Consider the following 50,910-nt stretch of genomic DNA (forward strand, 5'->3'; position numbering starts at 1 on the left):
CTGCCAGCAGCCCGGCCCGGCGAACATCACCTCCAAGGTGACCATCAACGCCAAGAAGAACGGCGGAAGCTACGACCTCACGGTCAAGACCGCCAAGGGCGTCATGAACAGCCCCGCCCCGCTGCCCGCCGGAGCGCTCAAGCCCTCCATGGCGGTCAAGCTCGGCGGCGCCGACAGCGGCACCGTCAAGGTCGAGGGCCCGGCGAACCCCGCCCCGCTGGAGCAGGGCAAGCCGGTCGACCTGCCGGACATGAAGGGCACGTACAAGCCGGGAGCCACCGGCAAGTCGACCCTCAGCCCCGGCACCCTGACCATCAACGTCTCGCTCGGCGGCTCGCCGATCGTGATCCCCTGCCAGGTCAAGGGCGCCGTCCAGGCCTCACTCGAACTCGACACCAGCAAGCAGGACGGCGGCGCCGCGGGCGGCGGCGACACGACGACCGGCGGCGGCTCCGGCTCCGGCGGGGGATCGGGCTCCGGCGGCGGGCTGGCCAACACCGGCGCCGAGGACGACGGCGCCCTGCGCGCCCTCGCGCTGGTCGCGGGCACGGTCATCCTGCTCGGCGGCGCCGTGTTCACCTTCACCCCGTGGGCCCGGCTGCGTCGCTGACGGCCCTGCTCAGAAGCGCGCGTACGGCGAAGGGCCGCCGCACCGAACCCGGTGCGGCGGCCCTTCCTGGCGTGTCAGGGGGTCAGTGAACCTCTCCCATGAGCGCCTGGACCTTCTTGCGGTACATCCAGATCGCGAAGCCGGCCGCGACGGCGAGCAGCGCTTCCATCGCGATCACGCTTGTGCCGTTGAGGTCGACACCCGCGATGGCGAGCAGACCGGTGGTGCAGTCGCCTGCGGTCACCGCGAGGAACCAGACACCCAGCATCTGGCTGCCGTACTTCGCCGGAGCCATCTTCGTGGTCACGGAGAGGCCGACGGGGGAGAGGCAGAGCTCACCGATCGTCTGGATCATGTAGATCGACACCAGCCACATCGGGCTGACCTTCGTACCGTCACCGGCCATGCCCATCGGCACGACGAAGACGAAGAACGAGGCACCGACCAGGACCAGGGCCATCGCGAACTTCACGATGGTGTTCGGCTCCTGGTTCTTACGGGCCAGCCACAGCCACAGCCAGGCGAAGACCGGGGCCAGCGCCATGACGTACAGCGGGTTCAGGGACTGGTACCAGGTGGCCGGGAAGCCGATGCCGAAGACCTCGCCCGCGGTGTTCGTCTTGGCGAACGCCGACAGCGTCGAGCCGCCCTGGTCGTAGATCATCCAGAAGATGGCGGCGGCCACGAAGAACCAGATGTAGCCGTTCATCTTCGACTGCTCGGTGGACGACAGGTCCTTGTCGCGCTTGATCCGGGCGAGCACGGCGATCGGGATGATCAGACCGGCGAGGGTGATCGGGACCAGCGCCCAGTTCAGGGTGAAGAGGCCCATGCCGACGACGGCGGCGTAGAAGACGGCGACGGCGAGGACCGTGCCGACCACCTTGACGAGGACGCCCTTGCGCTCCTCGGCGGTGAGCGGGTTCGGGACGACGCTGCTCTGCGGGCTCAGGTTCTTCGTACCGATCAGGAACTGGACCAGACCCAGCGCCATGCCGACACCGGCGAGCGCGAAGCCGTAGTGCCAGTTGACGCTCTCACCGACGGTGCCGATGACGAACGGAGCGACGAAGGCACCCAGGTTGATGCCGATGTAGAAGAGCGTGAAGCCACCGTCACGGCGCGGGTCCTCGGGGCCGTCGTACAGGTGGCCGACCAGCGTCGAGATGTTGGCCTTCAGCAGACCCGAACCGGCTGCGACCAGCGCGAGACCGGCGAAGAACATCGCCTGGCCCGGCACGGCGAGCGCGAAGTGGCCCGCCATGATGACGCCGCCACCGATGGCGACGGTCTTGCGGGCGCCCCAGACGCGGTCACCGAACCAGCCGCCCGGCATGGCCATCAGATAGACCATGGAGACGTAGACCGAGTAGATAGCCGTGGCCGTGGCCAGGTCCATGGCGAGGCCGCCGCCCATGAGGCCGGCTTCCTTCCCGTCCACACCACCCGAGATCAGGTAGTACACGAGAAGGGCACGCATGCCGTAGTAGGAGAAGCGCTCCCACATCTCGGTCATGAAGAGAGTGGCCAGGCCGCGGGGGTGGCCGAAGAAGGTCTTCTCGGAGCCGGTGGTACTGGCCGAGTCCTTCGTCAGGCTGGACGCCATGGTCGATCCTTGCTTGCTCGGGACGCGCCGCTTCGTGAGCTGTCACGCCCGGTGGGGGAGGCCGGCACCGGCCGGAGCGCTGTCGGCACTCCGCACCGGGATCCACGCACCGGACGCACCATCGCGTCACGGAGCCCGGCCCAGAGGTCTTTCACCATGCGTAAGACTGGCAAAGCCTGCCTTGCGCACAAAAGAGACCCCTGGCCTACCGAAGTAGGCCAAAGGTCCCCGTTTAGTGCCTGGCCACCTTACGTCACGACAGTGCCGGATATGGAAGGACTTGAGAGATGGATCACAGGTGTCGCTGGAACCAACCCCGCTGATTCCCAGGTGTACGTAAGGTTCTCATCCCTCTCCCGCAGGCATGACGGATCACCCCACGGGCTGCGGACCGTGCGGACTACCATCACCCCATGACCCGTGTACTGCTCGCCGAGGACGACGCATCCATCTCGGAACCGCTGGCCCGCGCCCTGCGGAGAGAGGGATACGAGGTCGAGGTGAGGGAGGACGGGCCGGCCGCCCTCGACACCGGTCTGCAGGGCGGAGTCGATCTCGTCGTGCTCGACCTGGGGCTGCCCGGCATGGACGGCCTGGAGGTCGCCCGGCGGTTGCGCTCCGAGGGGCACACGGTCCCGATCCTGGTTCTGACGGCCCGTGCCGACGAGGTCGACACCGTTGTCGGACTCGACGCCGGCGCCGACGACTACGTGACCAAGCCGTTCCGGCTCGCCGAACTCCTCGCCCGCGTCCGGGCCCTGCTCCGGCGCGGCGCCACCGAACCGGCCCCCGCCCCCGCCACGCACGGCGTCCGTATCGACGTCGAGTCGCACCGCGCCTGGATGGGCGACGAGGAGCTCCAGCTGACGGCGAAGGAGTTCGACCTGCTGCGGGTCCTGGTCCGGGACGCCGGCCGGGTCGTCACCCGCGACCAGCTGATGCGGGAGGTCTGGGACACGACCTGGTGGTCGTCGACCAAGACGCTCGACATGCACATCTCCTGGCTCCGCAAGAAGCTCGGCGACGACGCCGCGAACCCGCGGTACATCGCGACCGTCCGTGGAGTGGGCTTCCGCTTCGAGAAGAGCTAGGACCGGGAAGAGCCGGCGCCGGTCCGGGACGGGCCGGCTCTGGAGGGGTCGCCTCGCCGGGGGCCTAGGCTCGACGGGGAAGACCGTCACCCCGTCCGGAGGACCGACCCGTGCGCCGCAGGCTCATCAACTCCACGCTCGCCGTGGTGCTCGTCGTCATCGCCGTGTTCGGGGTCTCCCTCGTCATCGTCGAGACCCGCACCATCTCCTCCAGCGCCCAGGAGAGCGTGGACACCGAGGCCGTACGGCTGGCCAGCATCGTCGACAGCCGGCTCGTCGGCGGGGAGCCGGTCACCCCCGACATCCTCACCGAGCAGAGCCGAGGACCCGGCGCCAAGCGGTACGCGCTGATCACGATCCCCGGCCGGGCCGCGATCGAGATCGGCACCCGCCCCGAGGGCAGCGTGATCCGGGGCTCCGCCGACGGCGAGCGGGGGGTGACCGTCACCGTCGAGGAGTCCCGGTCCACGATCACCACCGAGGTCGGCCGCACCCTGCTGATCATCGGCGCGGTGGCGCTGCTCGCCGTCATCGCGGCCGTCCTGCTCGCCGTACGCCAGGCCAACAGACTCGCCTCCCCGCTCACCGACCTCGCCGAGACCGCCGAACGGCTCGGCTCCGGCGACCCACGGCCCCGGCACAAGAGGTACGGCGTGCCCGAGCTGGACCGGGTCGCCGACGTCCTGGACGCCTCCGCCGAGCGGATCGCCCGGATGCTCACCGCCGAACGCCGGCTCGCCGCGGACGCCTCGCACCAGCTCCGTACGCCGCTGACCGCCCTGTCCATGCGGCTGGAGGAGGTCTCGCTCACCGACGACCTGGCGACCGTCAAGGAAGAGGCGATGGTCGCGCTCACGCAGGTGGAGCGGCTCACCGACGTCGTGGAGCGGCTGCTCACCAACGCCCGCGACCCCCGGACCGGCTCCGCGGTCGCCTTCGACCTCGACGAGGTCATCAAGCAGCAGATCGAGGAGTGGCGGCCGGTCTACCGCAGCGCGGGCCGGGCGATCGTCCGCTCCGGGAAGGTCGGTCTGCGCGCGGTCGGCACTCCGGGCGCGGTCGCCCAGGTGCTCGCGGCGCTCATCGAGAACTCACTCATGCACGGCGGCGGCACGGTCGCCCTGCGCACCCGCGTCACCGGCAACCAGTCCGTGATCGAGGTCACCGACGAGGGGCCGGGCGTCCCGGCGGACCTCGGCGCGCGGATCTTCGAGCGGGCCATCAGCGGCCGCAACTCCACCGGCATCGGCCTCGCCGTCGCCCGTGACCTGGCCGAGGCGGACGGCGGGCGGCTGGAACTCCTCCAGCAGCAGCCGCCGGTCTTCGCGCTCTTCCTCAGCCGTGAGGTGCGCGGCCGCGACGAGGAAGAGCCCCGTACGGTCCGCTGAGAGCGGTGGAAGCGGGGGGTCAGCCGACCCGGTCGGGCTCGGCCGCCCGCGAGGCGGGGCCGCGCTGCTCCAGGAACGATTCAGCCGCTTGGACCGCCTCACGCGCGGGCAGCGCGCGGAAGACCCAGGTGCGGTACGACCAGAACCGGAACAGGGTCGCGATCCCGATGCCGAGGAACTTGAAGACGTTGCTCTGCAGCGGGGTGTCCCAGCCGAAGCCGTACGTCGCCGCGTAGAGCACCCCGTTCTGGATCACCAGACCGATGACGCTGAACAGGAAGAAGAGCGACAGCTCCTTCGTCCGGCCGCTCTTGTCGCGGTCCCGGTACGTGAAGTAACGGAAGCCCAGGTAGTTGAAACCGATCGCGACGACCGTGGCGATGATGCTCGCCCGGACGACCGGGAGATCGGTGAGATGGCGTACGAGATTGAACACGCCGAGGTCCACCAGGAGCCCGACACCACCTACCGCGCCGAACTTGGCGAACTCGCGCGTGAGCTGATCAAGCCGCACACGCAGTGCGCTTCGTTCACTCATGGTGATTGCTCAGCCCGTCCGGTCGGTTCCGTCAACGGGGTCCCGTCAACCAAGCCATGCTAACCAGCCCCCCGCGCCCTCGCCTGGGGGCGGCTTCAAACGCGTGGCGGACCTGTGACAAAGCACAGGATTCTGAGCGTCGCGACTCGGCGGATACCCTAAGAGGGTGACGTTCCCGGTAGTCGGCATGGTCGGCGGCGGCCAGCTCGCCCGTATGACCCACGAGGCGGGCATCCCCCTCGGCATCAAGTTCAAGCTCCTCAGCGACACCCCGCAGGACTCGGCGGCCCAGGTGGTGAGCGAGGTCGTCATCGGCGACCACCGCGACCTGGACACGCTGCGTGACTTCGCGCGCGGCTGCGATGTGATCACTTTCGATCACGAGCATGTCCCGACCGAACACCTGCGGGCCCTGGAGGCGGACGGCATTCCCGTCCGCCCGGGGCCCGACGCGCTGGTGCACGCCCAGGACAAGGGGGTGATGCGCGCCAAGCTCGACGAGATCGGCGTGCCGAGCCCCCGCCACCGCATCGTGAAGGACCCCGCCGACGCGGCGGCCTTCGCGAGAGAGGTGAGTGGCGCGCAGCGCCTCGATGAGGGGCGGTGGCCGGGCGACGGGAGGGCCGGGGGGTTCCCCGTGATCCTGAAGACCGTGCGCGGCGGCTACGACGGCAAGGGGGTGTGGTTTGTACGCTCCGAGGAGGAGGCCCGCGACCCCTTCCTCGCCGGTGTCCCGGTCCTCGCCGAGGAGAAGGTGGACTTCGTCCGCGAGCTCGCGGCGAACATCGTCCGCTCCCCGCACGGCCAGGCCGTCGCGTACCCCGTGGTGGAGTCCCGCCAGGTCGACGGTGTCTGCGACACCGTGATCGCCCCGGCGCCCGACCTCGACCCGGAGCTGGCGGGCCAGGCCCAGCAGCTGGCGCTGCGGGTGGCCAAGGAGCTCGGGGTCGTCGGCCACCTCGCCGTGGAGCTCTTCGAGACCACCGACGGCAGGATCCTCGTCAACGAACTGGCGATGCGCCCGCACAACTCCGGGCACTGGACCCAGGACGGCGCCGTGACCTCGCAGTTCGCCAACCACGTCCGGGCCGTCCTCGACCTTCCCCTGGGCGACCCCCGCCCGAGGGCGAAGTGGACGGTCATGTGCAATGTTCTGGGGGGCGACTACCCCGACATGTACGCCGCGTACCTGCACTGCATGGCCCGGGACCCCCAGCTCAAGATCCATATGTATGGCAAGGACGTGAAGCCCGGCCGCAAGGTGGGGCATGTCAACACCTACGGCGACGACCTCGACGACGTGCTGGAGCGCGCCCGTCACGCCGCCGGCTATCTGAGAGGAACAATCGTCGAGTGACCAGCATGAGCCCTGTCGTTGGCATTGTCATGGGGTCGGACTCCGACTGGCCGGTCATGGAGGCCGCGGCCCAAGCCCTCGACGAGTTCGAGATCGCCTACGAGGTCGACGTCGTCTCCGCGCACCGGATGCCGCGCGAGATGGTCGCGTACGGCGAGCAGGCCGCCGGGCGCGGTCTCAAGGCGATCATCGCGGGCGCGGGCGGGGCGGCGCATCTGCCCGGCATGCTCGCCTCGGTCACCCCGCTGCCGGTGATCGGCGTCCCTGTCCCGCTGAAGTACCTGGACGGCATGGACTCGCTCCTGTCGATCGTCCAGATGCCGGCGGGTGTGCCAGTGGCGACGGTGTCCGTGGCGGGGGCCCGTAACGCCGGTCTGCTGGCGGCGAGGATCCTCGCGACCTCGGACGCGGACCTGCTGGCCCGGATGCAGGACTTCCAGCAGGAGCTGAACGAGCAGGCGACGGAGAAGGGCAAGCGGCTGAGGGCCAAGGTCGAGGGCTCGGCGGCGTTCGGCTTCGCCAAGTGACCCAGGATCACCTGGCCCGGGCGCGCGCACTGCTGGCCGAGCACCCCGTGGTGGACGGCCACAACGACCTGCCGTGGGCGCTGCGCGAGCAGGTCCGCTACGACCTGGACCGGCGGGACCTGGCCACGGACCAGACCGGACGGCTGCACACCGACATCCCCCGGCTGCGGGCGGGCGGGGTCGGTGCGCAGTTCTGGTCGGTGTACGTACGCAGCGACCTGGCCGGCGACCGGGCGGTCAGCGCGACGCTGGAGCAGATCGACGCCGTCGACCAGCTCCTGGCCCGGTACCCGGCGGACCTCGCGCCCGCGCTCACAGCGGACGACATGGAGGCGGCGCGTGCCTCGGGCCGTATCGCCTCCCTGAAGGGTGCGGAGGGCGGCCACTCCATCGCCAACTCGCTGGCGACGCTGCGGGCGCTGTACGCGCTCGGCGTCCGCTACATGACGCTCACGCACAACGACAACATCGCGTGGGCGGACTCGGCGACGGACGAGCCAGGGGTGGGCGGCCTGTCCGCGTTCGGCCGCGAGGTCGTCCGCGAGATGAACCGCCTCGGCATGCTGGTGGACCTCTCGCACGTGGCGGCGACGACGATGCGGGACGCGCTGGCGGTCGCGGAAGCGCCGGTGATCTTCTCCCACTCGTCGGCGCGGGCGGTCTGCGACCACCCTCGGAACATCCCCGACGACGTGCTCGCCCAGCTCCCGGCGAACGGGGGTGTGGCGATGGCGACGTTCGTCCCGAAGTTCATCCTGCCGGAGGCGGTGGAATGGACCCACCGCGCGGACGAGAACATGCGCGCGCACGGTCTGCACCCCCTGGACACGACGGAACGCGCCATGAAGGTCCACCACGCCTTCGAGGCATCCCGCCCCCGCCCCCTGGCCACCCCGTCCACGGTCGCGGACCACCTGGACCACATGCGCGAGGTCGCGGGCATCGACCACATCGGCATCGGCGGCGACTACGACGGCACGGCCTTCACCCCGGAGGGCCTGGAGGACGTCTCGACGTACCCGACCCTGATCGCCGAACTCCTCTCCCGCGGCTGGTCCGACCACGACCTGGCGAAACTGACCTGGCACAACGCGGTCCGCGTCCTCCGCGACGCGGAGGACGCGGCGAGGGCGGTCAGCGCGAGGCGGGGCCCGTCGAACGCGACGCTGGAGGAGCTGGACGGGTAGGGGCGGCGGGGGCTGCGCCCCGGGGCTGCAACGGCCCGCGTCGCGCGGGCGGGTCCGCCCCGCCCGCGCGGGGTCCGCGGCTCAGGGGGTTCGGGGGCGGAGCCCCCGGGCCCGTCAGGGTTTCGACGGGGACCTGGTTCGCCCCCGGCAACCGCGCCATCTGGGTGCCCGCGGGCTGCGTCCACGCGCACCGCGCGCACGGCCGGCTCGAACTGCACCTGCTCGGCCTGCCGGCCGACACCAACCCGCTCGGACTCGACGCCCCCACCGTCCTCGCCGTCGGCCCGCTGCTGCGCGAGCTGATCCTCGCCTGCACCCGTGGTCCCCAGGAGGACACCCCGGAGCGGCGGCGGCTGCACGCGGTCCTCCTCGACCAGCTGCGCGCCTCCCCGCAGCAGCCCGTCCAACTGCCGACGCCCACCGACGCGCGCCTCGTGGAGGTCTGCGCCCTGCTGGGCGAGGACCCCGCGGACCCGCGCACCCTGGCGGCCCTCGGCGCCGCGACCGGAGCCGGGGAACGCACCCTCAGCCGCCTCTTCCGGCGGGAGCTGGGCATGACGTTCCCTCAATGGCGCACCCAGGTGCGGCTCTACCACGCGCTGCGGATGCTCGCCGACGGCCTGCCGGTCACCACGGTCGCCCACCGCTGCGGCTGGTCGTCCACCAGCGCGTTCATCGACGTCTTCCGCCGGTCGTACGGCTACACGCCCGGCGCCCACCAGCGCCGCACCGCCGCACCGTAGGGGTCAGGCCCGCGGGCGGCCCATCGCCCGGTACGTCCAGCCCGCCTCGCGCCAGCGCACGCCGTCCAGGGCGTTGCGCCCGTCCAGGACCACCGGCGACGCCACGACCTCGCACAGCTCCGCCGGGTCCAGCTCGCGGAACTCGCGCCACTCCGTCAGGTGCAGCACGATGTCCGCGCCCCGTACGGCGTCCAGGGCCGTGTCGGCGTAGCCGAGCGTCGGGAAGAGGCGGCGGGCGTTGTCCATGCCCTTCGGGTCGTAGACCGTGACCTGGCCGCCCTGGAGGTGGATCTGGCCGGCCACGTTCAGCGCGGGCGAGTCCCGTACGTCGTCCGAGTCGGGCTTGAACGTCGCGCCGAGCACCGCCACCCGCGTGCCCAGGAAGGAGCCGTTGCCGAGCGCCTCCCGCGCCATCTCGACCATCTGGCCGCGGCGCCGCATGTTGATGGAGTCGATCTCCCGCAGGAAGGTCAGCGCCTGGTCCACGCCCAGCTCACCGGCGCGCGCCATGAACGCCCGGATGTCCTTCGGCAGGCATCCGCCGCCGAAGCCGATACCGGCCCGCAGGAACTTCGACCCGATCCGCTCGTCGTACCCGATCGCCTCCGCCAGCTTCGCCACATCACCACCGGCGGCCTCGCAGACCTCCGCCATCGCGTTGATGAAGGAGATCTTGGTGGCGAGGAAGGAGTTGGCGGAGGTCTTCACCAGCTCCGCCGTCGGGAAGTCCGTCACGACGAACGGCGACCCTTCCCCGACCGGCACCGCGTACACCTCGCGCAGCAGCTTCTCCGCCCGCTCGCTGGCGGTTCCGACGACGATCCGGTCCGGGTGCAGGGTGTCCTGGACGGCGAAGCCCTCGCGCAGGAACTCCGGGTTCCAGGCGAGCTCCACACCCTCGGCAGCCCGCTCGGCGAGGAGCGCGGCGAGCCGCTCGGCCGAGCCGACCGGCACGGTCGACTTGCCGACGACCAGCGCGCCGTCGCGCAGCACCGGCGCGAGCGAGGCGAAGGCGGAGTCGACGTACGACATGTCGCAGGCGTACTCACCGTGCTTCTGCGGCGTGTTCACACAGACGAAGTGGATGTCGCCGAAGGCGCCGACCTCCTCCCAGGAGGTGGTGAAGCGCAGGCGTCCCGTCGAGCCCTCGATCCCCGCGACGTGCTTGGCGAGCAGCTCCTCCAGGCCGGGCTCGAACATCGGGACCCGGCCCGAGGCCAGCATCTCGATCTTCTCGGGCACCACGTCGAGGCCCAGCACCTCGAAGCCCAGTTCCGCCATGGCCGCTGCGTGCGTGGCGCCGAGGTAACCGGTGCCGATCACGGTGATCTTCAGGGCCATGCGGTGCTCCAGGGGGTACGGGGGAGGAGTGCGCGGACGAGCATAGTCGGGCGCTGAGCGGGGCAGATCAGGCGCGGGCGGCGGCTGTCAGCAAGCTCACGTATGCCTGGCGCACCGGAGCCCACTAAAATTTGGGTTACTTAACGGTAGTTAGCGTCTTTGGGGAGTGAGAGACCTTGGCGGGTTCCGCTGATTTCGACCTGTACCGCCCGTCCGAAGAGCACGACATGCTCCGGGACACCGTCCGCTCGCTCGCCGAGGCCAAGATCCTTCCGTACGCCGCCGCGGTGGACGAGGAGGCCCGCTTCCCGCAGGAGGCGCTGGACGCGCTGGTCTCCTCCGACCTGCATGCCGTCCACGTCCCGGAGAACTACGGCGGCGCCGGCGCCGACGCCCTCGCCACGGTCATCGTGATCGAGGAGGTGGCCCGCGTCTGCGCGTCCTCCTCCCTGATCCCGGCCGTGAACAAGCTCGGCTCCCTGCCCGTGATCCTCTCCGGCTCCGAGGAGCTGAAGAAGAAGTACCTGGGGCCGCTCGCCAAGGGCGACGCGATGTTCTCGTACTGCCTCTCCGAGCCGGACGCGGGCTCCGACGCCGCCGGCATGAAGACGAAGGCCGTCCGTGACGGCGACTTCTGGGTGCTCAACGGCGTCAAGCGGTGGATCACCAACGCCGGCGTCTCCGAGTACTACACGGTCATGGCCGTGACCGACCCGGAGAAGCGCTCGAAGGGCATCTCCGCCTTCGTCGTGGAGAAGGGCGACGAGGGCGTTTCCTTCGGCGCGCCCGAGAAGAAGCTCGGCATCAAGGGCTCGCCGACCCGCGAGGTCTACCTCGACAACGTCCGCATCCCCGCCGACCGCATGATAGGCGCGGAGGGCACCGGCTTCGCCACGGCGATGAAGACCCTGGACCACACCCGCATCACCATCGCGGCCCAAGCCCTCGGTATCGCGCAGGGCGCCCTCGACTACGCCAAGGGCTACGTCCAGGAGCGCAAGCAGTTCGGCAAGCCGATCGCCGACTTCCAGGGCGTCCAGTTCATGCTCGCCGACATGGCGATGAAGCTGGAGGCCGCCCGCCAGCTCACGTACTCGGCCGCCGCCAAGTCGGAGCGCGTCGACGGCGACCTCACCTTCTTCGGCGCCGCGGCCAAGTGCTTCGCCTCCGACGTCGCCATGGAGATCACCACGGACGCCGTCCAGCTGCTCGGCGGCTACGGCTACACCCGTGACTACCCGGTCGAGCGCATGATGCGCGACGCCAAGATCACCCAGATCTACGAGGGCACGAACCAGGTCCAGCGCATCGTCATGGCGCGCAACCTGCCGTAGCTGGCTTTCCGCAGGTCAGCCGCCGTCTCGGATGATCGGGGGGCGGGCGGTCGGCTTCCGGTCCGTTCGAGCCCGTTCCGGCCCTTCCTGGGCGTCATGCTGGGGAAATCCTGGGCGGAACCTGGGCTGAAAACGGTGCTGAGCTGCAAAAACGACAAGGCCCCCGGCGTAATGCCGGGGGCCTTCCGTATGGGCTGGGTCAGGCGACTTCGGCCCGCTCGGTGGGGTCGTCCACGCCGAGGGTCAGCATGGTTGCGATGGCTGCACGTCCGCGCTGCTCGGCCCCTTCGAAGATGTAGTGATAGTGCTCCCGGAGCACGTCCGTGCTGCTGTGCCCCATCCAGTTGGCCACGTCGTTCTCAGGGACGCCCGTTCGACTACCTCAGCGGGCACGGCAGTTCGGGGCTGGAACGGTTCGGGGAACAGGTCACCAGGGCGACCGAATGGAAGACGGTTCCGTTCAGGTAGTGCCCCAGGGACACGTCCCCACCCCAGGTCAGCCGTTCCACTGCAGCCTTGACCAGAAGGACCAGCCGAGTCACCTCCCGATCCGCCTCCACTGCGAATCGTGGTGCGAACTCCGCCAGCTGGAGGCCGAGCCACTCCCCAGCTTCCTTCGGTTCCTTCCATGTGCTCCGCACCATGGAGGCCGGTTTCATCAGCCAGTGAGCCGTCTGAATCGGAGGAACGCCCGTTGCCGGGAAGTCGGCCACCGCATTGCGGTAGCGCTCCCTCAACGCCTCGTCGATTCCCACGGGCGGAGCGTGCTCCGGCGGCGGTCGCCGGACGCTCTCGTTGTCGAACGCCTTCTTCTCTCCGACCCATGCGTAACCGTGGTGGTGCACTGCCGCTCCGTTTCGGGGAATGGCGACGGCCCCGCCCGTCGGCGTGTGGGCGGGGCCGTCAGTCAGGTGGTGCTCAGGGATCAGGCGGAGAGGTCGAACCGCGCGGGGTCGATGCCCGCCGCGTCCAGCTCCGCCGTGGTGAACCGCAGCGGCTCGGCGTCCGGCCGCTTGCTGTCACCCATGGCCCACGCGTCCGGGCCGATCTTGGCGAGGGTCACGCATGCCTCGCCGTCCGGGTGCGTGCTGCCTCCGCATGCCTTCGAGAACTCGGCTCCCTCGATGGAGAGCCCGTACAGGTCGGTCATCGTCGTGCCTTCCTGATCTGCCGTACGGCCGAACAGAGCCGGCCGTCCCCCGCCCGCGACGGACGGAAGTCCCGAATGGGTGCTTCGGCTTCCCCAGGTCCGAAGCGGTTGCCCTCACCGCCCAGGGCGGCACCCCCAGTCAAGGGGCGGACCGGGCCGGAGCCTGGGCACGTCAACCCAGACGAGACACGTCCTGTCTCTGCTCAACGGCTTGTCGATCGGGGGACTACCTGCCGCCCGCCGGGAGGGCGGCGGTAACAGGATTCTGTGATCGGCTCAGGGAGCCGATGGCACCCGCAGCGCCTCTGCGATCTGTTCGACCGCATCAGCGCGGATCATGCCCAGGTGCACGTACGCATGCCCGATGTGCGTCACCACGGGCCGGACGCTGCACCAGGCGCTCTCCGGTACGCCCAGGGCAGCGAGTGCCGCGCGTATGGACTCCGCCGCATCCGTGGCCTGAGTTCTCGCATCTCTCCACGTCTGCATGTCCATCAGTGCCCGGTCCCGTGCATCCGGAGCAGGATGTTGCAGTCCGCCACCGTCGTACCGTCGCCCTCCACCCCGCTGCCTTCCGAAGCCGGCCCAGCCGCCCGCACTCGGGGCAACCCGGCACGGGACGAGGCCGGGGCCGCTCCGCCCGCATAGGCAGCACCAGCGGCTCTTCCTGCCACCGATTCGGTTCCGTCTTCATGACGCCGCGCCCTCCCGATCGCCTCCGAGGTCGATGGAATGACCCTAGAAACCGAGGAACGGAGCAGGCCACGGTCTTGCACGAGCTTGCATACGAACTAACCGAGGGAGGTGATCGCATCCGAGATCAGAGCCCGGGCGGGTGCACCGTAGACAGCGAGCTTGGACAGCTCTGAGAACGCCTTGGCGTACGTGGCAACCTCGCTGGGCGCCGTGACGTTCACTGCGGCCGTGAGCAGCTCCACGCTCGCTTGGCGGCCGTCGAAGAGATAGAAGGCTTCCAAGGGCCAGACAAGCCGCTGGGCCGTGAAAGGGATTACCCCGAGGCTCACGTTCGGAAGCGCCATGACAGCCAACAGGTAGCCGAGCTGTCCAGCCATGGCGGCAGCGTCGCCGATGCGATAGCGGAGCACCGTCTCTTCCAACAGGAGAGCGAAGCGGTGGTTGCCGTCATGGAGCACGCGTGAGCGTTCGATTCGGGATGCTGCCGCCGTCTGCGAGTCGTCAGGGGTACCTTGAAAGGCGGCAATGGTCGATAGCAAAGCTGCCGCGTACGCCTCGGTCTGGAGCATGCCCGGCACTACGTTCGAGCAGTACACGCGGAAGTGGCGCGTCTGCTCGTAAAGAGGGACAACCTCCTCCTGCGCCCGGCGCATGCCGTGTCGGTGCAGCTTTTGCCAGTGGACGTACATCTGGTCGGCTTGGCGGTTCGCCGCGATCAGGTCGTCTGTCTGGTCCTCTGCTCCGCACGCTTTGCACCAGGCGCGGATGTCGGCGGCCGACGCCGGGGTCTTGGCCCGCTCAATGCGGGACGACTTCGCGGGACTCCAGCCGCACCGAAGAGCCAACTCATGCCCAGTCAGCTCCGCGTCTTTGCGTAGGCCCCCGAGACGGGCGGCGATGGCTTCACGGGCGGCCTGGGCGCTGGACGAGGGGGACGCAGACATGAGTGGGCTCTTCGTTTTCCGTCAGGTCAGACCGTGTACTTCTCGTGCGGGATGCCATGCTCCCAGACTGCCTCGAATGCAGCCGAGGCCAGTCGTGCCACGGCGGGTTCGGAACGAACCTCCCAGCCAGGCTCGGACCAGTTCCCATCCCCGGAGAAATGGTTGAAGAGCACGATCTCTCCGTCGAACACCCAGCAGTCGTTTCCGGGAAGCGCGATGTCCGAAGCCTGCCGCCTGGGCAGCCAGCGGACCTGCTCCCCGGCGTGGAGGTTGACCACGGTGCCGGCGTGCTCGTACCGGATGTAATCCGTCACCGGTTCTGATACGACGCGGGCACGGCGGACGACCACGCCTCGGGTCACCGTACTGCGAATCAAATCAACCCACGGTGCCCAGTAGGTGGACGCCGGGTCGATGTCGCGTTGGCCCGTCCGCTTCCAGGTCTCGAAGTCCTCGGCCTCATCCCCGACGCCGTACGAGTCGCGCAGCTCCAGGTGCACAGCCGAGTGCTTGGCTGCGGCCAGCAGCTCGTCAAAGCCCGGCTCGTTCTGCGACATCGCACGCCTTCCTGAGCATCGGCACCATACGGGCCGGAATCCGGATCACGGCTTCGTGCGGCGGGATGCCCGGAGCGTGCCCGGGAACCTCGAACGCTGCGCACTCCGCCTCCAGCCTCCTGTCTGGCTTCCAGCCCTGGAGCACCAGCTCTCCCCTCTCCTCGTCCACCCATACGGTGGGGGAGCCCTGCTGCCCGGTGTCTGGATCGATCCCGATGAACCGTAGTGCCATGACTGCCTCCGGCGTCGAGTGGCTTACGCCAACTTGCACGAGCGTCGCCCCTGCACCGCAGGGGTGTCAAGGGGCCGCCGGAGCCCCCTAGTACGGGTAGCCGACACCACACCCGGTCTGACCGGGAGACAGACGGGTGATCATGGAGGAATCCTGGGAAGCCCATATGAGGGGTCCCCGTGCAGGTCAGCGTCAGATGCCCGCGAAGCACCCAGATCTATGAGGGCACGAACCAGGTCCAGCGCATCGTCATGGCGCGCAACCTGCCGTAACGGCAACTTCGCGAAAAGGCCCCCGGCGCTGTGCCGGGGGCCATTTCCGTGTCACTTCTCCGTGACGGTGACCTTCTCGTCGTTCTGGATCTGGCTCACCAGCTGCTTCACCTTCGGCATGTCCCACTTCAGCGAACCCTGCGGCGCCGTCCCCGAGATCGGGATGTTCATCGACGTACCGTCACCGCCGCTGATGCCCTTCATCGCGAAGAACATCTGGCCCAGGTCGAAGAGCGACATGTCCTTGTCCACGATCAGTGTGTCCAGGCCCGCGCCCAGCGTCGGGTAGAGCGTGAACGGGTTGACGATCGTGCTCGGCGTCGCCGCCTGGTTCGCCAGGGCCGACAGGAACTTCTGCTGGTTCTTCGTCCGCGCCAGGTCCGACTCCGCGAACGCGTACCGCGTCCGGACGAAGGCCAGCGCCTGCTCGCCGTTGAGGGTCTGCTTGCCGGCCTGGAAGTCGGCGCCGGACTTCTTGTCCTTGAACGCCTTCGGGATGTCCATCTCGACACCGCCGAGCGCGTCCACGATGTTCGCGAAGCCCGCGAAACCGATCTCGGCGTAGTGGTCGATCCGCAGCCCGGTGTTGAACTCGACCGTACGGACCAGGAGTTCGGGTCCGTCCATGGCGTACGCGGCGTTCAGCTTGGAGCCGCCGCGCGCCTGGTACTTCTTGCCCGACTCCGAGCCGACGAAGGACGGGATCGTCACCCAGGAGTCACGCGGCAGCGAGATCATGGTGTTGCCGCTGCCGCAGGCGGCCAGGATCATCATCGAGTCGGTCCGCTTGCCCTCGGCGGAGCCGGTGTGCAGCTTCTTCTTCTCCTCGCTCGTCATGCCCTCACGGCTGTCCGAGCCGACGATCAGATACGTCGTGCAGTCGCCCTCCTTCGGGCGCTCGATCACCTTCGCGAGGTCGACCTCGTTGCGCATCTGCGAGCTCGCCCACGCGTACGTACCGACGCCCCAGGCGAGCACGGCCGTCACGAGCACGATCGAGCCGACCTTGATCCGCTTGCGCCAGTCCGGGGCCGCCCCCGGGTACGAGGGCTGCGGACCGCGCGGCGGCGGGACCGTGCCCCGGCCACCGCCCTGCCCGCCACCGGGCCCCTGAGGGGTGCCGTAGACCTGGCCCGTGTTGTACCCACTGTCGTACCCCTCGTACGACGGAGCCGGCTGCTGGCCGCGGCCGTAACCGTCGTCGTACTGCGGAGGCTGCTGGGGGACCTGCGGGCGCTGCACATGGCGCATCACCCGGGCACCCTCGGGGTCCGCGCCGCCACCGCCGCGGCCATAACCGCGGTCACGTCCATCGGGCCAGTCATTCATGCGGACCAGTGTGCAGGCCCCCTTCGCGCCGCTGACAGGGTGGGTGGGGTATCGGAGCAGGCCTGTAGCGAAGCTGATGCAATGCGATCGGTAATGAACAGAAATGAATAGGGTGGAGGGCATGACAGATCAGGCTCCACGCCCGGAGAGCGATATTCCGGGCAAACCCACCTCGGCGTCCCGGACGACCCTCAGCCACATCATGACGGCGAGCGAGACCAATCTCCTCGGTACGGTCCACGGTGGCGTGATCATGAAGCTGGTCGACGACGTGGCGGGCGCCGTGGCCGGACGCCACTCCGGCGGCCCCGCCGTCACCGCCTCCATGGACGAGATGGTCTTCCTGGAGCCCGTCCGGGTCGGAGACCTGGTGCACGTCCGCGCGCAGTGCAACTGGACCGGCCGCTCCTCCATGGAGATCGGCGTACGCGTCCTCGCCGAGCGCTGGAACGAGTCGACGCCCCCCACCCAAGTCGGCAGCGCCTACCTCGTCTTCGCCGCCGTCGACGCCGACGGCAAGCCGCGGACCGTCCCCCCGGTCATCCCCGAGACCGACCGGGACAAGCGCCGCTACCAGGAGGCCCAGATCCGCCGCACGCACCGGCTCGCCCGGCGCCGCGCGATCAAGGAACTGCGCGAGCGCCGCGCCGCCGAGGGCTACGAGGACTGACCGGGCCCCGCTGCCAGGAGCGCACCGCCTACGAGCACTCCGCTCCTACGAGCACACCACCTGGTCGCCGGTGACCGCGCCGAACTCCCCGGCCTGAGGATCCTCGGCGCGGACCGGCGTGACCCCCTTGTAGTCCGTGCCGGCCGTCACCTTCAGCGTCGGCCCCTGCCCGGTCACGGCCTTCATCTCGCACCCGGGCAGCGCCGTGGCCAGCGACTTCGCCGAGCGGTCCCAGTGCGGGTCGTAGGCGACCACCGTGCGCGAGCGGATGGGGCCCCCGGCGTTCAGCGGGGCCTGGGTGGTGTTGAAGCCGGTCGCGCGCAGCGCCGTGTCGATCCGGCGGCCGAGCCCGTTCGTACGGGTGCCGTTGAAGACCTGCACCCGGATCTGCCGCGGTGACACCTCCACCAGCTTCGCGGTCCCGGGTCGGCGGGTGCCGTGCCGGGCGAGCGGCCGGTCGTCGCGCAGCGCCTGGAAGAGCCTGCGGGACTTCACCGGGTCCCACTTCACCGTCGAGCCGATCCCCTTCACCGGGTGGCTCACATCAGCGACCGGCACGGAGGTGAACTCCGACGACGCCGGGGTGAAGCCCCGCATCGCCTTGGCGAGGGCGAGCATCTGCTGTGTGCCGAAGCCCTGGTCGGCCCGGACCGAGCTCATCATGGTGGTGGCCACCGCTTGGAACTTCACCGGGTTGAGCAGCACCCCGCTGCTGGTCAGCCGGTGGAGCAGCGCTGCCAGGAACCGCTGCTGGCGCTGCATCCGGCCCAGGTCGGAGGCGCCGTCGACATGGCGCGAGCGGACGTACTGGAGCGCTTGGCCGCCGTTCAGCTGGTGGGTGCCGGCCGGAAGGTCGATGCCGGAGTACTTGTCCTTCATCGGACGCGTCGTGCAGATCCGTACCCCGCCGACGGCGTCGACGGTCCGCATGAAGCTGGTGAAGTCGACCTCCAGATAGTGGTCGATCTTGACCCGGGTCATGTTCTCCACGGTCCGCACGGTCAGCGCGGGGCCGCCCTCGGCGTAGGCCGCGTTCAGCTTCACCGGATGGGCCTGGTGGTGCTTGCCGCTGGTGGCGTCGGTGTGCTCGGGCATCATCGCGTACGAGTCACGTGGCAGGCTCACGATGCTGGCGCGCTCCCGGTCCTCGGAGATGTGCACCAGCATCACCGTGTCGGTGCAGTGGCAGGGCGCCCCGCCCAGCCGGTACTTCTCCTTCTCCGCCGGGCCGATCTTGTCGCGGCCGTCGGTGCCGACGACCAGGATGTTGGTGCCATGACCGGCCTGGGGCCGGTTCTTCATGTCCTTGAACGGGTCGATCCGGTCGATGCCGGTGTCCAGGCTGGTCACCACCGCGTGCCCGATGCCGCCCGCCGCGAGCACCAGCACCGACAGGCCGGTCGCCATCCGCATGCCCCAGCGGGGCCGCCCGCCTCGTCTGGGCCGCCGCGCCGCCGCCGGGGCGGTACGGGCGGGTGCCGGCCGGGGGCGGTGCGGGCGGGGCGGTGCGGGCACTGGGGGGACACCTCCGCGGGTCGGGGAGAACCGTAAGAACCGTAGGCCCATACGATCAGCAGCCGAGTACGGCGCCCCCGGCGGCGCGCGCCTGTGTCCCCCGTTCGCGGTAACGTGGCGCCCGATGAACGCCATGCCCCCTGTCTCCGTGATCATGCCGGTCCTCGATGAGGAGCGGCATCTGCGCAACTCGGTCCGTCACATCCTCGAGCAGGAGTACGACGGCGAGATGGAGGTGGTGATCGCGCTCGGTCCGTCCACGGACCGTACGGACGAGATCGCCGCCGAGCTCGTCCGCGAGGACCCCCGGGTCCACACCGTCCCCAACCCCACCGGGCGCACGCCCGCGGCCCTGAACGCCGCGATCAAGGCCTCGCGCCATCCGATCGTGGTCCGGGTCGACGGTCACGGCATGCTCTCGCCCAACTACATCGCCACCGCGGTCCGTCTCCTGGAGGAGACCGGCGCGCAGAACGTCGGCGGGATCATGCACGCCGAGGGCGAGAACGCCTGGGAGGACGCGGTCGCGGCCGCCATGACCTCCAAGATCGGCGTCGGCAACGCCGCCTTCCACACCGGCGGCGCGGCGGGCCCCGCCGAGACCGTCTACCTCGGTGTCTTCCGCCGCGAGGCCCTGGAGCAACAGGGCGGATACAACGAGGAGTTCATCCGCGCCCAGGACTGGGAGCTGAACTTCCGCATCCGCGAGGCGGGCGGCCTGATCTGGTTCTCGCCCGAGCTGCGGGTCCAGTACCGCCCCCGGCCGAGCGTCCGCGCCCTGGCCAAGCAGTACAAGGACTACGGCCGTTGGCGCCATGTGGTCGCCCGCTACCACCAGGGCTCCATCAACCTGCGCTACCTCGCCCCGCCGGCCGCGGTCTGCGCGATCGCCGCGGGCGTCGTGGTCGGCGCGACGCTCACCCCGCTCGGCTTCGTCGTCCCCGCCGGCTACCTCGCCGCGATCACGGCGGGCTCGGTCCCGGCGGGCAAGGGCCTGGCGCTGAAGGCCCGGCTGCAGATCCCCGTGGCGCTCGCCACGATGCACATGTCGTGGGGGTACGGCTTCCTGACCAGCCCCCGCTCCCTGGCACGGAAGGTCATCGCGAGCCGCCGTCCGGCGGTCAAGGCCACGGTCTGACGGCACCTGTACCAAAAGGAGGCCGCCCGGTGCGTCACGCACCGGGCGGCCTCCTTCATGCGCTGCCGGGGTCAGTCCTTGCCGTTCCAGCGGTACGGCTCGTACACGGGCATGCAGCCGCTCTCGTCGGCGCCGTTGCTCGCCTCGACGTTTTCCGGCAGGTCGCCCTCCACCGGCTTCGGCTTGGCGAAGGTGTCACCCTCCCGCCAGTCCGCGCCGATCACCAGCGTGAGGCCCTCCGCCTTCGCGTCGGCCCGCACCGCGGTCGGCGGGATGCCGAGGGCCGTCGCCACGGAGAGCGCGTCGGCCTTGCCCTGCGCGCCGTCCTTCTGCGCGTACCGCACCACCGTGTCCTTGCGCGGCTCACCGCTCTGCGAGGCCGACGCCTGGGTGAAGCCCTTACCGCGCAGGACGTCCTTCAGCCGTCCGGCCCGGCCCTTGATGGACGCCTCGCCGCCGCCACCGGTGCCATTGACGACCGTGACACCGAGGGTGTTCGGCGCGGCCGCGGCCGGTCCGGCCGGCGTGGACGGCGCCGTCGAGGGCTTGGCGTCGGCGGGCTTGCCGTTCTTGTCGAAGGCGACGTCCTCACGGAGCATCGCCCACAGCTTGTCGGCGTCCTTCTCGACCGGCACCAGCTTGTTCTTGTTCTGGGACCACTCGGCGGCCGGCATCGTCATCATCGTGATGCGGTTGGTCGGCACGTCCTTGAGCTGCATGGCCACGTCGAACAGACCCTTGACCGTGCCGATCTCCTCCGAGACCTGCAGCGCCTTCGTGCCGGCCTCGGCCAGGTCCATCAGGCGCCCGGTGTCCGTCCACACGCTCTGGGACTTCAGCGTGCGGATCATCGAGTTCATGTACATGTGCTGGGCCTTGGAACGGCCCTGGTCGCTGTAGAAGGCGTGCCGGGTACGCAGCCACTTGAGCGCGTCCTCGCCCTTGATGATGTTGTCGCCCGCGGGGATCTTCAGACCGGAGCCGCCCTTGACCTGCCGCGTGGGCCGGTCCCAGACGCCGTGCTCCACACAGACCTTGACGCCGCCGATGGCGTCCGCCATCGACACCACACCCGCGAAGTCGATCATCATCCAGTGGTCGACGTAGACGCCGGTGATGCTCTCCCAGGTGGTGAGCGTGCAGCCCGGACCGCCCCGCTGGAGGGTCTCGTTGATGGGGGAGAAGGAGGACCGGTACGTCTCGCCCTTGTCGTCCCTGCACTCCGGGACCTGGACCATCGTGTCCCGCGGAATGCTGATGACGGAGGCGTTCTTCCGGTCCGCCGATATGTGCAGCAGCATCTGCACGTCCGCCAGAGGCTTCGCGTCCTTGAGGTCCCGGCCGCCGCCGAGCGCGACGTTCTCCGCCTTGGCGCGGCTGTCGGAACCTATGAGGAGGATGTTGAGGGCGGTGTTGCCGTTGGCGTTCGGCTTCTTCACGCCGCTTTCGCCACCGGCCCGTCCGCCGCTGCGGATATTGCTGTTGAGGTGCTGGTAATACAGATAGCCGGCGCCCGCCGTGCCAAGTATCAGCAGCGAGAGGACGATCGCGATCCAGCGGAATATCCGTCGCTTGCCGCTGCGCGCACGACGGCGCGGATTGCCGCGGCGGCGGCCCCTGCTGCGGCCGCCGCCACCGGGACCGCGGTCACCGCCGCCCCCGCTGCCACCCCGTCCGGAGCGGCCGCCGCCGCCCGATCCCTCGCGCTGCGACGGCACGTTCCCGTCGGCGCCTTCGGCGTAGAGACTGTCGTCCCAGCCGAGGTCGCGGGCGCGCGAGACACGTTTCCGTGTCCCTTCCCCGCGCACGCTGCTCTGTCCCACCCCTGGATCCCCCTGTCGTTCAGATGCGTTCCATGATCCAGCATCTCCGGATCACTTGGCACACACCTGCTTGTCGGCTTCCACCTTCTGCACACCCTCCGGCGCCTTCGCCGGTCCGGTGAGGGGGACCCCCGCCCCCTTGAAGTCCGCGCCCAGGGTCAGGGTCATCGCCTGCAGCCCCTCGGCGTTCACCTTGCCCGGCTTGAGGGCCGTGGCCGGCAGCCCCATCATGTCCGCGAGCTTGCGGGCCTGGTCCGCCTGGTTCGGCGCGTACTCCAGCGTCGTCTTCGCCACCTTCGCCGGGGCGTTGCTCTTGTTCGTCGACCGGGACACGCCCATGTCGTTCTGCAGCCAGTTGATCGTCGACTGGGCCGCACCCCGGGTGTCGCTGCCGTTGTAGACGTCGACCCGGACCGCCGAGGCCGTCGAACGCGGCCCTGCGAGCAGCGCCGCCTGAGCGCTCGCCTGGGCGTTCTTGGCGTCCTGCTCCTTCTTCTTCACCTCGGTGAGCGAGGTGTCGGAGCGCATCATCGCGAACAGCGGCTCGGACTTGGACTCGTCGAGGACGACGGTCGCCTTGACCTTCTCGGCCGGGTTGTCGACCACCGGCACGGTCGCGAAGGTGATGTTCTTCGGGTCGATCTTGCCCAGCTCCTGGGCGAGACTCGTGAGCATCTTGATGCTGCCTATCCCCGAGTCGACCGTGAGCGCCTTGGTGGCGGCGTCCGCGAGCCCGTACATCTTGGCGGGGCTGGTCAGCGTCTCGCTCGACTTCATCTGCCGGATCATCGAACTGAGGAACTGCTGCTGGATCTTGATCCGGTCGAGGTCGCTCTTGTTGCCGAAGCTGGAGCGGGTACGGACGAAGGCCAGCGCCTGCTCGCCCTGGATGATCGACTCACCGGCCGGCAGCTTCAGATGCGACTTCTCGTCGTCGACGGGCTTGGCCAGGCAGACCTTGACGCCGCCGACGGCCGTGGTCAGCTCCTTCACCGCGTTGAAGTCGGCCATCATGAAGTGGTCAACCTGAAGCCCGGTCAGCTCCTTCACCGTACGCATGGTGCAGCCCGGGTCGCGGCCGCTCTGGCCGAGCGAGACGTTGAACCGCTGTCCCCGCTGGCCGGGAATGGTCTTGGTGGAGCCGTCCGGCTGCTTGGTGGGGCAGTCCGGGATGTCGGTGATCATGTCGCGAGGGATGGAGAGCGCGGTCGCGTTCGTCCGGTCCTTGGAGACATGGAAGAGGATCGTGGTGTCGGCGTGGCCGGGGCTGTTCTTGTCGCCGTAGCCGCCGTTGCCGTCGCCGGTCCGCTTGTCCGTGCCGATCACCAGGATGTTGACCGGCTGGTCCTTCTTGAACCCGCCGCTGCCCGCGCCGGCGATGTCGACGGTCTGGATGTTCCCGTCGAAGTGCTCGTAGAGGGCGTACACGCCAATGGCGCCCGCCACGACCGCAAAGGCCGTGACACCGCCGGTCCACAGGAGCACCTTCTTCTTACGGGACTTCTGCGGCTTGCGCTTGCGGCGGCCCGAGCCCGGCGGCGGGCCGTCGGAGCCACCGCCCGACGGGCGGCGCCTGCGCTGGCCGGGAACCTCGGCGCTCCTGCCGCGGGAGCCGGGGACGTCGGAGGTCCTGCCGCGGCCGGACGCCGTGGCGCCTGCTCCGCGCGGCCGGGAAGCGGGCGACTGCCCAGCGGAATGGTCCAGTCGCAGTTCGTAACTACCGGTCTGCGGGTTGAGCACCCACTGGTCGGCGGGGTCGATCTCCTCCGCCCGTCCACGGCTGTGCGCGTCCACGGTTGCTTGAGTCCTCCGTCGGTGCCACGCGAGGCGCCTCCCCCGTCAGGCGCTCGGTCTTTCGATCCGGGAGTGCGCGACCAGACGGTCGGCGCACCGGATCGCGTCACACTATCCGCCCAGTTCAGCGCGGGGCGACGTCCGTGACAAATTCCACGCCCCTTACAACCGGGCATACCACCCAAACGTCATGGAAGGGTTACGCCGGTTTGGTCATCGCTTTACGCGCAGGCGCCTTCCGCCGCGTTCCGCCCCGAGAACGTGGGCGACGGCGTGGAGTTCCATGCGCCGGCGGGTCTGCGGCCGGCTCCGCCCTCCGGGTCGACCTCGACCGGCGTGTCCTCCCGTAGCCGCTTGAAGAGGGCGTCCGCAGCGGGCTGCACCAATTCGTCCCGGTTCGGATTCCATGCGTACGGTTTCCTAGGAACAGTCAGAAACTGCACCTTTTCCGTCGGTACGCTGCGCATCGAGCGCGCCAACTCGTACAGATCCCGCAACGAGTCCAGCCCCGGGTCGGTGGTCAGCGCCTTCGTCGCCGCGTCCAGCACCGGATACAGCTTGGTCGGATTGAGCAGCACGCCGTTGCTCTGCACCTTGTTGACCAGCGCCCCGAGGAACTGCTGCTGGCGTTCCATCCGCTCGGTGTCACTGCCGTCGCCCAGCGTCTTCCGGGCCCGTACAAAACCCAGCGCCTGCTCCCCGCGGAGCGTGTGGCGCCCGGCCGGCAGCTTCAGACGCGCGTCGGCGTCGTTGACCGGCTTCTTGAGGCAGACCTCCACCCCGTCCACGGCGTCGATCATCTTCTTGAAGCCGTGGAAGTCCACGATCATGTGGTGATCGATCCGGATCCCGGTCATCTTCTCGACGGTACGGATCGTGCAGGCCGCCCCACCGAACCCGAAGGCCGAGTTGAACTGGGCCCATTGCTCCCGTGTGCGGGTCCCGTCGGCCTTGCGGCAGCCGGGGATCGTCACCATCAGGTCGCGCGGGATCGACATGGCCGTCGCACTGCCGCGGTCCGCGGCCAGATGCACCAGGATCGTCGTGTCCGAGCGCTGGGTGTCGCCGTCGCGGCCGTACTTGGTGTTGCCGCTGCCCGAGCGCGTGTCGGAGCCGATCACCAGGATGTTCTGGGCCCCCTTCACCACGGACGTGGGGCGCTCCTTCTCGTACCGCTCCAGTTCGGCGGCGGCCGTGGTGTCCGTGGTGATGTTCCCGTCGAGCTTGCGGTAGAGCCACCAGCCGACCCCGGCCGCCGCGAGCAGCACGACGGAGGCCCCGAGCGCGGTCCAACGGAGCCAGTACCGCTTGCGCTTGGCGGAGTCGGCGGAGTCGGTGGACTCGGTGCTGTCCGCTTCCGGTTCGGGGGGCGTGCCAGCACTGTCCGTCACGTTCGGGGTCCGTCCTTCGGGCGTCTTCGGGTACGTACCGCCGATCATGTACCGGAGCTGACCCCTGGGTCCGGGGACTCGGCAGGCGATTGCGCCGGACGGGTGGACTTCGGGGCGGCCGCCAAGCGGTGACGGACCGTGGTGGGCTCACGGGCCGTGGGGTGTCTCACGGCCCGTGCTCGGGCGCACGGTCCGTGAACGAGCTCACGGGCCGTGCGGGGGCTGCGGGGCGTACCGGCGCGCGTGGACCGTACAGGCGCGCTCACGTACGCGTGTCGGTGACCCGCTCGCTCTCGATCCGCTTCGTCAGGCCTTCCGGCGACAGCTGGTCGAGGTTCCGGCACAGCACCACCGACGCGCCCGCGGCGAGCGGTGCGTACAGCCCCGCCGACAGCCCCTCCCAGGTGTCGTACGGAAGCCCCGACAGCAGCCGCGCGCCGGGCTCCAGGCCCCACGCCGCGGCATCCGCCCGGGCTCGCTCGACGAGCTCGGCGGCCGTCAGCTCGACGTCCTCCACCCGCAGCGCCGCCGCGTCCGGGTCCACCGGTGCGAACGGCGCGAACCGGTCGCCCTGGCTCGGCACTTCCACCGCGTAGTCGGCGAACCCGGCCGGCGGCGCCGGGAAGCGCCCGCCCAGCGGGCGCAGCGCGAGCGCGACCCGCTCGCCGGAGCAGGCTCGCGCCACCTCCAGCGTGTCCGGACCGCTGACGACGAGATCGGCCCCGGCCGGATCGCCGCCCACCTCCGCGGTCACCCCGACCGACGCGCAGGCGAGCAGCCACACGGCCGTCTGCCAGTGCGCCGGCAGCAGCAGCGCGAGCCGGTCGCCGGGACCGGCGGCGAGGTCGCCCTGGAGGAGGTTGGCCGTCTTGGCCACCCAATTGGCGAAGGTGGCCACGGACAATTCGACGCGTTCACCGGTGGCATCGTCGTAGAAGGTGACCAAGGGGCGGGCCGGGTCCGCGGCGAGCGCGGATCGCAGCAGGTCGGCGGGGGTGCGGTCGCTGGCATTCACCCGCGCAACAGTACGCGGCGGGCCCGCCCGGGACCCGCCGTACCGGTGACCCCGTCCACCGGTCGGACCGACGCCCCGTCAGCTTCCTGGCGTCATTCCGACGGGCGGAACAACTCCGGCCCGCACACGATCGGTCCATGCGTGCCTACCTTGCCTCCGCCATCGGGGTCGCGTGCACCGCCGCCCTCGCCGTTCCGTTCGCGTCGCCCACCGTGGCGGCACCGCCCGCCGCACCGGTCGAGGCGGACGCCGTCCCGGGCTCCACCCAGTCCCTCCCACTCGCCCCACTCGGACCCCAGGCGTCAGACCGCATCGCCGGCTCCACACGGCAGGGCCTGCCTCCGCGCGAAGTCCGCCCCTTCTCGCTCGTCGGCGTCGTCTGGGACGACGCCACCGCCGAACTGCACGGCACGGTCCAGGTCCGTACCCGCCCGAGCGGCAGCCGCGCCTGGTCCGGCTGGCAGGACCTCGAGACCCACAACCACGAGCACGCCGCCGACCCCGGCTCCGCCGAAAGCGCGTCGCGCACCGTCCGCGGCGCCACGGCCCCGCTCTGGGTCGGGGCCTCGGACGCCGTCGAGGTCCGCGTCCAGGCGGACGGCACCGCCGCACTCCCCGGCGGTCTGCGCCTCGAACTCGTCGACCCGGGCCAGGACCCCGTGGACGTGGTGGCGGCCGGCCCGCGCAGCTCCGTGCGCGACGACGGGGACCGGGCCCCGGTCACCGGCCCCATGACGGCCGAACAGGCGGCCTCGTCCGCCGTCAACGCCGACCTCGCCCCCCTTGGCGCCACCATCATCCCCGCCCTCGGCAAGGCGGAGACGGAGGCCCGGCTGGTCGGCTTCGCCAAGCCGTACATCGGGCCGCGCCCGAAGATCGTCACCCGCAAGGGCTGGGGAGCCGACGAGAAGCTCCGCGAGAAGAACTTCGCCTACACCAAGTCGGTGAAGGCCGCCTTCGTGCACCACACGGTCACGGGCAACAACTACACCTGCAAGCAGGTCCCCTCACTCCTGCGCAGTATCTACCGCTACCACGTGGTGAGCAGCGGCTGGCGTGACATCGGCTACAACTTCGCCGTCGACAAATGCGGAAATATCTACGAAGGACGCGCCGGTGGCGTCTCCAAGCCGGTCCAGGGCGCCCACACCCGCGGCTTCAACACCAACAGCATGGGCGTCGCCGTCCTCGGCACCTTCACCACCAAGGCCCCACCCACCGCTGCCGTCAACGCCATCGCCCGCCTGACGGCCTGGAAGCTCGGCCTGTACGGAGTCAACCCGCGCGGTACGACGTATCTCACGTCCGGCGGGGGCAACTTGTACAAGAAGGGGACGAAGGTGAAGCTCAAGACCATCTCCGGACACCGGGACGGATTCGCCACCGAGTGCCCCGGAAAACGGCTCTACAGCAAGCTCGGCACCGCCCGCACCGCCTCCGCGACCCTCCAGGGGCGAACGTGAGGGTCACGTCACGGGGAAGCGGTCGGGGCATGTTCCTGACGGTCTGCATACACTGGCCGGTCACATCGGTCATACGACCGCACACGACCGGCCCCAGCAGGAAGCAGAGACGACAAGGTGACAGAAGCGATCCTCCTGGTCGGTGGCAAGGGCACGCGGCTGCGCCCGCTGACGGTGAACACACCGAAGCCCATGGTCCACGCGGCGGGCGTCCCGTTCCTCACCCACCAGCTGGCCCGGGCCCGGGCGGCCGGCGTCGAGCACATCGTGCTCGCGACGTCGTACCTGGCAGAGGTCTTCGAACCGCACTTCGGTGACGGTTCGGCACTGGGGCTGCACCTCGAATACGTCACCGAGGAGGAGCCGCTGGGCACCGGCGGCGCCATCCGCAACGTGGCCTCACGGCTCCACTCCGGCCCCGACGACCCCGTACTCATCTTCAACGGCGACATCCTGACCGGACTCGACATCCGCGCGCTGGTCGCCACCCACGAGTCGTCCGGCGCCGACGTCTCGCTCCACCTCACCCGGGTCGAGGACCCGAGGGCCTTCGGTCTGGTCCCCACGGACCCCACCGGCCGGGTCACCGCCTTCCTGGAGAAGCCGCAGACCCCCGAGGAGATCGTCACCGACCAGATCAACGCCGGTGCCTACGTCTTCCGCCGCTCGGTGATCGACACCATCCCCGCCGGGCGGCCGGTCTCCGTCGAGCGCGAGACCTTCCCCGACCTGCTGGCCGCCGGCGCGCACCTCCAGGGCATGGTCGACTCCACGTACTGGCTCGACCTGGGCACGCCCCAGGCGTTCGTACGCGGCTCCGCCGACCTCGTCCAGGGCCGGGCACCCTCCCCGGCCGTCCCGGGCCGCTGCGGCGACCGACTGGTCCTGCCGACGGCCACGGTGGCCCCGGACGCCAAGCTGACGGGCGGTACGGTCGTCGGCGAGGGCGCGACGATCGAGGCCGGCGCCCGGGTCTCGGGCAGCACGATCCTCACCGGCGCGACGATCGAGGCCGGCGCGGTCATCACCGACTCCCTCATCGGCGCGGGCGCCCGCGTCGGCGCCCGTACGACCGTCACGGGCGCGGTCATCGGCGACGGCGCCCACGTCGGCGCGGACAACGAACTCCGCGACGGCGTAAGAGTCTGGTGCGACGCGATCCTCCCGAACAGATCGCTGCGGTTCTCGTCCGACCAGTAGAGGACTGAGAGGGGTTTGTGGGCATGCGTTCCGCATGGGGCGGAACGGGTGGGCACAGACCCCACGGCCGCGGCGCCCTCTGCTTGGCCCCGCACCCCGTCGGCCCGCACCCCGGCTACCCTCATAAACGTGTCCGGCCGCTTCGCACCCCGCCCCACCCGCACCTCCGTCCGCGGTGGTGACGCCCGCATACCCCCCGCCCGGACCGCCCCCGCCCTCACTCCCTCCCAGACCCGGCGCTACGCGCCCCCCACCCCGCTCGACGTCGGCCTCACCCTCGGCCCCCTCCGCCGCGGCCCCGGTGACCCCACCTTCCAGACCACCGACGGCTCCGTGTGGCGGACCTGCCGTACGCCCGAGGGCCCCGGCACGCTCCGTACCACCGCCTTCGCGGCCGAGGGCGAGGTCCGCGCCGAAGCCTGGGGCCCCGGCGCCGAGTGGCTGCTGGATCGGCTCCCCGCCCTGCTCGGCGCGGAGGACGACCCGGACGTCTTCACCCCGCGCCACCGTCTCCTCGCGGCCGCCCACCGCCGCTGCCCCGGCCTGCGGCTGGCCCGCACCGGACTGGTCCTGGAGTCGCTGATCCCGACGATCCTGGAGCAGAAGGTCACCACGGACGAGGCGTACCGCGCCTGGCGGCTGCTCGTGCGCAGGTACGGCGAGCCCGCGCCCGGTCCGAACCCCCGGCTCCACGTCATGCCCGAGCCCCGTACCTGGGCGACGATCCCGTCCTGGGAGTGGCACCGCGCCGGTGTCGACAACAAGCGCGCCTCGACGATCCTGCGCGTGGTCCGAGTCGCCCGCCGGATGGAGGAGGCGGCCGCCATGGCGCCCGAGCAGGCGCAGGAGCGTCTGGAGCTGATCCCCGGCATCGGCCCCTGGAGCTCCGCCGAAACCGTTCAGCGCAGCCACGGAGCCCCCGACGCCGTCTCCGTCGGCGACTACCACCTGCCGAGCATCGTCGGCTACGCCCTCGCGGGCGACCGCGACGCCGACGACGCGGCGATGCTGGAACTCCTGGAGCCGTACGCGGGCCAGCGCCACCGCGCCGCCCGCCTCATCCTCCTCAGCGGCCGCACTCCTCCGCGCCGCGCGCCCAGGATGACCCCGGGCAACATCGGCGCTCTGTAGACCCTCCGGGCCCGGGTGCCCCGGGGCTCACCGCACGGCGATGAAGTCCCCGGCCTCCCGGGCCGGACGCTCCTTCGCCGGAGCGGCGGGGTGCCCGACGGCGACCGCGCCCATCGGGTCCCAGTGCTCCGGCAGGTCCAGCACGTCCCGTACGACATCCCGGCAGAACATCGTCGAGGACACCCACGCCGAGCCCAGCCGCTCCGCGGCCAGCGCGACCAGGAAGTTCTGCACCCCGGCGCCGGCCGCCACGACGAACATCTCCCGCTCGGCGCCGTCCCGGCGCGGGTCGCCGTAGTGATGGGCGCCGTCCGTCACCAGGCACGGCACCACCAGATAGGGCGCCCGGCGCAGCACCTCACCGCGGCGCACCCGCTTGGCGATCGACTCCTCGGACTTGCCGTCCCGGCGCAGATCGGCGATCCACGCCTCCTTCATCGCGTCCAGCAGCCGCACCCGCGACTCCTCGGACTCCAGCAGCACGAACCGCCAAGGCGTGGTGTGGTGCGGCGCGGGCGCGGTGACGGCCGCCGCCACGGCGCGCCGGACGGCGCCGCCGTCGACGGGTTCGTCGGTGAACTCACGGACCGTACGCCGCTGGGTGACCGCCTCCCGGACCGCCTCGGAGGTGCCGAGGCGGAACATGTCGTCGGCGGCCACGCGGACCATCGCCCGCGCGCCGTCCTCGCCGCCCACCAGATGCGGCAGCCCGCGCACGACGGCGACGGGCAGCCCGGCCGCTTTTCCCTTCACCAGGTCCCCGGCGGCCGCGAGCTCGTCGGCGGTGGCCACGACGGTCGCGCTGAGCGGGTTGCCGAACGCGTCCGTACCGCCGCGCAGATCGTCCAGGACCCGTACGCCCGCCGCGCCGATCGCCACATCGGTCAGGCCGTTGCGCCAGGGCCGCCCGAAGGTGTCCGTGACGACGACGCCGACGTCGACCCCGAGGGTGTCCCGCAGCCCCGTGCGGATCGCCCGGGCCGAGGCGTCCGGGTCCTCGGGCAGCAACAGCACCGTCCCGGCAGGAGTGTTGGAGGCGTCGACCCCGGCCGCGGCCATGACCAGACCCTGCCGGTTCTCCACGATCCGCAGTGTCCCGCGCCGCGCCACGACCCGTACGGTCTCGGCGTCGATCGCCGCCTCCCGGTCGTCGGCGGCGACGATCCGGCCCTCCGCCTTGCTGACGATCTTGGAGGTGACCAGCACGACGTCACCGTCGACGAGCCCCGGCTCGGTGCCCGCGATGAGCTTGGCGAGGTCGTCACCGGCCCGGACCTCCGGCAGCCCGCCCAGTGCCCACACCCGGTACGCGGGCGCCGCCGCGACGTCCGTGCTCCCGTCGTTGCCGACGCTCACGCCCGGACCTCCTCCGCGAGGGCCAGCGCCGCGCGGGCCATCTCGGCCGTCGCGTCGAGGTCCGTCATCATCAGCGGCACCGCCCGGCAGCGGATCCCCGCCGCCTCGACCGCCTCCACCGTGCCCGCGTCGACCGTGTCGACGAGCCAGCCGTCCAGCAGCCCGGAGCCGTAGTGCTCGGCGACCGCCGCCGCCGTGGCCTCCACGCCCACCGCCACCAGCACCTTGTCGGCCATGCCGCGCACCGGCGCGTCCCCGACGATGGGGGAGAGGCCGACGACCGGCACGCCTGCGGCCGCGATCGCCTCCCGGATGCCGGGCACGGCGAGGATCGTGCCGATGCTGACCACGGGGTTGGACGGCGGGAAGAGGATGAGGTCGGCCTCGGCGATCGCCTCCAGGACCCCGGGCGCCGGTTTGGCCTGCTCGGCGCCGACCGGCACGACGGCGTGCGCGTCGACGGAGGCCCGCAGCCTGACCCAGTACTCCTGGAAGTGCACGGCCTTGCGCTCGCCGTCGACGTCGATCGCGACATGGGTCTCGACCCGGTCGTCGGACATCGGCAGCAGCCGCACGCCCGGCTGCCAGCGCGCGCACAGCGCCTCGGTGACGGCGCTCAGCGGATAGCCGGCGCCGATCATCTGCGTACGGACGATGTGGGTGGCGAAGTCCCGGTCGCCCAGCCCGAACCACTCGGGCCCGACGCCGTACGCCGCGAGCTCCTCCTTCACATGGAAGGTCTCGTCCGCCCGGCCCCAGCCCTGCTCCTCGTTGATGCCACCGCCCAGGGTGTACATCACCGTGTCGAGGTCGGGGCAGACCTTGAGTCCGAACAGATGGATGTCGTCACCGGTGTTGCCGATGACCGTGATGTCGGCGTCGGGGACGGCCTGCTTGAGGCCACGCAGGAATCGGGCACCACCGATGCCGCCGGCCAGAACCACAATGCGCATGCACAGCAGTCTGTCAGGCGGGTACGACACCTCGGGCCGTCGGGGCGCACCGCGCGTGGTGCGTGGGCGGGTGCATCGGCATCTCGGTCAGGCCCGGGTAGTAGATGTGCAGACTGACGGCCGGTTCGAGCGAGTCGTTGACCACTTCGTGGACGTAGCCGGGCGCGAAGACCCTCTGCGCGCCGTCGCCGAGCCGGCGGTGCGCCCGTTCCGTACGTTCCGTCAGCTCGCCCTGGAGCACAGTCAGTACGCCGGAGGAGGCGCCGTGGTCGTGCCGCCCGCTGCCCTGGCCCGGCACCCAGGAGAGCAGCCAGACCTCGTAGCCGGGGCCGGTGCGCAGCCGGTGGTACCAGCGGGTGGTGGCGTCGTACCGGACCAGCGGCTCCCACTGGGCGCGGTCGGCGGCGATGGAGCGGGCGAGTCCGACGAAGTCGGCCACGGTGGCGGGGTGCTGCTTGGCGGGCTGGAGGAGGTGCTGGACCTCGAAGAGGTCGCCGGCGATCTGAAGGTCGCTGTCGCTGTTCATGGGTGCGGGGTTCCTCGGCAGGATGCGTCGATGCAAGCGATGCGGTGATGCGGGGGAAAACGCTGGAGCGCTACGGCTTCATCGGCCGTGGGTGCGCATCAACAGCTGGAACAGCAACAGCAACAGCGGTCCTGGACAGCGCGGCGGAACCCACGGGCGTGGGTCGCGGAGGGCGCTGAGGTCGCTGGCATGGGATCAAAGGTGGCGGGCCCGATACCCGACTGTCAACTCAATGCCCGGTTTGGGGGCAATGTTTCACCTCATCCGGTTACTGCGAGCGCAGAAAGGTTTGCTCAGGGTGGGGGCCGGAGACATGGCGCAGCAACCGGGCTCGCAAACCTCCGGTTCTGCCGGGAGTGCCGCGGGGTGGCCGTGATCACGCTCGGTGATCGCGCGCCGTGACCGTACTGTGATCCGGGTCGCTTCCCGGCCTCGATCGCAACAAGATCGCGAGCTCCGTCGTCCTTCCCTGTAGGGGCCTGTCCTGGGCCCTCTGAGGGGGTTCGGAAGGAGCCGGTGGCATGTGTCGCGTTTTTGGTGATTTGAACACTTTCCGCATAGCCTTGGTTCCGCAGAGTGAATACCGGGCCCAATAGCAGATCTCGGCTTGACTCGCGCGGAGCTACGAACTTGTAATTTCACTCGTGTCGTTCAGCCGAAATCGGTAGCGGCAACAGCACGGGGACGCAAAGACGGACGAGGGGCGCACATGACCGAGTTGTTCCAGGAACTGCTGGTCGAGGACGCGGACGAGGAACTCGGCTGGCAGGAGCGCGCACTCTGCGCACAGACCGATCCCGAGTCCTTCTTCCCCGAGAAGGGCGGATCCACCCGAGAGGCAAAGAAGGTCTGTCTCGCCTGTGAAGTCCGTTCGGAATGCCTCGAGTACGCCCTGCAGAACGACGAGCGATTCGGAATCTGGGGCGGCCTGTCCGAACGTGAGCGCCGCCGTTTGAAGAAGGCCGCTGTCTGACCGCTGTCTGACCGGCATCTGATCGCCGCCCGACCCGCGCGCGATCAAAACGCACACATCTGACACATCTGTACGCAAGGAACGGTCCGCCCCTGTGCTCTGGCCACAGGCGGCGGACCGTTCTGCTGCCAGCCATTAGTGTGGGGCCCCGTCCCAGACGCTCCCACGCCCCCCGCGGGCGACCCCGGCCGGAGGGCCCGTACCTCGATGTCCGCCACCACGCCAGCGTTTGCTCCCGCCCAGGCGCCCGAGTATCCGCGCCATGTCGTCACCGCCGTGCTCGTCTCCCACGACGGAGCCCGCTGGCTGCCCGACGCCCTCGCGGGACTCCTCGGCCAGGAACGCCCCGTACAGAACGTCATCGCCGCCGACACCGGCAGCGCCGACGACTCCGCGCGGCTGGTCACCGAAGCCATCGGCGACGAGCGGGTCCTGCACCTGGCCCGGCGTACGGGATTCGGCGCCGCCGTCGACGAGGCCGCCCGCACCGCCCCGGTCCTCGGCCCCGACGACCTGCCCTATCTGAAGCGGCCCAGCGGCTGGGACCCGGTCAGCAGGTCCTGGCGCGACGACGCCTACGACATGCCCGAACTCCCGCACGGCGAACCGGTCCAGTGGCTGTGGCTGCTCCACGACGACTGCGCACCCGCCCCCGACGCCCTCGCCGAACTCCTGCGCGTCGCCGACTCCGACCCCGAGGCCGGAGTCGTCGGACCCAAGCTGCGCGGCTGGTACGACCGCAAGCAGCTGCTCGAAGTCGGCGTCTCCATCGCCCGCAGCGGCCGCCGCTGGACCGGACTCGACCGGCGCGAACAGGACCAGGGCCAGCACGACCAGGTCCGCGGCGTCCTCTCCGTCTCCAGCGCCGGCATGCTCATCCGCCGCGACGTCTTCGAAGGGCTCGGCGGCTTCGACCGCCGCCTGCCGCTGATGCGCGACGACGTCGACCTGTGCTGGCGCGCCCAGAGCGCCGGCTACCGCGTCCTCGTCGCCCCCGACGCCGTCCTGCGCCACGCGGAGGCCTCCGCGCGCGAACGCCGCACCGTCGACTGCGCCGGCCGCTCGGTCACCAACCCGCACCGCGTGGACAAGGCCGGAGCCGTCTACACCCTGCTCGCCAACGCGCGCGGCATCGCCCTCCCCTATGTACTGCTCCGCCTCGTCCTCGGCACCCTGCTGCGCACCCTCGCCTACCTGGTGGGCAAGGTGCCCGGGCAGGCCGTCGACGAAGTCATGGGCCTCTTCGGCGTCCTGCTCCGCCCCGAGCGGATCATCGCCGCCCGCCGCAGGCGCGCCAAGCCGGCCGTACCCAACAGCGAACTGCGCCCGCTCTTCCCGCCGGCCGGCGCCACCATCCGCGCCACCTTCGAACAGGTCGCGTCCAACTTCGGCGGCTCCGACACCGAATCGGGCGGCTCGCGGCACGGCGCCGTCGAATCCGGCCCCGGCGGCGACGACGCCGACTACATGGAGATCGAGCAGTTCGCCCGGCTCAAGAAGATCGCCCGCAAGCCGGGCCCGGTCCTCTTCGCGCTGCTCCTCGTCGTCTCCGTCGTCGCCTGCCGCGGCCTCTTCGGCGGCGGCTCCCTCGCGGGCGGCGCCCTGCTGCCCGTCCCCGACGACGTCTCGGCCCTGTGGAGCCGGTACGCCGACGGCTGGCACCCCATCGGCACCGGCGGCACCCAGTCCGCCCCGCCCTACCTCGCCGTACTGGCCGGCCTGTCCGCCCTGTTCCTCGGCTCCACCGGCTTCGCGCTCACCGTCCTCCTCGTCTGCTCGGTGCCCCTCGCCGGCCTCACCGCCTACTTCGCCTCCCGCTCGCTCGTCGAGTCCCGGCTCCTGCGCGCCTGGGGCGCCATCGCGTACGCCTTCCTGCCCGCCGCCACCGGCGCCCTCGCCACCGGCCGGCTCGGCACCGCCGTCCTCGCCATCCTGCTCCCGCTGATCGCCCGCGCCGCCGTCGCCGCCCACGGGCTGCGCGGCGACGGACGCGGCAGCTGGCGCGCCACCTGGGCGTACACCCTCCTGCTCACCTTCACGATGGCGTTCACGCCGGTCGTCTGGCCGCTCGCCGTCGTCCTCGGCCTCGCCGTCCTCGCCCTGCGCCGCGACGACATCACCGCCTACGGCCTGCGCTTCCTCGCCGCCGTCGGCACCCCCCTGCTCGTCCTCGCGCCCTGGTCGCTCTCCCTGCTGACCAGCCCCTCGGCGTTCCTGCGCGAAGCCGGCCTGACCTTCGGCACGGGCCCCGCCTCCGCACTCGACCTGCTTGGCATCAGCCCCGGCGGCCCCAAGGCCACCGGCGGGCTGCTCCTGCTCGGCCTGGTCCTCGCCGGGCTCGCCGCCCTGCTGCGCGCCGAGCGGCAGTTCGCGGTCCGCACGGCCTGGGCCGCCGCCCTCGCCGGGCTCGTCCTCGCCGTCCTGATGAACGGCTCCGGCCCGGACAACACCGGCTGGGCCGGACCCGCCACCCTCGTCTACGGACTCGCGCTCGTCGCCGCCGGCATGCTCGGCGCCGAAGGCGGCCGCACCCGCGTCGCCGCCCAGAGCTTCGGCTGGCGCCAGCCCGTCGCCGCCCTGATCGCCCTCTCCTGCGCCGCCGGCCCGCTCCTCGCCGCCGCCGGCTGGATGCTCGGCGGCGCGGACGGCCCCCTCAAGCGGCGTGACCCCGTACAGGTCCCGGCCTTCGTCGCCGAGGAGAGCGGCACCCGCGACCAGCCCCGCACCCTCGTCCTCGGCGGCACCTCGTCCGCCACGGTCTCGTACACCCTCGTTCGCGGCTCCGGCGCCCGCCTCGGCGACGCCGAACTCGCCGCGACCGGCGGCAGCGACCCCCGCCTCGACAAGGTCGTCGCCCACCTCGTCGCCGGCTCCGGCGCCGACCAGACCGACCAGCTCAGCGGCTTCGCGATCCGCTACGTCCTCGTACGGGACGGAGCGCCCCGCCAGATGAGCCGCGTCCTCGACGCCACCCCCGGCCTCAGCCGCCTCAGCCAGCTCGACGGCAGCGCCCTGTGGCGCGTCGACCGCCAGGTCGCCCGCGCCATGATCGTGCCCAAGCCGGACGCGTCCGGGAAGGCCGAACCGCTGCCCGTCGCCTCCGACCCGGTCGAGGCGCACACCGACATCCCGAAGGGCCCGGAGGGCCGCGTCCTGCGGATCGCCGACCGCGCCGACGACGGCTGGCAGGCCACCCTCGACGGCAAGGAGCTGACCAGGACCACCGTCGACGGCTGGGCCCAGGGCTTCGAACTCCCCGCCGAGGGCGGCCGACTGGCCCTGACGTACGACGAGCCGCTCACGCACACCGCCTGGATCTGGACCCAGACCGTCCTCGCGGTCGTCCTGGTGATCATGGCCCTGCCGGGTCGCCGCCGCGAGATCGACGACGACATGCCCGACGAGGAAGCCGCCGTTCCCGCCCAGGCCATGGAGGGCGACGGCCGCCGGGCCCGCCGGCTCCGCGCCGCCGCCGAGGCCGAAGCGGCGGCCGCCGTGACCGCGACCGCCACGGCCACGGCCACCGAGACCGCCGAGCCGGACGCCGACCCGTACACCGCGCAGCAGGCGGAGGTCCCGCAGCAGCCGTCGTACGGGGAGTGGGACGGGCAGAACTACCCCGCGTACGACCCGAACCAGCAGTACTACCAGCAGCCCGCCGACCAGTACCCGTACCAGCAGAGCCAGTACGAGGGTCAGTACGACGGCCAGTCCAACGGCCAGGGTGGCCAGGCCAATGGCCAGTACGACGCGTACGGCCAAGGCGAGCAAGGCCAGCAGGTTCCGTACCAGCAGCCGTACCAGCAGCACTATGAGCAGCAGCAGTACCAGGAGCCGCAGCAGCCGCCGTACACCGACGGATACGGACACGGACACGGGTACGGCTACGACACCGAGCAGCGTCCCGACGGGAGCAGCAACCAGTGAAGCGCACCACCCTCTCCCTGATCGCGGCCGCCACCGCCCTCGCAGCCGTCACCGGCTTCGCCGCCCTGACCGCCCCCGACGGCCCCCAGGCCACGGAGGCGAAGGCCCCGGCCCGGCTCCCCGTCGAGCGGACGAGCCTGCTCTGCCCGTCCCCGAGCAGCTCCGAGCTGGCGGAGACGGTGTACACCTCGTACACCCCCGCCGGAACCGCCGCGCCGGACGCGAAGGGCGGCACGGGCGCCGACCCGGCCCCGGCCAAGGCCGAACTGAAGCCGACCAACGCCACGTTGACCGACCCGGACACCAAGAAGAAGACGGACAAGGCGCCGGCCCCCGACAAGGCCACCCTCACCCTCACCCAGTCCGGCAAGCCCGCCTCCGCCACGGCCAACGGCGCCGGGGCCCCCGCCCTCGTCGGCTCCGCCTCCGGCTCGCTCGCCCCCGGCTGGACCACCCAGCAGACCACGGTCCAGGCCGCCGGCACGGCCCGCGGCCTGCTCGGCGTCAGCTGCACCGCCCCCGACACCGACTTCTGGTTCCCCGGCGCCTCCACCGCCAAGGAGCGCCAGGACTACGTCCACCTCACCAACCCCGACGACACCGCCGCCGTCGCCGACATCGAGCTGTACGGCCCCGAGGGCGTCCTCAAGTCCTCGCTCAGCGAGGGCATTCCGGTGCCCGCCCGCTCCAGCGTCCCGGTCCTGCTCTCCACGCTGACCGCCGCGCCCCCCACCGCCGACCTGACCGTCCACGTCACGACCCGCACCGGCCGGGTGGGCGCCGTGGTCCGCTCCGCCGACGACAAGCTCGGCAGCGACTGGCTGTCCGCCTCCGCCGACCCCTCCGGCACGCTCGTCCTGCCCGGCATCCCCGCCGACGCCACGTCGGTCAAGCTGATCGCGTACGCCCCCGGGGACGACGACGCGGAGGTGAAGATCCAGCTCGCCGGGGCGACGGGCACGTTCACCCCGGCCGCCCAGCAGTCCCTGCACGTCAAGTCCGGTATGACCGCGGCCGTCGAGCTGAAGAACGTCACCCGCGGCGAGCCCGGCTCGCTGCTGCTCACCCCGGCCCGCAAGGAGCAGGCGACCCCGGTGGTGGCCGCGCTGCGGGTGATCCGCGGCAGCGGCGAGAAGCAGGAGATCGCCTTCGTCCCAGCGACCGGACCGGTCGGCGCGCGGTCGGCCGTCGCCGACAACCGCTCCTCCGGCTCGACGCTCTCCCTGACCGCCCCGGCCGCCGCCGCCGAGGTCAAGGTCACCGCCTCGGCGGGGACCCAGGCCGGCGCGCCGGTGAGCAAGACGTACACGGTCAAGGCCGGTACGACCCTGGCGGTCGCCCCGCCGGTGCCCGCCGGGCTCAAGGGCTCGTACGCCCTGATCGTCGAGACGGTCTCGGGCGGCCCGGTGCACGCCTCGCGCACGCTGGCCGTACCGCAGGACGGCATCCCGATGTTCACGATCCAGACGCTGCCCGACGACAAGGGCACGGTCGAGGTGCCCACCGCCCGCCAGGACCTCACGGTCCTGGACTGACACCACCCGGGGCGGGCCGCGCGTACCGGGCTAGTTGTCCCCGTACCGCGGGTCGACGGACTCGGGGGAGAGGCCGAGCAGGTCGGCGACCTGCTCGACCACCACCTCGTGGATGAGCAGCGCCCGCTCGTCGCGGTTCTTCGTACGGATCTCGATCGGCCGCCGGTAGACCACCACCCGCGCGGGCCGGTCCTTCCCGGCGGGGAGCGCGCTGCCGAGCGGCACCGAGTCCGCGCGCGGGTCGGGCACCTCCATCACAAGGAAGTCCACCTCGGCCAGCTGCGGCCAGCGCCGCTCCAGCCGCTCCACCGAGTCCTGCACCAGATCGCGGAAGGACTCGGCCCGGCTCAGCGAGAGGGGCACCTGCGGCGGCGCGACGGGCCCGCGCATGCCGCGGCCGTGGCGGTCGCGGCGGCGGGGCCGTGGCTCGATCGGGCGGGGCGGTCCGGCACTGTCCATCACTGACGCAGCGTAGCTCTCCACGCGCCGGCCGACCCGGATGTCGTTAGTTGAACGTTCCGGCCAGGCCCGGGCCCGAATCCGAACGCTCCGGCGACCGGCTCGCCGTCCGGGATTGACCGGATTCACACCGCCCGATGTCCGGATCGCTCACCTCCGGCCTCCGCCGGCCCCTCCTCCCGCGCAGGTCAGGCCAGTTGCTCCGAGGGGCCCCGTGTCGGACGTCACACCGCGACACGGTGGAGTGACCTGGTGGAGAGTCGTCGCGGCCCGCTCAAGAGTGCGGTACCGTCCAACGTCGTGAGCCCTGTACGTCGCTGTTCGCGCACCGCGTGCGGCCGCCCTGCCGTCGCGACACTGACGTACGTCTATGCCGACTCGACTGCGGTCCTCGGCCCGCTCGCCACCTACGCCGAGCCCCACTGCTACGACCTGTGCGCCGAGCACAGCGAGCGCCTGACCGCGCCGCGTGGCTGGGAAGTTGTCAGGCTGACCGACGCGTCGGGCCCGTCCCGGCCGAGCGGCGACGATCTGGAAGCCCTCGCCAACGCGGTACGGGAAGCGGCCCGCCCCCAGGAACGCGCGGCGGAGGCCGGCGGCAAGGGCGGCGGACGCGGCGGCAGCCCGGTCGAGGCCGGCCGCCGAGGCCATCTGCGGGTCCTGCGCTCCCCTGACTCCTAGCCCCGGCACCCGGCGCCGGCGGGGAACGGTAGCTTGGGCGGTCCGAGACTTCAGGAGGGTTTGGACCGTGGCTGCTGATCTGTCGCAGATCGTGAAGGCGTACGACGTCCGCGGAGTGGTGCCGGATCAGTGGGACGAGCCGCTGGCGGAGCTGTTCGGCGCGGCGTTCGTGCACGTGACCGGCGCGGACGCGATCGTCGTCGGACACGACATGCGTCCCTCGTCGCCGGGCCTGTCGGGAGCGTTCGCGCGCGGCGCGGCCGCCCAGGGCGCGGACGTCACGATGATCGGTCTCTGCTCGACGGACCAGCTCTACTTCGCGTCGGGAAGCTTCGGCCTGCCGGGCGCGATGTTCACCGCCTCGCACAACCCGGCCCAGTACAACGGCATCAAGATGTGCCGTGCGGGCGCGGCGCCGGTCGGCCAGGACTCGGGCCTGTCGGAGATCCGGACCCTGGTCGAGTCCTGGGCGTCGGCCCCCGAGCCGGCCGCGACTCCCGGCACGATCACCGAGCGGGACACCCTCAGGGACTACGCGGCCCATCTGAAGTCTCTGGTGGACGTGGCGTCGATCCGGCCGCTGAAGGTCGTCGTCGACGCCGGCAACGGCATGGGCGGCCACACGGTCCCGACCGTGTTCGAGGGGCTGGCGCTCGACTTGGTGCCGATGTTCTTCGAGCTGGACGGCACCTTCCCGAACCACGAGGCGAACCCGCTGGACCCGAAGAACATCGTCGATCTGCAGGCCCGGGTCCGCGCGGAGGGGGCGGACCTCGGTCTGGCCTTCGACGGCGACGCGGACCGCTGCTTCGTCGTCGACGAGCGCGGCGAGCCGGTCTCCCCGTCCGCGATCACGGCCCTGGTCGCGGCGCGGGAACTGGCCAAGCACCCCGGCGGCACGATCATCCACAACCTGATCACGTCGTGGTCGGTCCCCGAGGTCGTACGGGAGAGCGGCGGCGTCCCGGTCCGTACGCGCGTGGGGCACTCCTTCATCAAGGAGGAGATGGCCCGCACGGGCGCGGTCTTCGGCGGCGAGCACTCGGCGCACTACTACTTCCGTGACTTCTGGAACGCGGACACCGGCATGCTCGCGGCCCTGCACGTCCTGGCGGCCCTCGGCGGCCAGGAAGGCCCGCTGTCGGAGCTGGTCGCCTCGTACGACCGGTACGCCGCCTCCGGCGAGATCAACTCCACCGTCGACGACCAGACCGCGCGTATGGCAGCGGTCCGCGCCGCCTTCGAGACCCGCGACGGCGTTTCGATCGACACCCTCGACGGCCTCACCGTCACCGCCCCGACCTGGTGGTTCAACCTGCGCCCCTCCAACACGGAGCCGCTGCTGCGCCTGAACGCCGAGGCCCAGGACGAGACCACGATGACCGCGATCCGCGACGAGGTCCTGTCCCTGGTCCGGGCGACGGACTGAGTCCCTCTGCGCGTGAGGCAGGCTCCGGCCCCCTCCGCGTGCCGAGCCGGAACCCCCCGCGTGTTTCCGGGTCCCCTCCGCACGTCGATTGGCTCGAAGCCTCCCGGCGCGCGGAGGGGCGAGCCCGGTCCACGGTGCCGGGGCCCCGCGCGGTGACGCCCCCGTCACCCAAGCCGCGCCCGCCGCCCCCCGGCGGTAGGCTGACCTGGCCCAACCCCAACGCCGACAGACCCCGCCCGCACCCCGAAGGGACAACCCCCATGCCGCTCGAAGCCGGCCTCCTGGAGATCCTCGCCTGCCCCGCCTGCCACGCGCCCCTCAAGGACCGCACCGCAGCCGAGACCCCCGAGCTGATCTGCACCGGCGCCGACTGCGGCCTGGCCTACCCCGTACGCGACGGCATCCCCGTCCTCCTCGTCGACGAGGCCCGTCGCCCGGAGTGACCCACGTGGGCGCACGCCCGTTCACGTAACGCACGTAACGTACGCGCGCAGACGCACGCCACAGGACAACCGGCGAAGGCGATCGGAGGCCCCACCCCCATGCTCGACGAGTCGCTGCTCGACGACCCGGACGCCCTCGCCCGGGCCGACCACCGTGGCCTCCTGCGCGGCGCCGCCGAAGCCGGCGCCCGCGTGCGCACCGCCGCCCGGCACGCCGCCGAGGCCGGCATCGGCGACCTCAGGCCGGAGGGCCGCCCCCGCGCCGTGCTCGTCGCGGGCACCGGCACCGCCGCCACCGGCGTCGCGGACCTGGTCACCGCCCTCGCGGGCGCTGCCGCCCCGGTGACCCGGCTGCACCCGACCGGCGTCGCCCCCGCCGCGGGTGCCCTGCGCTGGGAGCTCCCCGGCTGGGCCGGCTCCGTGGACCTCCTCCTCGTCGTCACGACGGACGGTTCCGAACCCGGCCTCGCCCTCCTCGCCGAGCAGGCCTACCGCCGCGGCGTGACCGTCGTCGCCGTCGCCCCCAGGCGCTCCCCGCTCACCGAAGCGGTCGGCAACACCCACGGCCTCGTCGTCCCCATGGCGACCCCGCCCAACGAGCAGTACGAGGAAACCCTCGAAACCCCCGCCGCCAGCCCCGGCGCGCTCTGGGCGCTGTTCACCCCCCTGCTCGCCCTCCTCGACCAGCTGGGCCTGGCCACCGCGCCCCCGGACGTCCTCGAGAAGGTCGCCGACCGCCTCGATCACACCGCCGAGCGCTGCGGACCCGCCATCGCCACGCACAGCAACCCGGCCAAGGCCCTCGCCGCGGAGCTCACCGAGTCCCTGCCGCTGATCTGGACCGAGGGCGCGACCGCCGGTCCGGCCGGCCGCCGGTTCGCCGCCGTACTCGCCGAGCTCGCGGGCCTGCCCGCGCTCGCCGCCCACCTCCCGGAAGCCCTCGCCGCGCACGGCGTCCTGCTCGCGAGCGACTTCGCGGCCGGCGCGGATCCGGACGACTTCTTCCGCGACCGGGTCGATGAGCCGCAGGCGCTGCGGACCCGGGTGGTCCTGCTCCGGGACCGCCCGGCCGAAGGCCTCACCGCCGCCCCGGCCGCCCGCGAACTGGCCCTCAGCCACGACACGGCCATCAGCGAACTGGAGCCCGCGGAAGGCACCGAGCTCGAAGCCCTCGCCGAGCTGGTCGCCATCACGGACTTCGCCGCCGTCTACCTCGCTCTGGCCTCCGCCGCCACAGCGGCAACACCCGGCAGCTCCTCATGACTCGCTCCACCGCCGCCTCGAACATCATGACCGCTGTCACTCGCGTCGCCGCCGTTTCCTGAGCGGGCGCGCTCTCCTTCCCCCGACCCGCCGTCACGCACCCTCCGGCCACCGGGCCCCCTCCCAGGCCCTCCGCCCCCGAGCCCCTCCCGCACCGAGGAAAGCTGGAACGCTTCATGGACCGCCTCTCCAACACCGTCCGCCCCTACGCCTGGGGCTCCACGACGGCCATCCCGGAACTCCTCGGCGTCGCCCCCTCCGGCGAGCCGCAGGCCGAGATGTGGATGGGCTCCCACCCGGGAGCGCCCTCGCAGACCGACCGCGGCCCCCTGAACGAAGTCATCGCCGACAACCCCGTACGCGAACTCGGTGCCCCCACCGTCGAGAAGTTCGGCCCGCACCTCCCCTTCCTGCTCAAGATCCTCGCCGCCGGCGCACCCCTCTCCCTCCAGGTCCACCCCGACCTCGCACAGGCCAAGGCCGGGTACGCCGCCGAGGAAGCCGCGGGCCTCCCCGTCGACGCGCCCGAGCGCAACTACAAGGACGCCAACCACAAGCCCGAACTCATCTGCGCCCTCACCCCCTTCCGGGGCTTCTGCGGATTCCGCCCGCCGGTCGAGGCCGCCGACTCCCTCGCCGCCCTCGGCGTCGACTCGCTCAAGCCGTACGTGGACCTGCTCCACGCCCACCCCGAAGACGCCGCCCTGCGCGAGGTCCTCACCGCGATCCTCACCGCCGACCCGGAGGAGATGACGGCCACCGTCACCGAGGCCGCCGCCGCCAGCGACCGCCTCGGCGGCGCGCACGCCCCATACGCCGCACTCGCCCACCACTTCCCCGGCGACCGCGGCGTCATCGCCGCGATGCTCCTCAACTACGTCGAACTTCAGCCCGGTGAAGCCCTCTTCCTCGGCGCCGGCGTCCCGCACGCCTACCTCAGCGGCCTCGGCGTCGAGATCATGGCCAACTCCGACAACGTCCTGCGCTGCGGTCTCACCCCCAAGCACGTCGACGTGCCCGAACTGCTCAAGGTCGTCCGCTTCGAGGCGGGCGACCCAGGGGTGCTCCGCCCCGAGGCCTCGCCCACGGGCGAGGAGGTCTACGAGACCCCGATCGACGAATTCCGCCTCAGCCGTTTCGTACGGGCCCCGGGCGCGGCCCCCACCGACGCCACCGCCCCCACCCCGCAGATCCTGCTCTGCACGGCAGGCGCCGTACGCGTCGGCGAGCTCGACCTCACCCCAGGACAGTCCGCCTTCGTCCCGGCAGGTGAAAAGACCGAACTGTCCGGTACCGGTACGGTCTTCCGCGCCACAGTGGTGGCCTGACGTACCCTCCCTCGCGGCTGCTGCAACAATGTGCGGCCGTACGGCGGCCGCACGGCAGCGACACACCGAGGAAGGGACCTTCACCACCCATGAGCGCGTCAGGCGGAACCAAGGCGATCGTGGCGGCCCTCGCCGCCAACCTCGCGATCGCGGTAGCCAAGTTCGTGGCGTTCCTCTTCAGCGGTTCGTCCTCGATGCTCGCCGAGAGCGTGCACTCGGTCGCCGACTCCGGCAACCAGGGCCTGCTGCTCCTCGGCGGCAAGAAGGCACAGCGCGAGGCGACCCCGCAGCACCCCTTCGGCTACGGCCGCGAGCGGTACATCTACGCCTTCCTCGTCTCCATCGTCCTCTTCTCCGTCGGCGGCATGTTCGCCATCTACGAGGGCTACGAGAAGATCAAGCACCCCCACGAGATCGAGGCCTGGTACTGGCCCGTCGGCGTGCTCGTCTTCGCGATCATCGCGGAGACCTTCTCCTTCCGGACCGCCATCAAGGAGTCCAACGCCGTCCGCGGCGACCTCTCCTGGAAGGAGTTCGTCCGCCGCGCCAAGGCGCCCGAGCTCCCGGTCGTCCTCCTGGAGGACCTCGGCGCGCTGGTCGGCCTGATCCTCGCCCTCGGCGGCGTCAGCCTGGCCCTCGCCACCGGCAACGGCGTCTGGGACGGCATCGGCACCCTCTGCATCGGCGTCCTCCTCATCGTCATCGCCGTCGTCCTCGCCGCCGAGACCAAGTCCCTGCTGCTCGGTGAGGCCGCCGGCGTCGACGACGTGAAGAAGATCGAGGACGCGGTCGTGGACGGCCGGACCGTCACCCGCCTCATCCACATGCGTACGCTCCACCTCGGCCCCGAGGAGCTGCTCGTCGCCGCCAAGGTCGCCGTCCAGCACGACAACACCGCCGCCGAGGTCGCCTCCGCCATCAACGCCGCCGAGGACCGCATCCGCGCGGCCGTCCCGATCGCCCGGGTCATCTACCTCGAGCCCGACATCTACGACGAGTCGGCCGCAGACACCGGCGTGAACCCGGCGAAGAACCCCGGCGGCCCCGGCCACTGACGGCCGACCGTCCACGGCAGCGTCGCCCGTCCGGCGCCGACCCCGAAGGGGCCCGAGGTCACCACGACCCGGGCCCCTTCGGCATGACCACTGTGGTCCGCTGCGCCGATCGGTGTAGATTCGTGACCGAGCCAGACGTCGCTGCTGATGGCGGTCGGGCGGTCCGCGGGACCGTCCGAGGGAGAGAGGGCCTCCGACGACTGCACTGCGGGACACCCGTGCACCCCTGCACGGAACACCCGGGCTTTCCCATGCCCGGCACCGCCGTGCCCGCGCCCGCCCGAACCCTCGAACCGACACAACGAGGAGCAGCCCAGTCATGACGACTGTCGCCAACCAGCAGGACTTCAAGGTCGCCGACCTTTCCCTGGCCGCCTTCGGCCGCAAGGAGATCACCCTCGCCGAGCACGAGATGCCCGGCCTGATGGCGATCCGCAAGGAGTACGCGGCCCAGCAGCCCCTCGCCGGCGCCCGCATCACCGGCTCCCTGCACATGACCGTGCAGACCGCCGTGCTCATCGAGACCCTGGTCGCCCTCGGCGCCGACGTCCGCTGGGCCTCCTGCAACATCTTCTCCACCCAGGACCACGCGGCCGCCGCCATCGCCGTCGGCCCGAACGGCACCCCCGAGGCCCCCGCCGGCGTCCCGGTCTTCGCCTGGAAGGGCGAGACGCTGGAGGAGTACTGGTGGTGCACCGAGCAGGCCCTGACGTGGCCGAACAGCCCCACCGGCGGCCCGAACATGATCCTGGACGACGGCGGCGACGCCACCCTCCTCGTCCACAAGGGCGTCGAGTTCGAGAAGGCCGGCTCGGCCCCGGACCCCTCGACCGCGGACAGCGAGGAGTACGGCCACATCCTCCGTCTCCTGAACCGCACCCTCACCGAGAACCCGCAGAAGTGGACCCAGCTGGCGTCCGAGATCCGCGGTGTCACGGAGGAGACCACCACCGGTGTCCACCGCCTCTACGAGATGCAGCAGAGCGGTGACCTCCTCTTCCCGGCGATCAACGTGAACGACGCCGTGACGAAGTCGAAGTTCGACAACAAGTACGGCTGCCGCCACTCCCTGGTCGACGGCATCAACCGCGCCACCGACGTCCTGATCGGCGGCAAGGTCGCGGTCGTCTGCGGCTACGGCGACGTCGGCAAGGGCTGCGCCGAGTCCCTCCGGGGCCAGGGCGCGCGGGTGATCATCACCGAGATCGACCCGATCTGCGCCCTCCAGGCCGCGATGGACGGATACCAGGTCACGACCCTGGACGAGGTCGTCGAGACGGCGGACCTGTTCATCACGACCACGGGCAACAAGGACATCATCATGGCCTCGGACATGGCCAAGATGAAGCACCAGGCGATCGTCGGCAACATCGGCCACTTCGACAACGAGATCGACATGGCCGGCCTGGCGAAGATCCCCGGGGTCGTCAAGGACGAGGTCAAGCCGCAGGTCCACACGTGGACGTTCCCCGACGGCAAGGTCATCATCGTGCTGTCGGAGGGCCGCCTGCTGAACCTGGGCAACGCCACCGGCCACCCCTCCTTCGTGATGTCGAACTCCTTCGCGGACCAGACCCTGGCCCAGATCGAGCTCTTCACGAAGCCGGAGCAGTACCCGACCGACGTCTACGTGCTGCCCAAGCACCTCGACGAGAAGGTCGCCCGGCTCCACCTCGACGCGCTTGGCGTGAAGCTGACGACGCTCCGCCCCGAGCAGGCGGCGTACATCGGCGTCCCGGTCGAGGGCCCGTTCAAGCCCGACCACTACCGCTACTGATCCTCCAGCGGCAGTAGCCGGCAGGTAGAAGGAAGTTCAGGCAGGCCCCCCGCACCCCCGTGCCGGGGGGCCTGCCCTGCTTCCTCGCACCGACGCCCGCACCACCCGTCGTCGTCGGCCGCCCTTCCGGCCACCGACCTCACCCCGCCCCCGAGGACCCATGCCCCGCGGCCGTTATTCGCTCCACGATCCGCACGATCACACCCCCCTCGGCGAAGAACACTTCCACTGCGCCCCCGGCCCCTCCGGCTGGCGCTACGTCTCCCAGATCACCACCCCCTCCGGCGACCACGCCGGCTCCGTCGACCTCGCCCTCGACGACCTCGGCCGCCCCATCCGCCTTGAACTCCACGCCGCGAGCTGGCAGGTCCGAGGCGCCGCCCTCGACGGCGTCACCTGGGTCCGTACCGACCCCACCGGCACCGAGGCCACGGAAGGCAATGTGCGCGCCCATGCCTTCACCGGCCGATCCCCGGCGTTCCTCGTCGCGACATCCCGTCTGCTTCGGCTCACCCCCGATTCCCCCGCGACCCGCGTCAGGCTCGTCGCCTTCACGGACCCGGTCCTCGCCCCCCTCACCGTCGACCAGTCGTGGGCCCTGATGAAGAGTGAAGCGCACGCCACTGACAACGGCCCTCTGATCGTGGACGAATACCAGGTCAGCGCCCTCGACACGGGCGAACAGCACACCGTCCACATCGCCGGTGACGTCGTCCTCTCCGCCCCCGGCATCGAGCTCGAAGCCCTCGAATCCCCGCCCTCGGTCTTCCCTGACGTCTAAGCGGGAGGCGCGAAGCCCGTCGCGGGCGGCGGCGGCGTCGGCGCCGCGTCCGGGGCGGACGGGGCCGAGGGAGCGGCGGGAGCGGACGGAGCGGGCTGCGCGGCCGCCGCAGTCCTGACAGCCGCGGGAGCCGGAGCGGCGAAGGGACCACCACCGGCCACACCCGCCCCAGAGTCCCGGCGCCGCGCAGAGACCTCACCGAACGCCTTGCGCGCCTCCCGCGCCTGGCGCTCCTGCACCACACCGGCCAGATACGCCGCCGCGGGCACCCCGGCAGGCGGCGGGGTCCCGGTCCGCGCCACCACCTCGTCCGCCAGCCGCTCCGCCAGCGTCCGCCCCACCTCCGCGTCCAGCTGCCCCATCCGCGTCAGGTACTGCCGTATCGCAAGCCAGAGATCATCGGGTACGGCCGAGAGATCCAGGTCCGCGAACCGTCCCGCCAGCCACGGCGGTGGCGGCGGCACCACCCGCGCCCGCGCCGCCGGCACCCGCTCCCGTACGACCAGCGCCCCCGCGAACACATCACCGATACGCCGCCCGCGAGCCGAGACCAGCGACGCGATACAAGCGACCACCCCGAACGTCATCAGGATCTCCACCACCCCCATCGCCCCGCGCACCAACGCGTGCCGGAAACGAATCGGCCCACCGTCGTCCCGCACCACCCGCAGCCCGCAGGCCAGCTTCCCGAGTGAACGACCGTGCGTCAGCGTCTCCACCGCGATCGGCGCCCCGACCAGCACCAGCAGGAAGGACGCGATCTGGATCGCCGTACGAGCCGCGTCGTCGAGCGAAGCCGTGGCGACCGCCAGGCCGACGGATATGAGGAGATACACGGTCCACACCACGACCAGGTCGAGCAGGATCGCCAGCGCACGACTGGGCAGCCTCGCCGGTTGCAGCCCCAGGACAACGGCATCCCCTGTCACGACCCCGCTCATGACGCCCACCCTTCGTCGACCTTCCCAACCCCTCGAAACGCCAGTCTGCCAAGCTGACCCGCAGCGCGCCGCAGCAGTACGGACCCGTCCGCACCCAGTGCCTGGAGCAGCAGCCGATCATGGACCTCGACGTCTACGTCACCGCCCACCACGCCGAGTGGGACCGCCTGGACCACCTCCTGCGCCGCAGCGGCCGCCTCACCGGTGCCGAGGCCGACGAACTCGTCTCCCTCTACCAGCGCACGGCCACGCACCTCTCGCTGATCCAGTCCAGCGCGCCCGACCCGATGCTCACGGCCCGCCTCACCCAGCTCGTCGCCCGCGCCCGGGCCGCAGTCACGGGCACCCGTCGCGCCTCATGGCGCGACGCCGCCCGCTTCCTGACCTCGGGCTTCCCCGCAGCGGTGTACCGCTCCCGCCACTGGTGGATCCCGACAGCCGTCCTCTCCACCCTGGTCGCCGCACTCATCGGCTGGTGGATCAGCACGCACCCAGAGGTCCAGGCGTCGATCGCGGCCCCGCAGGAGCTCCGCGAGATGACGCGACCGGGCGGCCAGTACGAGACGTACTACTCCAGCCACCCGGCAGCCTCCTTCGCCGCCCAGGTCTGGACGAACAACGCCCAGGCCGCCGCCATGTGCCTGGTCCTCGGCGCCTTCCTCTGCGTCCCGGTGATCTGGATCCTCTTCCTCAACATGCTGAACCTCGGCGTCGGCATCGGCCTGATGTCCTCAGCGGGACGCCTCGACACGTTCCTGGGCCTGGTCCTCCCACACGGCCTGCTGGAACTCACCGCCGTCTTCGTCGCCGCCGGCACAGGCCTCCGCCTCGGCTGGACAGTGATCGACCCGGGCCCCCGGACCCGCCGCGCAGCCCTGGCCCAGCAAGGCCGCGCAGCCGTCGGCATGGCGATAGGCCTCGCCCTCGTCCTCTTCATCTCGGGCCTGATCGAAGGCTTCGTAACCCCGTCCGGCCTTCCCACCTGGGCTCGCATCACCATCGGCATCGTCGCTGAGCTGGCGTTTCTCGCCTACGTCTACATCCTCGGCGGCCGAGCCGCCCGGGCCGGCGACGCGGGCGACGTGGAGGAGCCCGACCGCAGCGCCGAGCTGCCGACCGCCGCCTGATGTGCGTACGACGCCTCTGACCTGCTAGTCTCCTCTTCGCCCGCAAGACCCGTTGACACGGGGCGCGTGGGGAGGTAGGTTTTAACGGTTGCCTCGGACTGGACATGTTCGAAGGCCAGCAGCTAATATCTCTCTCGCTCCGGTCGGAAATTGAATTTCCGAGGAGCCGCCTCCGATTTCTCATTCGAATCACGAAGCCGATTAGGTCGGCGGAAATGATTCTGATAGAGTCGGAATCGCCGGAAAGGGAAACGCGAAAGCGAAGAACAGCCCGGCAGCCCGCTCCAGCGGGTGGCAGAAACGGAAAACGGATC

Annotated in this window: 43 protein-coding genes and 2 pseudogenes; 25 read left to right on the forward strand and 20 right to left on the reverse strand. The window is 71.0% G+C overall.

The window, feature by feature from the left end; genetic code table 11:
• Positions 1-610 (forward strand): annotated as a pseudogene (locus IEZ01_RS34945) (hypothetical protein); the annotation flags it as partial.
• A gap of 82 nt (positions 611-692) precedes the next feature.
• Here IEZ01_RS34945 and IEZ01_RS15520 read toward each other — a convergent pair.
• Positions 693-2,216, reverse strand: coding sequence for a peptide MFS transporter (locus IEZ01_RS15520; protein WP_189202149.1), 1,524 nt, complete (start codon positions 2,214-2,216; stop codon positions 693-695).
• A gap of 413 nt (positions 2,217-2,629) precedes the next feature.
• On the opposite strand from IEZ01_RS15520, the gene IEZ01_RS15525 reads away from it, so the two are divergent.
• Both IEZ01_RS15525 and IEZ01_RS15530 read left to right on the forward strand, forming a co-directional pair.
• Positions 2,630-3,307: a response regulator transcription factor gene (locus IEZ01_RS15525; RefSeq protein WP_019886881.1), complete on the forward strand. Its 678-nt coding sequence runs from the start codon at positions 2,630-2,632 to the stop codon at positions 3,305-3,307.
• A 110-nt stretch (positions 3,308-3,417) separates the two neighbouring features.
• Positions 3,418-4,695, forward strand: a complete 1,278-nt coding sequence (locus IEZ01_RS15530; protein ID WP_019886880.1) for a sensor histidine kinase — start codon at positions 3,418-3,420, stop codon at positions 4,693-4,695.
• Positions 4,696-4,714: 19 nt separating this feature from the next.
• On the opposite strand, the gene IEZ01_RS15535 is transcribed toward IEZ01_RS15530, so the two are convergent.
• Positions 4,715-5,233 carry a GtrA family protein gene (locus tag IEZ01_RS15535; RefSeq protein WP_028797600.1) on the reverse strand — a complete coding sequence of 173 codons (519 nt, stop codon included), beginning with the start codon at positions 5,231-5,233 and terminating at the stop codon, positions 4,715-4,717.
• Positions 5,234-5,420: 187 nt separating this feature from the next.
• Here IEZ01_RS15535 and IEZ01_RS15540 point away from each other — a divergent pair, with 187 nt between their 5' ends.
• The 4 genes and pseudogenes from IEZ01_RS15540 to IEZ01_RS15555 all read left to right on the forward strand — a co-directional run.
• On the forward strand, positions 5,421-6,590 hold the full coding sequence (locus tag IEZ01_RS15540) for a 5-(carboxyamino)imidazole ribonucleotide synthase (RefSeq protein WP_229832979.1): 1,170 nt from the start codon (positions 5,421-5,423) through the stop codon (positions 6,588-6,590).
• 5 nt (positions 6,591-6,595) lie between these two features.
• Positions 6,596-7,117, forward strand: a complete 522-nt coding sequence (gene purE, locus IEZ01_RS15545; protein ID WP_078513532.1) for a 5-(carboxyamino)imidazole ribonucleotide mutase — start codon at positions 6,596-6,598, stop codon at positions 7,115-7,117.
• Positions 7,114-8,304, forward strand: a complete 1,191-nt coding sequence (locus tag IEZ01_RS15550; protein ID WP_019886874.1) for a dipeptidase — start codon at positions 7,114-7,116, stop codon at positions 8,302-8,304. The genes purE and IEZ01_RS15550 overlap by 4 nt, the downstream gene beginning before the upstream one ends.
• 122 nt (positions 8,305-8,426) lie before the next feature.
• A pseudogene (locus IEZ01_RS15555) lies at positions 8,427-9,047 on the forward strand (helix-turn-helix transcriptional regulator); the annotation flags it as partial.
• Between the two features lie 3 nt (positions 9,048-9,050).
• Here IEZ01_RS15555 and IEZ01_RS15560 read toward each other — a convergent pair.
• A complete protein-coding gene (locus tag IEZ01_RS15560; protein WP_019886872.1) occupies positions 9,051-10,388 on the reverse strand; it encodes a UDP-glucose dehydrogenase family protein in 1,338 nt (445 codons plus the stop codon).
• Between the two features lie 176 nt (positions 10,389-10,564).
• On the opposite strand from IEZ01_RS15560, the gene IEZ01_RS15565 reads away from it, so the two are divergent.
• Complete coding sequence (locus tag IEZ01_RS15565; protein WP_019886871.1) at positions 10,565-11,722, forward strand: acyl-CoA dehydrogenase; 1,158 nt, start codon at positions 10,565-10,567, stop codon at positions 11,720-11,722.
• Positions 11,723-11,921: 199 nt separating this feature from the next.
• Here the strand turns inward: IEZ01_RS15565 and IEZ01_RS15570 are convergent, their stop codons facing one another.
• The 7 genes from IEZ01_RS15570 to IEZ01_RS15595 all read right to left on the reverse strand — a co-directional run bounded on the left by IEZ01_RS15570 (position 11,922) and on the right by IEZ01_RS15595 (position 16,902).
• Entirely contained in the window at positions 11,922-12,062 is a 141-nt protein-coding gene (locus IEZ01_RS15570) for a hypothetical protein (RefSeq protein ID WP_189202153.1), read from the reverse strand.
• A 37-nt stretch (positions 12,063-12,099) separates the two neighbouring features.
• The gene (locus IEZ01_RS15575; protein ID WP_019886869.1) at positions 12,100-12,567 is read right to left on the reverse strand and encodes a hypothetical protein; all 468 of its coding nucleotides are present in this window, start codon (positions 12,565-12,567) and stop codon (positions 12,100-12,102) included.
• A gap of 80 nt (positions 12,568-12,647) precedes the next feature.
• The gene (locus tag IEZ01_RS15580; RefSeq protein ID WP_019886868.1) at positions 12,648-12,872 is read right to left on the reverse strand and encodes a DUF397 domain-containing protein; all 225 of its coding nucleotides are present in this window, start codon (positions 12,870-12,872) and stop codon (positions 12,648-12,650) included.
• Between the two features lie 791 nt (positions 12,873-13,663).
• The gene (locus IEZ01_RS15585; protein WP_019886866.1) at positions 13,664-14,512 is read right to left on the reverse strand and encodes a helix-turn-helix domain-containing protein; all 849 of its coding nucleotides are present in this window, start codon (positions 14,510-14,512) and stop codon (positions 13,664-13,666) included.
• 26 nt (positions 14,513-14,538) lie between these two features.
• The gene (locus IEZ01_RS15590; RefSeq protein ID WP_019886865.1) at positions 14,539-15,069 is read right to left on the reverse strand and encodes a DUF6879 family protein; all 531 of its coding nucleotides are present in this window, start codon (positions 15,067-15,069) and stop codon (positions 14,539-14,541) included.
• Entirely contained in the window at positions 15,044-15,301 is a 258-nt protein-coding gene (locus IEZ01_RS34950) for a hypothetical protein (protein WP_019886864.1), read from the reverse strand. Before IEZ01_RS34950 ends, IEZ01_RS15590 begins: the two co-directional genes overlap by 26 nt.
• A gap of 323 nt (positions 15,302-15,624) precedes the next feature.
• The gene (locus IEZ01_RS15595; RefSeq protein ID WP_189202155.1) at positions 15,625-16,902 is read right to left on the reverse strand and encodes an LCP family glycopolymer transferase; all 1,278 of its coding nucleotides are present in this window, start codon (positions 16,900-16,902) and stop codon (positions 15,625-15,627) included.
• A 121-nt stretch (positions 16,903-17,023) separates the two neighbouring features.
• Between IEZ01_RS15595 and IEZ01_RS15600 the strand changes: the two genes are divergently transcribed.
• Positions 17,024-17,572, forward strand: a complete 549-nt coding sequence (locus IEZ01_RS15600; protein WP_028797599.1) for an acyl-CoA thioesterase — start codon at positions 17,024-17,026, stop codon at positions 17,570-17,572.
• A 45-nt stretch (positions 17,573-17,617) separates the two neighbouring features.
• Here the strand turns inward: IEZ01_RS15600 and IEZ01_RS15605 are convergent, their stop codons facing one another.
• A complete protein-coding gene (locus IEZ01_RS15605) occupies positions 17,618-19,087 on the reverse strand; it encodes an LCP family protein (RefSeq protein ID WP_444545486.1) in 1,470 nt (489 codons plus the stop codon).
• A gap of 124 nt (positions 19,088-19,211) precedes the next feature.
• Between IEZ01_RS15605 and IEZ01_RS15610 the strand changes: the two genes are divergently transcribed.
• The gene (locus tag IEZ01_RS15610) at positions 19,212-20,225 is read left to right on the forward strand and encodes a glycosyltransferase family 2 protein (protein ID WP_189202159.1); all 1,014 of its coding nucleotides are present in this window, start codon (positions 19,212-19,214) and stop codon (positions 20,223-20,225) included.
• 71 nt (positions 20,226-20,296) lie between these two features.
• Here IEZ01_RS15610 and IEZ01_RS15615 read toward each other — a convergent pair whose 3' ends face one another.
• The 4 genes from IEZ01_RS15615 to IEZ01_RS15630 all read right to left on the reverse strand — a co-directional run bounded on the left by IEZ01_RS15615 (position 20,297) and on the right by IEZ01_RS15630 (position 26,248).
• Positions 20,297-22,048 carry an LCP family protein gene (locus IEZ01_RS15615; RefSeq protein WP_189202161.1) on the reverse strand — a complete coding sequence of 584 codons (1,752 nt, stop codon included), beginning with the start codon at positions 22,046-22,048 and terminating at the stop codon, positions 20,297-20,299.
• Between the two features lie 51 nt (positions 22,049-22,099).
• Positions 22,100-23,842 carry an LCP family protein gene (locus IEZ01_RS15620; RefSeq protein WP_189202163.1) on the reverse strand — a complete coding sequence of 581 codons (1,743 nt, stop codon included), beginning with the start codon at positions 23,840-23,842 and terminating at the stop codon, positions 22,100-22,102.
• 221 nt (positions 23,843-24,063) lie between these two features.
• On the reverse strand, positions 24,064-25,233 hold the full coding sequence (locus IEZ01_RS15625) for an LCP family protein (protein ID WP_229832974.1): 1,170 nt from the start codon (positions 25,231-25,233) through the stop codon (positions 24,064-24,066).
• A 262-nt stretch (positions 25,234-25,495) separates the two neighbouring features.
• Positions 25,496-26,248, reverse strand: coding sequence for a TIGR03089 family protein (locus IEZ01_RS15630; RefSeq protein WP_019886854.1), 753 nt, complete (start codon positions 26,246-26,248; stop codon positions 25,496-25,498).
• 137 nt (positions 26,249-26,385) lie between these two features.
• Between IEZ01_RS15630 and IEZ01_RS15635 the strand changes: the two genes are divergently transcribed.
• The 3 genes from IEZ01_RS15635 to IEZ01_RS15645 all read left to right on the forward strand — a co-directional run bounded on the left by IEZ01_RS15635 (position 26,386) and on the right by IEZ01_RS15645 (position 30,042).
• Positions 26,386-27,711: a peptidoglycan recognition protein family protein gene (locus tag IEZ01_RS15635; protein WP_189202167.1), complete on the forward strand. Its 1,326-nt coding sequence runs from the start codon at positions 26,386-26,388 to the stop codon at positions 27,709-27,711.
• 117 nt (positions 27,712-27,828) lie between these two features.
• Positions 27,829-28,911, forward strand: a complete 1,083-nt coding sequence (gene manB, locus IEZ01_RS15640) for a mannose-1-phosphate guanylyltransferase (protein WP_019886852.1) — start codon at positions 27,829-27,831, stop codon at positions 28,909-28,911.
• Between the two features lie 129 nt (positions 28,912-29,040).
• Positions 29,041-30,042, forward strand: a complete 1,002-nt coding sequence (locus IEZ01_RS15645; protein WP_189202169.1) for a DNA-3-methyladenine glycosylase family protein — start codon at positions 29,041-29,043, stop codon at positions 30,040-30,042.
• Positions 30,043-30,069: 27 nt separating this feature from the next.
• Here IEZ01_RS15645 and IEZ01_RS15650 read toward each other — a convergent pair whose 3' ends face one another.
• From IEZ01_RS15650 to IEZ01_RS15660, 3 genes are read right to left on the reverse strand one after another with little or no spacing between them, the layout of a single operon-like run.
• Positions 30,070-31,398, reverse strand: coding sequence for a coenzyme F420-0:L-glutamate ligase (locus IEZ01_RS15650; RefSeq protein WP_019886850.1), 1,329 nt, complete (start codon positions 31,396-31,398; stop codon positions 30,070-30,072).
• A complete protein-coding gene (gene cofD, locus IEZ01_RS15655) occupies positions 31,395-32,351 on the reverse strand; it encodes a 2-phospho-L-lactate transferase (RefSeq protein ID WP_189202171.1) in 957 nt (318 codons plus the stop codon). Before cofD ends, IEZ01_RS15650 begins: the two co-directional genes overlap by 4 nt.
• A gap of 13 nt (positions 32,352-32,364) precedes the next feature.
• A complete protein-coding gene (locus tag IEZ01_RS15660; RefSeq protein WP_019886847.1) occupies positions 32,365-32,877 on the reverse strand; it encodes a cysteine dioxygenase in 513 nt (170 codons plus the stop codon).
• Positions 32,878-33,586: 709 nt separating this feature from the next.
• Between IEZ01_RS15660 and IEZ01_RS15665 the strand changes: the two genes are divergently transcribed.
• From IEZ01_RS15665 to IEZ01_RS15675, 3 genes are all read left to right on the forward strand, one after another.
• Entirely contained in the window at positions 33,587-33,850 is a 264-nt protein-coding gene (locus tag IEZ01_RS15665) for a WhiB family transcriptional regulator (RefSeq protein WP_015033978.1), read from the forward strand.
• Positions 33,851-34,057: 207 nt separating this feature from the next.
• Entirely contained in the window at positions 34,058-37,777 is a 3,720-nt protein-coding gene (locus tag IEZ01_RS15670) for a glycosyltransferase family 2 protein (RefSeq protein WP_189202173.1), read from the forward strand.
• Positions 37,774-39,312, forward strand: a complete 1,539-nt coding sequence (locus tag IEZ01_RS15675; RefSeq protein WP_189202176.1) for a DUF5719 family protein — start codon at positions 37,774-37,776, stop codon at positions 39,310-39,312. Before IEZ01_RS15670 ends, IEZ01_RS15675 begins: the two co-directional genes overlap by 4 nt.
• Before the next feature lie 30 nt (positions 39,313-39,342).
• Here IEZ01_RS15675 and IEZ01_RS15680 read toward each other — a convergent pair whose 3' ends face one another.
• On the reverse strand, positions 39,343-39,771 hold the full coding sequence (locus tag IEZ01_RS15680) for a metallopeptidase family protein (protein ID WP_019886844.1): 429 nt from the start codon (positions 39,769-39,771) through the stop codon (positions 39,343-39,345).
• 252 nt (positions 39,772-40,023) lie between these two features.
• On the opposite strand from IEZ01_RS15680, the gene IEZ01_RS15685 reads away from it, so the two are divergent.
• The 8 genes from IEZ01_RS15685 to IEZ01_RS15720 all read left to right on the forward strand — a co-directional run bounded on the left by IEZ01_RS15685 (position 40,024) and on the right by IEZ01_RS15720 (position 48,528).
• Positions 40,024-40,452, forward strand: a complete 429-nt coding sequence (locus IEZ01_RS15685) for a DUF3499 domain-containing protein (protein ID WP_019886843.1) — start codon at positions 40,024-40,026, stop codon at positions 40,450-40,452.
• Positions 40,453-40,519: 67 nt separating this feature from the next.
• Positions 40,520-41,881, forward strand: a complete 1,362-nt coding sequence (locus IEZ01_RS15690; RefSeq protein ID WP_189202178.1) for a phosphomannomutase/phosphoglucomutase — start codon at positions 40,520-40,522, stop codon at positions 41,879-41,881.
• A 260-nt stretch (positions 41,882-42,141) separates the two neighbouring features.
• Entirely contained in the window at positions 42,142-42,324 is a 183-nt protein-coding gene (locus tag IEZ01_RS15695; RefSeq protein WP_019886841.1) for a Trm112 family protein, read from the forward strand.
• A 99-nt stretch (positions 42,325-42,423) separates the two neighbouring features.
• Positions 42,424-43,587 (forward strand): SIS domain-containing protein, encoded by a 1,164-nt coding sequence (locus tag IEZ01_RS15700; RefSeq protein ID WP_019886840.1) that lies wholly within the window; start codon positions 42,424-42,426, stop codon positions 43,585-43,587.
• Positions 43,588-43,763: 176 nt separating this feature from the next.
• On the forward strand, positions 43,764-44,915 hold the full coding sequence (gene manA / locus IEZ01_RS15705) for a mannose-6-phosphate isomerase, class I (protein WP_019886838.1): 1,152 nt from the start codon (positions 43,764-43,766) through the stop codon (positions 44,913-44,915).
• An 89-nt stretch (positions 44,916-45,004) separates the two neighbouring features.
• Positions 45,005-45,970 carry a cation diffusion facilitator family transporter gene (locus IEZ01_RS15710; RefSeq protein ID WP_189202179.1) on the forward strand — a complete coding sequence of 322 codons (966 nt, stop codon included), beginning with the start codon at positions 45,005-45,007 and terminating at the stop codon, positions 45,968-45,970.
• Between the two features lie 319 nt (positions 45,971-46,289).
• A complete protein-coding gene (ahcY, locus tag IEZ01_RS15715) occupies positions 46,290-47,747 on the forward strand; it encodes an adenosylhomocysteinase (RefSeq protein WP_189202181.1) in 1,458 nt (485 codons plus the stop codon).
• A 160-nt stretch (positions 47,748-47,907) separates the two neighbouring features.
• A complete protein-coding gene (locus tag IEZ01_RS15720; RefSeq protein WP_019886834.1) occupies positions 47,908-48,528 on the forward strand; it encodes a hypothetical protein in 621 nt (206 codons plus the stop codon).
• Here IEZ01_RS15720 and IEZ01_RS15725 read toward each other — a convergent pair.
• Entirely contained in the window at positions 48,525-49,469 is a 945-nt protein-coding gene (locus tag IEZ01_RS15725) for an RDD family protein (RefSeq protein WP_189202183.1), read from the reverse strand. The two genes, IEZ01_RS15720 and IEZ01_RS15725, sit on opposite strands and share 4 nt — an antisense overlap.
• A 119-nt stretch (positions 49,470-49,588) precedes the next feature.
• On the opposite strand from IEZ01_RS15725, the gene IEZ01_RS15730 reads away from it, so the two are divergent.
• A complete protein-coding gene (locus tag IEZ01_RS15730) occupies positions 49,589-50,596 on the forward strand; it encodes a stage II sporulation protein M (protein WP_189202185.1) in 1,008 nt (335 codons plus the stop codon).
• Positions 50,597-50,910 lie beyond the last annotated feature (314 nt).

Source organism: Streptomyces purpureus, assembly GCF_014648195.1.
GTDB classification, from domain to species: domain Bacteria; phylum Actinomycetota; class Actinomycetes; order Streptomycetales; family Streptomycetaceae; genus Streptomyces; species Streptomyces purpureus.

What these genes read in the sequence shown, in the direction of transcription:
- ahcY (WP_189202181.1), top strand. Translation starts at nt 46,290, where the DNA reads ATGACGACTGTCGCCAACCAGCAGGACTTCAAGGTCGCCGACCTTTCC.
- IEZ01_RS15730 (WP_189202185.1), top strand. Translation starts at nt 49,589, where the DNA reads ATGGACCTCGACGTCTACGTCACCGCCCACCACGCCGAGTGGGACCGC.
- cofD (WP_189202171.1), bottom strand. Translation starts at nt 32,351, where the DNA reads ATGCGCATTGTGGTTCTGGCCGGCGGCATCGGTGGTGCCCGATTCCTG.
- IEZ01_RS15520 (WP_189202149.1), bottom strand. Translation starts at nt 2,216, where the DNA reads ATGGCGTCCAGCCTGACGAAGGACTCGGCCAGTACCACCGGCTCCGAG.
- IEZ01_RS15635 (WP_189202167.1), top strand. Translation starts at nt 26,386, where the DNA reads ATGCGTGCCTACCTTGCCTCCGCCATCGGGGTCGCGTGCACCGCCGCC.
- IEZ01_RS15540 (WP_229832979.1), top strand. Translation starts at nt 5,421, where the DNA reads ATGGTCGGCGGCGGCCAGCTCGCCCGTATGACCCACGAGGCGGGCATC.
- IEZ01_RS15535 (WP_028797600.1), bottom strand. Translation starts at nt 5,233, where the DNA reads ATGAGTGAACGAAGCGCACTGCGTGTGCGGCTTGATCAGCTCACGCGC.
- IEZ01_RS15525 (WP_019886881.1), top strand. Translation starts at nt 2,630, where the DNA reads ATGACCCGTGTACTGCTCGCCGAGGACGACGCATCCATCTCGGAACCG.
- IEZ01_RS15610 (WP_189202159.1), top strand. Translation starts at nt 19,212, where the DNA reads ATGAACGCCATGCCCCCTGTCTCCGTGATCATGCCGGTCCTCGATGAG.
- IEZ01_RS15680 (WP_019886844.1), bottom strand. Translation starts at nt 39,771, where the DNA reads ATGGACAGTGCCGGACCGCCCCGCCCGATCGAGCCACGGCCCCGCCGC.
- IEZ01_RS15700 (WP_019886840.1), top strand. Translation starts at nt 42,424, where the DNA reads ATGCTCGACGAGTCGCTGCTCGACGACCCGGACGCCCTCGCCCGGGCC.
- IEZ01_RS15725 (WP_189202183.1), bottom strand. Translation starts at nt 49,469, where the DNA reads ATGAGCGGGGTCGTGACAGGGGATGCCGTTGTCCTGGGGCTGCAACCG.
- IEZ01_RS15585 (WP_019886866.1), bottom strand. Translation starts at nt 14,512, where the DNA reads ATGTCTGCGTCCCCCTCGTCCAGCGCCCAGGCCGCCCGTGAAGCCATC.
- IEZ01_RS15665 (WP_015033978.1), top strand. Translation starts at nt 33,587, where the DNA reads ATGACCGAGTTGTTCCAGGAACTGCTGGTCGAGGACGCGGACGAGGAA.
- IEZ01_RS15720 (WP_019886834.1), top strand. Translation starts at nt 47,908, where the DNA reads ATGCCCCGCGGCCGTTATTCGCTCCACGATCCGCACGATCACACCCCC.
- manA (WP_019886838.1), top strand. Translation starts at nt 43,764, where the DNA reads ATGGACCGCCTCTCCAACACCGTCCGCCCCTACGCCTGGGGCTCCACG.
- IEZ01_RS15570 (WP_189202153.1), bottom strand. Translation starts at nt 12,062, where the DNA reads ATGGGGCACAGCAGCACGGACGTGCTCCGGGAGCACTATCACTACATC.
- IEZ01_RS15595 (WP_189202155.1), bottom strand. Translation starts at nt 16,902, where the DNA reads ATGAATGACTGGCCCGATGGACGTGACCGCGGTTATGGCCGCGGCGGT.
- IEZ01_RS15695 (WP_019886841.1), top strand. Translation starts at nt 42,142, where the DNA reads ATGCCGCTCGAAGCCGGCCTCCTGGAGATCCTCGCCTGCCCCGCCTGC.
- IEZ01_RS15710 (WP_189202179.1), top strand. Translation starts at nt 45,005, where the DNA reads ATGAGCGCGTCAGGCGGAACCAAGGCGATCGTGGCGGCCCTCGCCGCC.
- IEZ01_RS15580 (WP_019886868.1), bottom strand. Translation starts at nt 12,872, where the DNA reads ATGACCGACCTGTACGGGCTCTCCATCGAGGGAGCCGAGTTCTCGAAG.
- purE (WP_078513532.1), top strand. Translation starts at nt 6,596, where the DNA reads ATGAGCCCTGTCGTTGGCATTGTCATGGGGTCGGACTCCGACTGGCCG.
- IEZ01_RS34950 (WP_019886864.1), bottom strand. Translation starts at nt 15,301, where the DNA reads ATGGCACTACGGTTCATCGGGATCGATCCAGACACCGGGCAGCAGGGC.
- IEZ01_RS15600 (WP_028797599.1), top strand. Translation starts at nt 17,024, where the DNA reads ATGACAGATCAGGCTCCACGCCCGGAGAGCGATATTCCGGGCAAACCC.
- IEZ01_RS15670 (WP_189202173.1), top strand. Translation starts at nt 34,058, where the DNA reads ATGTCCGCCACCACGCCAGCGTTTGCTCCCGCCCAGGCGCCCGAGTAT.
- IEZ01_RS15590 (WP_019886865.1), bottom strand. Translation starts at nt 15,069, where the DNA reads ATGTCGCAGAACGAGCCGGGCTTTGACGAGCTGCTGGCCGCAGCCAAG.
- IEZ01_RS15660 (WP_019886847.1), bottom strand. Translation starts at nt 32,877, where the DNA reads ATGAACAGCGACAGCGACCTTCAGATCGCCGGCGACCTCTTCGAGGTC.
- IEZ01_RS15560 (WP_019886872.1), bottom strand. Translation starts at nt 10,388, where the DNA reads ATGGCCCTGAAGATCACCGTGATCGGCACCGGTTACCTCGGCGCCACG.